The organism is Comamonas guangdongensis (genome assembly GCF_041079535.1).
Taxonomy (GTDB): domain Bacteria; phylum Pseudomonadota; class Gammaproteobacteria; order Burkholderiales; family Burkholderiaceae_C; genus Comamonas; species Comamonas guangdongensis.
In genome coordinates, this window is record NZ_JBFYGN010000018.1 from 56,505 (window position 1) to 98,573 (window position 42,069).

A 42,069-nucleotide genomic window follows, 5' to 3' on the forward strand; every position below is an offset into this window, starting at 1 on the left:
CCGAGCGGCCGAAGCCGTCGGTGCCCAGCACCTTGTAGGTACGGCCCTTGGGCATGTAGGGACGGATCTGCTCGGCGTAAGCCTTCATGTAGTCGGTCGAGGCGATCACAGGGCCTTGGTGGGCAGCCAGTTGCTGAGCCACGAACGGCACCTTGGCGGTTTCCATGGGGTGCAGCATGTTGAAGCGGTCCACTTCCTGACCTTCGCGGGTCAGTTCGTTGAAGGACGGGCAGCTCCAGACGTCGGCGGCCACGCCCCAGTCCTTTTCCAGCAGTTCCTGGGCGAAGAAGGATTCGCGCAGGATGGTGCCGGAGCCCAGCAACTGCACGCGCAGGCCGCTCTCGGGCACCTTCTGGCCAGGCTTGACCATGTACATGCCCTTGAGGATCTGCTCTTCCGTGCCTTCGGTCAGACCGGGCATGGGGTAGTTTTCGTTGAGCAGCGTGATGTAGTAGAAGACGTTTTCCTGGTTCTGTACCATGCGACGCAGACCGTCCTGCATGATCACCGCCACTTCGTGAGCGAAGGTCGGGTCATAGGTGATGCAGTTGGGGATGGTGTTGGCCAGGATGTGGCTGTGACCGTCTTCGTGCTGCAGGCCTTCGCCGTTCAGCGTGGTACGGCCCGAGGTGCCGCCCAGCAGGAAGCCGCGCGCTTGCAGGTCGCCGGCCGCCCAGGCCAGATCGCCGATGCGCTGGAAGCCGAACATCGAGTAGTACACATAGAACGGGATCATGACCCGGTTGCTATGGCTGTAGCTGGTGGCAGCCGCAATCCAGCTGGACATGCCGCCGGCTTCGTTGATGCCTTCCTGCAGGATCTGGCCGGCCTTGTCCTCGCGGTAGTACATCACCTGGTCCTTGTCGACCGGGGTGTACTGCTGACCTGCGGGGTTGTAGATGCCGATCTGGCGGAACAGGCCTTCCATGCCGAAGGTACGGGCCTCGTCCACCAGGATGGGCACGACGCGGGGGCCGATGTTCTTGTCGCGCAGCAGCTGCGTGAGGAAGCGCACATAAGCCTGGGTCGTGGAGATTTCACGGCCTTCGGGTGTGGGCTCGAGGATGGCCTTGAAGGTGTCCAGCGCAGGCGCGGTGAACTGCTCGTCGGCCTGTTGGCGACGGTGCGGCAGGTAACCGCCCAGAGCCTTGCGGCGTTCGTGCAGATACTTCATCTCCGGCGTGTCGTCGGCCGGCTTGTAGAACGGGATGTCCGCGATCTGGCTGTCGGGGATGGGAATGTTGAAGCGGTCGCGGAAGGCCTTGATATCCTCGTCGCTGAGCTTCTTGGTCTGGTGAACGTTGTTCTTGCCTTCACCGACCTTGCCCATGCCGAAGCCCTTGACGGTCTTGACCAGCAAAACGGTGGGCTGGCCCTTGTGACCGTTGGCGGCAGCGAAGGCTGCGTAGACCTTCTGCGAATCGTGGCCGCCGCGGCGCAGATTCCAGATCTCGTCGTCGGACATGTGCTCGACCATCTTCAGAGCGCGCGGATCGCGGCCGAAGAAGTGCTGGCGAACATAAGCACCATCGTTGGCCTTGAAAGCCTGATAGTCGCCGTCGTTGCACTCCATCATGATCTTCTTGAGCACGCCGTCCTTGTCCTTGGCCAGTAGCTCGTCCCAGCCCTTGCCCCACAGCAGTTTGATCACGTTCCAGCCGGCACCGCGGAATTCGCCTTCGAGTTCCTGGATGATCTTGCCGTTGCCGCGCACCGGACCGTCCAGGCGCTGCAGATTGCAGTTGATGACGAAGACCAGGTTGTCCAGGTTCTCGCGGGCTGCCAGACCGATGGCGCCCAGGGATTCCACTTCGTCCATTTCACCGTCGCCGCAGAACACCCAGACCTTGCGGTTTTCGGTGTTGGCAATGCCGCGGGCGTGCAGATACTTCAGGAAGCGCGCCTGGTAGATGGCCATCAGCGGGCCCAGGCCCATGGACACCGTGGGGAACTGCCAGAAGTCGGGCATCAGCTTGGGGTGGGGATAGCTCGACAGACCCTTGCCGTCCACTTCCTGGCGGAAGTTCAGCAGCTGCTCTTCGGAGATACGGCCTTCAAGGTAGGCGCGCGCATAGATGCCGGGCGAGACATGGCCCTGGATGTACAGGCAGTCACCGCCGTGGTTTTCGTTCTCGGCGTGCCAGAAATGGTTGAAGCCGGCCGCAAACATATTGGCCAGCGAAGCGAAGGAGCCGATGTGGCCGCCCAGGTCACCGCCTTCGGGCGGGTGGATGCGGTTGGCCTTGACCACCATGGCCATGGCGTTCCAGCGCATATAGGCGCGCAGGCGGCCTTCGATCTCGAGGTTGCCAGGGCACTTTTCTTCCTGGTCGGCCTCGATCGTGTTCACATAGCCGGTGTTGGCCGAGAAAGGCATGTCCACGCTGTTCTGGCGAGCGTGCTCGAGCAGCTCCTCGATCAGCTTGTGGGCGTAGTCCGCGCCTTCACGGTCGATCACGGCCGAAAGCGCATCCATCCACTCGCGGGATTCTTGTTGGTCCAGGCCGGCAGGCAAGCCAGCGCCTTGGGGGTCAGTCTGAGCTGTCATTTTGAGTGTCTCCTTCGAGAGAGGGGTAGCTGTCGAGCCAGTCCACGATGCGGCATACAAGCGCAGCCGCATAAATCGTATACAGGCTCTCAAAACCGAATCAGTGAGTGCGGCCATCACGCGGTGGTGGCTGATGCCACACCGCGCGGTGCGCGGCACAGCCCCTGTCGGGCGCTCCCCGGATTAAACCGATTCACTGTCTCGATGCGCAGCGAGTTTCGCACATTTTTTTGGAATTTCAAATCGTGCCTTACGATTTCATAATTTGAAAATTTGCTGCAAATGCACATACAGGAAAGAGTCGCCAAACTGTCTCTCCCGCGACAAAAATAGTCGCCAAAAGCACTAGGTCTCTCCCCTACACTGGCGGGATGCAAACAAGCAATCACGAACTAGAAAAACAGGACGCAGACAGCTCGCAATCCGTTGCCTCGCCTGTGCGCTGGTGGCGCAGCTGGTGGCGCAGCCTCTCGCCCACGCGGCAGGACCGCTATGCTGCCCTGGCACCGCTGGCGTCGGTGCTGATGTTCATGGCTGCAATCATTGCCTCGTTCTGGTATTTGCGCACGGAAGAGGTCGACCGCGAGCAGGAGGCGCTGCGCCGCGACGTGGAGTACGCGCAGCAGCGCGTGCGCCTGCGCCTGCTCGAGCGCCAGGAGCAGATCATGCGCATGGCGCGCGACGTGGGCAACCGCGATATGCGCAAGACCGACTTCGACAACCGCGCCGAGACCCTGATCAGCCAGTATCCCGAGCTGCAGTCCATCACCTGGGTGGACGACAAACGCCAGGTCCTGCACAGCCAGGCCGCGCCCACCGTGGGGCCGGAGCAGTTGCGCGTGGTGGGCGAGACCCTGCACCGCAGCGAAACCCTGCATGCCTATCAGCAGGCGCGGGAGATGCTCCAGCCCATCTACGTGCAGGAAAAGGCCTCGCCCGACGACCTGCCGCCGCTGCTGCAGCTGCATGTACCCATCAGCAACAACAGCCGTTATATCGGCGAACTGCTGGCCGAATTCTCCGTCGACAGCCTGCTGCGCTACGGCACGCCTACCGAAGTCATGGCGCGCTACGCGATCACCATGATGGACAGCGAAGGCCAGGTGCTGGCCGGCACGCCGCTAGCGCCGCGCAAGACGCCCAGCGAGCTGCTGCACTGGCGCGCCATTGCCAACGAATATGAGGTGCCGGTATCGCCGGTGGGCATTTCGCTGATGCTGCGCGCCCAGGCCTACCGCACCTCCCTGGGCGTGGTGGGCAGCGGACTCTTCTGGCTGGTGGGCACGCTCTCGGCCATGACGGCCTGGCTGCTGCTGGCCACCTGGCGCCACACACGGCGGCGCCAGCGCGCACAGGAAGCCCTTGTGGCCGAAACCAATTTCCGCCGCGCCATGGAAAACTCCGTGCTGACCGGCATGCGCGCGCTTGACCTGCACGGGCGCATCACCTATGTGAATGCGGCTTTCTGCCAGATGACGGGCTGGAGCGAGCAGGAGCTGGTCGGTCAGGTGCCGCCCTACCCCTACTGGCCCGACAACGACTACGACAATCTGCACTCGCAGCTGCGCGAAGAGCTTTCGGGCAAGACCATCGTCGGCGGCTTCCAGGTGCGCGTGAAGCGCAAGAACGGCACTTTGTTCGACGCGCGCCTCTATGTCTCGCCGCTGATCGATGCCCACGGCCAGCACACGGGCTGGATGTCCTCCATGACCGACATCACCGAGCCCAACCGCATTCGCGAGCAGCTTTCTGCATCGTATGAGCGCTTCACCATCGTGCTGGAAGCACTGGATGCTTCGGTGTCCGTGGCCCCCCTGGGCAGTGCCGAGCTGCTGTTCGCGAACAAGCTCTATCGCCAGTGGTTTGGCTCGCACACCGAAGGCCATCTGCAACTGGTGGCCCAGGCCGGCAAGCTGCCGCTACGTCACCGGCCCGAGAGCGACGCGGACGAGCTCATGGGCCTGCCCGCCGACACCATCACCGAATCGCGCAGCGAGAACGCCGAGATCTTCGTGCCCAGCCTGGGCAAATGGCTGGAAGTGCGCTCACGCTACCTGAGCTGGGTGGACGGCCGCCTGGCTCAGATGGTGATCGCCACCGACATCACCCAGCGCCGCCTGGCCGAGGAGCAGGCGGCGGCCCAGGCCGAGAAAGCCCAGACGGCCAGCCGCCTCATCACCATGGGCGAGATGGCTTCCAGCGTGGCCCACGAGCTCAATCAGCCGCTGACCGCCATCAGCAACTACAGCAGTGGCATGCTGACCCGCCTGGCCAACGGCACGCTGACCGAGGAGCAGATGAAGTTCGCGCTCGAGAAGACTGCACACCAGGCCCAGCGCGCGGGACAGATCATTCAGCGCATCCGCTCCTTCGTCAAAAAGAGCGAACCCAACCGCACGCTGGCCGAGGTCTCCGACATGGTCAACGAAGCCGTGGAGCTGGCCGGCATCGAACTGCGCCGCCGCAGCGTCCAGCTGTCCGCGCATGTGGCCGAGCGCATGCCGCCCGTGATGGCCGACACCATTCTGATCGAGCAGGTGCTGATCAATCTGATGAAGAACAGCGCCGAATCCATCGACATGTCGGACCGCCCGCCGGGCCAGCGCAGCGTGGAGCTGCGCGTGCGCCCGCAGGTGTTCGAAGCCCAGCAAGGCGTCGAGTTCACGGTGGAGGACACGGGCAAGGGACTGCCGCCCGAGGTGCTCGAGCATTTGTTCGAGGCTTTCTTCTCGACCAAGAGCGAAGGCATGGGCATAGGCCTCAATCTCTGCCGCTCCATTGTTGAGTCGCATCACGGCCGCATGCGGGCCGAGAACCTCTACAATGGCTCTGAGGTCACCGGTTGCCGTTTTTCATTCTGGCTACCGTTGGCAACGGGGGTGGAGACGACAACACTCACCACGACAAGCGAACCTACAAAGAGGACGATTGCATGAGTTTGATACCCAAAAAAGGCACGGTTTACGTAGTGGATGACGACGAGGCGGTCCGTGATTCGCTGCAATGGCTGCTCGAAGGCAAGGATTACCGGGTACGCTGCTTCGACTCGGCAGAGACCTTTTTGTCGCGCTACGACCCCCGCGAAGTCGCCTGCCTGATCGTCGACATCCGCATGGGCGGCATGACGGGCCTGGAGCTGCAAGACCGCCTGATGGAACGCAAGTCCCCCCTGCCCATCGTCTTCATCACCGGCCATGGCGACGTGCCCATGGCCGTGAACACCATGAAGAAAGGCGCGCTAGACTTCATCCAGAAGCCTTTCAACGAGGAAGAACTCGTCGGACTGGTCGAGCGCATGCTCGACCATGCACGCGAAGCTTTCACGGGCCACCAGCAGGCCGCCAGCCGCGACGCGCTGCTGGCCAAGCTCACGGGCCGCGAAGCCCAGGTGCTGGAGCGCATCGTCGCCGGCCGCCTGAACAAGCAGATCGCCGACGATCTGGGCATCTCCATCAAGACCGTGGAAGCCCACCGCGCCAACATCATGGAAAAGCTCAACGCCAACACCGTGGCCGATCTGCTCAAGATCGCCCTGGGCCAGGGCCAGACCAGCGCCGCCGCCAAGGCCGCGAGCCTGAACTGAGACCGCAAGGCCGGACCGCGTGATTGGAGAGCTCTGCAATCGCGAGATAATTGAAGGTGCACCGGCCAGGCCCAGGCCTTAGCCGATCCCTGTTCTGATAGCTGCTAGTGCTTGTAAATCAAGGGCTAGCAGCATTTTTATTGGTAAAACAGCAATGACAGCCCAACTCATCGACGGCAAAGCCCTCTCCGAACAACTGCGCAAGGAAGTCGCCACGCGCGCGGCAGCGCTCAAGGCCAAGGGCGTGACGCCCGGCCTGGCCGTGATTCTGGTGGGCGACAACCAGGCCAGCCAGGTCTATGTGCGCAACAAGGTCAAGGCTTGCGAAGACGTGGGCTTTCACTCGGTGCTGGAAAAGTACGACGCCGCCATGACCGAGGCCGAGCTGCTGGCCCGCGTCGAAGCGCTGAACAACGACCCCGCCATCCACGGCATTCTGGTGCAGCTGCCCCTGCCCAAGCACATCGACGACCACAAGGTCATCGAGACCATCTCCCCTGCCAAGGACGTGGACGGCTTCCACGTGGCCAGCGCCGGCGCGTTGATGGTGGGCGAGGTCGGCTTCAAGGCCTGCACTCCCTACGGCTGCATGAAGATGCTGGAATCCATCGGCATGAAGGACCTGCGCGGCAAGCATGCGGTGGTCATCGGTCGCTCCAACATCGTGGGCAAGCCCATGGCCATGATGCTGTTGGCCGCCAATGCCACGGTCACCGTCACCCACAGCGGCACGGCCGATCTGGCAGCGATGACGCGCCAGGCCGACATCGTGGTCGCGGCCGTGGGCAAGGTGAACGTGCTGACCGCCGACATGGTCAAGCCCGGCGCCGTGGTGATCGACGTGGGCATGAACCGCAACGCCGAAGGCAAGCTCTGCGGCGACGTGGACTTCGACGGCGTCAAGGAAGTCGCGGGCTATATCACCCCTGTGCCCGGTGGTGTCGGCCCCATGACGATTACCATGCTGCTGGTCAACACCATGGAGTCGGCCGAGCGCGCAGCGGGCTGACACCCCCTGAGGCGCTTTGCGCCTTCCCCCTCTCTCTTCGGGAGGGGGACGACAACTCGGTGCGGGGCGGCCCTTCCTCGTTGTCTCTGGCTGAAATGCTCTCGGCGGCCGTCTGACCAGTGGCTGACGCTATGAACGCCATAGCAATATATTCCCTGAGAGCGCTTGATTTTCCCGACCTTGCCGGCACTTAATACAGCATGAGCAATCCACTTCTCGAACCCTCCGCCCTGCCCTTGTTCGACCGCATCCAACCTGCGGACGTTGGCCCCGCCATCGACACATTGCTGGCGCGTGCCAGTGAGGCCCTGGAGACCGTCGTCGCACCGGACTTCCCCGCCAAGTGGGAGAGCATTTCCGCCGAGCTCGATGTGGCCACCGAGAAGCTGGGCACGGCCTGGGCAGCCGTCAATCACCTCAACAGCGTGGCCGACACGCCCGAGCTGCGCGCGGCCTACAACGAGGCCCTGCCCAAGGTCACCGAGTTCTGGACCAATCTGGGCGCCGACGAGCGCCTGTACGCCAAGTACAAGGCCATAGACCCCGCCGGCCTGAACCAGGAGCAGCGTGCGGCCTGGGACCACGCCATGCGCGGCTTCGTGCTCTCGGGCGCCGAGCTGCAGGGCGCGGCCAAGGAGCGCTTTGCACAGATTCAGGCCCGCTCTGCCGAGCTGGCACAGAAGTTCAGCGAAAACGCTCTCGACGCCACCGACGCCTTTGCCTATTACGCCACGGCCCAGGAGCTGGACGGCGTGCCCGCCGATGTGGTGGCAGCGGCCAGGAGCGCGGCCGAGGCCGATGGCAAGGAAGGCTACAAGCTCACGCTGAAGATGCCCAGCTATCTGCCCGTGATGCAGTTCGCCAAAAGCAGCGCCCTGCGCGAAAAGATCTATCACGCCTATGTGACCCGGGCCTCCGACCAGGCCGAGGGCGATGGCCTGCGCTTCGACAACACGGCCATCATCAAGGAAATCCTGGCCCTGCGTCTTGAAGAAGCGCAGCTGCTCGGCTACCAGAATTTCGGCGAAGTCTCGCTGGTGCCCAAGATGGCCCATACGCCGCGGCAGGTGGTGGACTTTCTGCGCGACCTGTCCCAGCGTGCGCGTCCCTATGCCGAAAAAGACGTGGCCGATCTGCGCGCCTTTGCCGGCAAGGAGCTGGGCCTGACCGATCCTCAGCCCTGGGACTGGGCCTTCATCGGCGAAAAGCTCAAGGAAGCCCGCTACTCCTTCAGCGAACAGGAGCTCAAGCAGTATTTCCCGGCGCCCAAGGTGCTGGCCGGGCTGTTCAAGATCGTCGAGACCCTGTTCGAGGTCACCATCCGCCGCGATGCAGCGCCGGTCTGGAACTCCTGCGTGGAGTTCTACCGCATTGAGCGCAGCACGGCGCAAGGTCCTCAGCTGGTCGGCCAGTTCTATCTGGACCCCCAGGCCCGCAAGGGCAAGCGCGGCGGCGCCTGGATGGACGATGTGCGCACGCGCTGGCTGCGCCCCGACACGCAGCAGCTGCAGACGCCCGTGGCCCACCTGGTCTGCAATTTCGCGGCCGGTGTGGACGGCAAGCCCGCGCTGCTGACCCACGACGATGTGATCACCCTGTTCCACGAGACCGGCCATGGCCTGCACCATATGCTGACACAGGTGAACGAGCGCGATGTTTCGGGCATCGCGGGCGTGGAATGGGACGCGGTGGAGCTGCCCAGCCAGTTCATGGAAAACTTCTGCTGGGAATGGGATGTGCTCAAGCACATGACGGCCCATGTGGACACGGGCGAGGCCCTGCCGCGCGCGCTCTACGACAAGATGATTGCCGCCAAAAACTTCCAGTCCGGCATGCAGACCCTGCGCCAGATCGAGTTCGCGCTGTTCGACATGCTGCTGCATACCGAGCACGACCCCGCAGCCGACTTCATGGCCCTGCTCAACCAGGTGCGCTCCGAAGTGGCGGTCCTGCCCTCTCCGGCCTACAACCGCATGGCCAATACCTTCAGCCATATCTTTGCGGGCGGCTATGCGGCCGGCTACTACAGCTACAAATGGGCCGAGGTGCTGAGTGCCGACGCCTATGCGGCTTTCGAGGAAACCGTGCTACCCGATGGCTCGCCCAACCCGGAAACCGGCCGCAGGTATCGCCAGTCCATTCTCGAGGCCGGCGGCAGCCGCCCGGCCATGGAGTCCTTCAAGGCCTTCCGCGGCCGCGAGCCGCAGATCGACGCCTTGCTGCGCCATCAGGGCATGACCCAGGCGGCCTGAGCCTCGCGCCAGCCAAGCCAACGCCCCGCCGGTCGGGGCGTTCTTCGTGGCCGGCCGAAAGCGCTGCTGCTTCAGGTCATCAAGACTGCTGGTTCATTGGTCAAAACAATGCCCGCGGCAAGCAAGCCACGTTATGCTCAGCCATCCTCGATGGACTTCCATTCAGCCGCCCCGATGCATCGCGATTTCTCTATCCTGACCTTATCCCTGCCACGCCGTGCCGGCGTGGCGCTTGGCCTTGCGTTCCTGGGCCTGGGCTCCATGCAGGGTGCTGGCGCTCAAGCCCAGACCGTCTATCGCGTCGTGGGCGCCGACGGCAAAGTCACGTTCACCGACCGGCCCGCGAACCAAGGCGCACAGGCCAGCGCCGATACCGCAGGCAGCGCCTCCGCCGCCGGCAGCAGCGCCAATGCCCAGCTGCCCTACGAGCTGCGCCAGATCGCCAACCGCTATCCCGTGCTCCTGTATTCGGCCAAGGACTGCCAGCCCTGCGAGGAGGCCCGCAGCTTTCTGCGCGGGCGCGGCATTCCTTTCGGCGAACGCACCGTGGAAAGCAATGCCGATATTGCCGCGCTCAAAAAACTCAGCGGGCAGGACAGTCTGCCTTTTGCGACCATCGGCAACCAGCACCTTAAGGGCTTTGGCGAAGACAGCTGGAACCAGTACCTGAATGCCGCGGGCTACCCGGCCCGCTCCCAGCTGCCGGCCAGCTATCGTGCCCCGGCACCTCGGCCGCTGACCACCGCGGCGCCGGCCGCTCCCGCGGAGCCAGCCAAGGCCGCGGAGCGCCAGTCCGCCCCGGCCGCAGGCACCTTGCCACCCGGTACCCCGACCCCGAGCAACCCCGCCGGACTGCGCTTTTAGGCGCATGCTGCCCGGCTGATTCAGGGCAGATAGCGCTCAAGCCCTGATGGGTAAAGCGCAAAGCGCTACAGCAAGCATAGAAAAAGCCGTCAGCAGTGTGCATGGCGGCTTTTGCTTTTGAGCGTCAACGCATCAGTATTCCAGCGTCTGCACACCCTGGCTGGTGCCCAGCAGGCAGACCGCAGCCTTCTGGTGCGCGAACACGCCCACGGTGACCACGCCGGGCCATTGGTTGACTTCGGACTCAAACGCCAGCGGCTCGGCAATCTTGAGACCGCGCACATCCAGAATCTGCTGGCCATTGTCGGTCACCAGGGGCGCGCCGTCCTTCATGCGGATCTGGGCCGTGATGCCGGCACCCATGGACTCGAAGCGACGTGCGATCTGCGCAGCTGCCATGGGAATCACTTCCACGGGCAGCGGGAAGTCGCCCAGCACCCCGACGCGCTTGGATTCGTCGGCAATGCAGACAAAGCGGTCGGCCAGGGCCGCCACGATCTTCTCGCGGGTCAGAGCCGCGCCGCCGCCCTTGACCATATAGCCCTTGCCGTCGATCTCGTCGGCACCGTCGATATACACGGCCAGGCGGCTCACCTCGTTGGCATCGAAGACCTTGATGCCCAGGGCCTTGAGGCGCTCGGTGCTGGCCACGGAGCTCGAGACCGCGCCGGGAATCTGGTCCTTGATGGTGGCCAGCGCATCGATGAACTTGTTGACCGTGGAGCCCGTGCCCACACCGACAATCTCGCCGGCTACCACATATTTGAGCGCGGCTTGTCCGACCAAAGTTTTCAGTTCATCTTGAGAGAGAGGTGCAGCAGGTGTCGTCATGAGGGAAAATCCAGGTAATCCTGCGATTATCCCCATGTCTCTTATCCCTTACTCACTGACCCGTCCTATTCTTTTCGGCATGGACCCCGAAGCCGCCCACGACTTCACCATGAATTTCATGGCCAAGGGTCAGAACACCTTGCTGCAAAAAGCCTGGGAACGCCCTCTGGTCAGCGACCCCATCGAGCTCGCGGGGCTCAAGTTCCCCAATCGCGTGGGCATGGCGGCCGGCCTGGACAAGAATGCACGCTGCATCGATGCGCTGGCAGCCATGGGATTCGGCTTTGTGGAGGTGGGCACGGTCACGCCGCGCCCCCAGCCCGGCAATCCCAAGCCGCGCATGTTCCGCATCCCCGAAAAGAACGCACTGATCAACCGTCTGGGCTTCAACAACGAGGGCCTGGATGCCTTCCTGACCAATGTGCGCCGCTCGCAGGTCCGCGCCAAGGGCGCGCCCATGCTGCTGGGCCTGAACATCGGCAAGAACGCCACTACCCCCATCGAGGAAGCCACCAGCGACTATCTGAAGGCGCTGGACGGGGTCTATCCCCATGCCGACTATGTGACGGTGAACATCAGCTCGCCCAACACCAAGAATCTGCGTGCACTGCAAAGCGATGAGGCGCTCGATGCGCTGCTGGGCGCGATCGCCAACCGCCGCGAGCAGCTGGCAAGCCAGCACGGCAAGCGCACGCCCGTGTTCGTGAAGATCGCGCCCGATCTCGATGAGGAACAGGTCGGAGTGATTGCCGCCACGCTGGAGCACCATGGCATGGATGGCGTGATTGCCACCAACACCACCATCAGCCGCGAAGCCGTCAAGGGCCTGCAGCATACCGAGGAAGCCGGTGGCCTGTCCGGCGCTCCGGTGCTGGAAGCCAGCAACCAGATCATCCGCCAGCTGCGCTCCGCACTGGGCAGCCGTTTTCCCATCATCGGCGTGGGCGGCATCCTGAGCGGCGCCGACGCCGTCAGCAAGATCCGCGCCGGTGCCGACGTGGTTCAGATCTACAGCGGCCTCATCTATCGCGGCCCCGATCTGGTCACCGAGGCCGCACAGGCCATTGCCCATATGCATTGAGATGGGTGGCCCATAAAAAACAGCCCGTGCAGGCCCAAGGCCTCACGGGCTGTTTTGATGTGGGGAGCACCCGGCTAGCGGGCCCGTCTTTGCTGCAGTTTCACGATCCAGGGCCAGGCAATGCCGGCCCAGCGAAGCAACTTGCGCGGCCCTAGCGCCATGAGGGCAGCGCCGGCCGCGGCCGTGGCCACGGGATGCAGGCGCACAAACGCTGCGGCTCGCTCCGCCAACGGAGCATCGGCCGACACGCGCTGGGCGCCTGGCGTCTCGCGCAGCGTGCGGGCCTGCGCACGCGCCGCGGCGCGTGCATGAAGGCGCGCGCGCTGCTTGGCAATGCGCTTGAGCACCTGCTGCTGTGCGGGTGTGGCCTGCTCCCACAGGCCCGCGTCAAGGCCTGCAGGCTTCTTGGCAGTTTCTGCAGCCGAAAGCGGAGGAGTCGATACAGCATCGGTCATGCTAGAGCTTCTCCTTCCAGGCTTTCCAGTCGGTCTTGAGTTCGTTGCGCGTCAGCTTGAACGGATGGGACAGCTGCTTGACGGCCACCAGCAGGCGCCACAGGGCCAGAGCCCAGAGCAGCAGCCAGCCGCCGGCCAGAGCCCAGGCCACGGTGTTGCGGTAGGCGCTGTCCCAGAACTGCACGATGAGTGCAATCGACAACACCATCAGCGCCACCGCCGTCAGCCCGCCCAAAGCGATGAACAGCACGGCCAGCGTCTGCAGGCTGCGCTTGTGGTCCTGCCATTCCAGCTGGGCCAGATCGGCGCGGTCTTCCACGGCAATCGCGGCCTCGTTCAAGCCTGCGCGCCAACGCGCCAGCAGAACATCAAGACCCAAAAGGGAAATCCAGTTCACAGGCAGAGGTCCTGAGAAGGTCGACCCGATCAGCGGCGGCCCAGCATGAAGCCCAGCAAAGCGCCCACGGCCAGTGCGGCGCCGGCGACGCGCCAGGGTTCGTCATGCGCATAGCGGTCAGCGACGTCGGCCGCCTCGCGGGCCTGACGGGCCGCATCCTGGGCGGCTCGCACCGCGGATTCGCGCACATTGGCCATGCCATCATCGATGCGCTGGCGCAGGACGCTGATTTCGGGCAGCTTGTCCAGCTCTCGGGAAGACAGCAGGCCACGCAGATCGCTGACCAGCTTTTCCAGATCTTCCTGGGCGTTGGAGACGGTATCGGAAATAGAACGGGACATATCTGACCTTTCTTGATGAGGAATGGAATATCTGACGCGTGTGCGCCATGCGCCGGCGACCACAGCACGGCTGCCCGCCGCATATGACCATCTTACAGAAAAGCGCAGGGCTTTCGGCCTGCCGCGCCCCGCGTCGCTGCAGGATGGCGTCGGCACTGCTTCACATCAAAGTTTGCAGCAGCTGCCTCAGGCTGCGAGCCTTTGCGCCACATATTCGCCTATGGCCAGCGAACTGGTCAAGCCCGGCGACTCGATACCTAACAGCAGCACCACCCCGGGCCTGCCAGGCGCTCCAGTTACGCCTGATTCGTGGCCACGATCGGCTGACCGCAACGGCTGTGGGCCTGCCTATCTCCGGCCCCGGCGCAGCAGGGCCGCAGCGGCACGCAGACGGCGTTTGCGCTCCTTGCCGAACCATCGCAGCGTTCCTTCTGGATCGCGCGTGGTCGCCAGCAATGCGGCGTTTTCGCGCAGCAGCTCTTCGCTCGCCACCACATCGTTCAAGGCGCCGAAGCGCTCCTGGATCTTCCTGAGCCGCTTCAGGGTTGCTTTGTGCTTTCGGGAGAGTAGCGGGCCGAACAGTTCCAGCAGATAGCGGACCTTCTTGGCGGCTTTTCGGAGTTCGTGGAATGCGGCAAGGTCCGGCTTCCCGGCTCTCGCCGCGCGCTTTATCCGCTTGCGCAGCAGTCTTTCGGACTCCGCGACGCGGCCGTCCGCAAAGGTCTGCAGCGCTTGCGGCTCCTGTCTCGCGGCCAGGCCTTCCGAGACCTGCGCAACCGCCTGCAACAGCCGCGTCCTGACTTCGGGATTCGACAGCAGGTCTTTGCCGGCATCGAGCGCCCCTTGCCGCGCATCCGATACTTCAGCCAGAAGCGCGCCTGCGTTTTTGCCCCGCAGCCGAAGCAGCTCGATCAGGATGTCGTAGTCGCGTGCCTGGCCCGCAGTGTCCGAAAGAGATCTGAACAGGGCCCGCTGCCGCGGGCTCTGTGCCGCGTCCAGCAAGGGGCCGTAGGCCCACCACAGGGACTGCAAGCGGCGCATGGTGATGCGCAGCTCATGGAGTCCTTCGGCCGAAGGTTCGCACGCGGCCGTCGATGCCTGCGCTATGGCTCTATCGACAAGCGGCGAGGCCAGTACCGGAAATGCGGTCTCGGCACATAGTTCGCGTCCATCGATAGCGTCCGTTTTTTCCTTGCCCATGCGTCCTCCCGGATCATCTCCGACAAGGCCCGTCGTTTGCCGCGACGCATCCATCAATCGGATCAGCCAAGCGTCGGTTCTCCCAATATAGCGCCAACAAAAGCGCTTGGCAGTCCGTCAGCGGACTCGCGGCGTTGATCCTCGATACGGGCTTTGCTAGCGCTCAAGAGGCGGGAAAAGCGCTCTCGCCCTATCCCATGTCTGCTGGCTGCGGGCGACCAGCAGTCCCGGCTGCTGCTGGCCTGCACGGTACGCCCTGCCGTCGAGGTGTGCCGCAACGCCTCCGGCCTCGCTGACAAACAACGCGCCCGGCGCATGGTCCCAGGGCAGAACGCGCCAATACAACGCGAATTCGTTGTCCGCAAGCAGGCTGGGGTAATCCTCGCCGGCGCAATTGCTGCCAGCGCGAAACTCCAGCGCTGTTTGCGCCAGATGCTTCTTGAATTCTTCGGGCAAAAAACGCGTTCTGACAATGCCCGGCCCGCCAGGCGGGGACGCGCGCCTGGCAACGATACGCTGGCTGCCCCGCCAGGCGCCCCCGCCTTTTTGCGCATGGTGCATCACCCCGGTGAGCGGATTGAGCATCCAGCTCGCGAGCGTTTCACCGTCTTCAAGCAGCGCCAGCATCACCGACACCGGCCCCGATCCCGCGACCAGATTGCCCGTTCCATCCACCGGATCGAGCAACCAGACAAGCCCTGCACCTATGCTGCCCAGCAGCTGCGGCCTCAGCGCACATTGCTCCTCGCCGACCACGGCCGAGCCTGGCAACAGTGCTTTCAAGCCGATGCTGAGCCTCTCTTCGACCTCGCGGTCTACCGCCGTGACCCATTCGCCCGGCGCTTTGAGCTGTATGTCGTCGGCTTCTAAGCGGCGCCACCGCGGGGCAATCAATTCTTCCGCGGCGCTATGCAAAAGCGCGGCGACCTGTACCAGCGGGAATCGTGTCATCTCGATGTCGAATGTGATTTACCAAGGTCGAAACTCTGCTGCCGAACCAAATGCTTGTCGCATCCGGCCTTGAGCCGGAATGCAGCCAGATGCTGGCTTCCGGGCCAAAGCATCCGGCATATGGGCGGCTCCTTTGCTTCCTCGGAGTTCTGATGATGGGTATAGACCAAGCGTAGATACCGCCATCCAAGGCCATGACCCGCGCTTCTCAGGTTCAAATGCTGATTTCTTTCGCGCCGTTTGAGCTTGGCCCATCCCTCGGCACTCATCTTTGCCCAAGGAGAAGATGATTCGGGCCGCTGTGCTCGATGAGTCCAGGCTCGGCCCCGCGCCATCCCGCGGCACAGCGGACGGTGCGTCGCTTCATGCCGCCGCGATGTCCTGGTGTATGCAGAGATAGTTGCCCTCGGTATCTTTGAACCAGGCGGCCTTCTCCGTACCATGCGTGTAGACATGATCGACGGTCTTCAGGTCCGGAAAGTCGTAGTTCTCGAACACCACGCCCCTGCCCTTCAGCTCTTCGATGCTGGCGGCAATGTCCGCCACCTCGAAGCTGATCGCGGTATGTTCGGCCTTGGTACCGCCGGGCTTGGGAAACAGAGCGATGACAGTGCCGCCGACCCGGTACACAAACTTTCCGTCGGCCCGCAAAACCCCGTCCTTCAGGCCCAGGCCCTGTTCATAGAACGCTCGCGCACGCTCCATGTCCATCACCGGCAGCATCGTCATCACGGCAGAGTGGGTCAACATAGAAGCTCCTTTCGCTCGAGGCCGCAGGACCGCAGCGGATGGTTCGAGCAGCTCCAGCTTAGTCCCGCAAGCGCCCTCGCGCCAGTCACGGCGATGCCGGATGAACCAGGCGAAATAGTCTTTACGGCCGGCCACATATCCAGTCATGCCAAGACTCTGCGCATGGCATCGTCAGCCAACCTGGCATAAACCCTGCACAGAAACCGACTGGTCAGTCAGTATATTGAAGACAGATCATCAGCCCAGGATCTGCAATGACCGCTGTCTCCACCGCCCCCCTGCTGCCCATTCCAAGCGCTGTCTCGCTGCACGCCCGCGCGCGGGCCGCGGTGGCGCAGTCACGCGCCGACGCCCAGGGCCGGGGCGGCCAGGTGGCCGTGGATGACTACCGCAGCCCCATGCGGTTTGCGCAGGAGCTGCAGATGTTCCGGCGCCACCCGCAGGCGGTGGCGGCCAGCCAGTCCCTGGCCGATCCCGGCAGCTGGCTGTCGCTCACCCATCTGGGCACGCCGCTGCTGCTGGTGCGCCAGGCCGATGGCGAGCTGCAGGCTTTTCTGAATGTCTGCCGCCACCGTGGCGCGCGCCTGGTGCCGGAAGGCTCGGGCGAAAATGCGCGCGCCTTTGTCTGCCCTTATCACGCCTGGACCTACCGGGCCGACGGCGGCTTGCGCGGCCTGCCCCAGGCCGAAGGCTTTCCCTGCCTGAAGCCCGAGGAATCGGGGCTGCGGCGCCTGGCGGCCGCGGAAAAGGCGGGCCTGGTGTGGGTGATTCTCGACCCCGAGCACAGCGACCGAGAGCCGGCGACCATGCTGGAGCCGCTGATCAGCGATCTGGCCGGCCTGGCCGGCATGCAGACACCTCTGGCTTTTGCGCCACGCTCGCATGAGGTCCAGGCCAACTGGAAGCTGCTGGTGGACGGGATCTTCGAGGCCTATCACTTCAAGGTCGCGCACCGGCAGACGATTGCGGCCATGTTTGCGGGCAATGTGCAACTGGTGGACGAGGCCGGCCTGCACCGCCGCCTGTATCTGATCAAGTCCAATTTTGCGCAGGACCTGCCCGGCGCCGAGGGCTTCGAGCCGCGCCGCTACGGCAATCTGACCTATTTCTTCTTTCCCAACAATCTGGTGCTGGTCCAGCCCGACCATGCTCAGTTCAGCTGCATTGAACCGCTGAGTCCCACGCGCTCGCGCATCCACGAGATCACGCTGATCCCCGAGGCGCCGGCCACCGACAAGGCCGTCAAATACTGGCAGGCCAATGTGGATCTGTACCGCCGCACGCTGGCCGAGGACTATGCGCTGGCCGAGTCCATACAGCAGGGGCTGGCCAGCGGAGCCAACGAGGTTTTCAACTTCGGCAGCTATGAATACAGCATTCCGCGCTTTCATGCCCAGCTCGCGCAGCAGCTGGATCCCAAGCATTGAAGTCTGCTTCGGCGCCTTGGCATCCAGCGTTTTCAGCTATTGATTTGATATCTTCATGAGCACCGAAACCAGTCCCCGCAAGCAGCTGATTCTGGAAGTCGCCGAGCGCCACTTTGCCGAGCACGGCTTTGCCGGAGGCTCGCTCTCGGCCATCGCACGCGAGTGCGAACTGGGCAACCCCGGACTGCTGCACCACTTTCCAAGCAAGGAGAGGCTGTACCGGGCCGTGCTCGAGCTCCAGGCCCGGGAGCTGACGGCGCGCATGCAGGCCCTGCTGTCCGGCACGGACAGTCCGGCCGAGCGCCTGCAGGGCTTTGTGGCGCTGCAGCTGGACTGGATGCGCAGCCGCCCCACGGGCGCCAGGCTCATAGCGCGGGAACTGCTGGACAACGGCGAGCGCATTGCCGCCGCACAGGCGCGGCCGCTGGAGGCCTTCCTGAACGCCGGCCTCGCGCTGATCACCGAGGCCCAGCAAGCCGGCCTGGTGCGCGGCGACGTGAACGTGCTGTCGCTGCTGACCATGGTGCTGGGCAGCCTCAGCTATGCGCAGATGGCGCGCCCCACCTTGCACAAGGCCTTCGGCACCGCAGCCCTGAACCAGGAAGCGCCATGGATGCAGGCCGTGGCGACCGATATGCTGCGCCTGCTGGCCCCCGAACCCGCAAGCTCCGCCTGAGCCGCAACCGACGCTTCAGCCGCCATTGGGCGGCACCCTGAAGTTATCGCCAATCCGCTGCTGCGCGCGCTCCAGCATGCGGCGAGCCTGTTCCAGCCAGAGGCCGAATCGGCCCGCCACAGCGCCCACGGCGGAATTCTCTGCAGGGGTTTCAGTGGCTGGCCGGGCCTCGCCGGCATTGATGGTCGGGGTTTGATCTTGCTCCATGGCCGCCATGCTCGGTTTGCGGCTAACATCTGTAAAGTTGAATTAACTGAACAATCAATTCAGAAAATCTGATGCGAAACCTCAACCTCGACCAGTTGCAGACGCTGATCGCGATTGCCGATCTCGGCACGTTTGCCGCCGCGGCCCAGGCCCTGCATCTGGCGCCGCCCACGGTCAGCCTGCACATCAAGGAGCTGGAGTCGCGCATGGAGGCCGCGCTGCTGCTGCGGGGCCGGCGGCAGGCCGAACTCACTTCGGCCGGCCAACTGCTGGTGGAACAGGGACGCAAGCTGCTGGCCGCCAGCGACGATCTGATCGACCTGGTCCAGCGCCGCGCCAGCGGCCGCGAAGGCTTGGTGCGCGTGGGCGTGTCCGCGGGCGTCAGCACCCGTTTGCTGCCGCTGATGCTGGAAGCCCTGAGCCGGCGCAGCCCCGGCGTGGAGGTCAGGCTGGAGGCCGTGGGCTCGGCCGAATCCATGAAGCGTCTGGACACGGGCACGCTGGACATCGCCGTCGTAGCCAGCCCCCAGCCAGCAATCGCGGGAATCGGCCTCACGCCCTGGCGCATAGACCCCATGGTGGCGCTGCTGCCTGCGGCCTGGGACGCGCCCGATCTGGTGACGCCCGAATGGCTGTCCCAGCGGCGTTGGGCCTCGTTCTCCGCACCCACGCAGATGCACGGGCTCATCGCGTCCTGGTTTGGCCAGGCCGGCTATCACCCGCGGCCGTTTCTGGCGCTCAGCTACCCGGGCGCGCTCAAAAGCCTGGCCGCCGCCAGCCAGAGCGCGGCCATTTTGCCGCTGGAGGAGGTCGAGGACCAGCAGCACCAGCCGGGCGTGCAGATACGCCACCTGTCTCCGCCTCTGCTGCGCCCCATGGCCGTCGCACACCGCCTGTCTCCGACCTTGAACCCGGCGATCGCCAGCGTGCTGGAGGTGCTGGCGGATTTCGGCACCGGCCCGCGCAGCGCCGCGGCGTCCGCGCCACTCAGGGCTTGACCTTGCTGTCCCCGCGCCTACAATCGGCCGCTTTCCCATCCCCGCGAGGACTTCCACCCATGCGCCATTGATGCCGCCGTCTTGCTGACGGCCACCTCCCCGCTCCCTGTTGCACCGGCTTTGCTCCGTTGCTGCTGCCGCACAGGGGATGTATGGCATCCATTGTTTGGGTCTTATGACGGAACCTCGTCTGACGCTGCATAGCGTCTCTTACATGCTGCCCCATGGCCGGCAGCTTTTCTCTCATCTCTCGGCCACGTTTGGCGCACAACGCACCGCGATAGTGGGCCGCAACGGCGTGGGCAAAAGCGTGCTGGCGCGGATTCTTGCGGGCGAGCTGATGCCCAGCAGCGGCAGCGTTGCGCGCGAGGGCCGCGTCCACTATCTGCCGCAGAACCCGCTGGCAGCGCGCCCCCTGCAGAACATTGCCGCGCTGGCCGGAATCGAGCCCGCGCTGCAGGCGCTGGAGCGCATAGAGCAAGGCGGCTGCGACGTCCAGGACTTCGAGCTGCTGGCCGAGCGCTGGGATCTGCGCCAGCAATTTTGTGCGCAGCTGGAGCGGGCCGGCCTGCCGCCTCTGGCGCCGCAGACAGCGGCCGGCCGACTCAGCGGCGGCCAGGCCATGCGCGTGGCGCTGCTGGGCGCAAGACTCGCGCAGGCGGATTTTCTGATTCTGGACGAGCCCAGCAATCATCTGGATGCGGCCGGCCGCAGGGCCCTGACCGAGGAACTGCGGCAGTGGCGCGGCGGACTGCTGCTCATCAGCCACGACCGCGAATTGCTGGAGCATATGGACGGCATTGCCGAACTGAGCAGCGGCGGCCTCAGCTTCTACGGCGGCGGCTATGGCTGCTACCAGCAAGCACAGCGGCAGCAGGCGCAAAACGCGCTCGATGAGCTGGCCCGGCTCAAGCTACAGCGCAGCCGTGCCGAACAGGCGCTGCGCAGCCAGCAGGAGCGCCAGAACCGCAAGCAGGCCCGGGGCGAGCGCCATGGCAAGCAGGCAAATCAGGCCAAGCTGCTGCTGGGCTTCGGCAAGGAGCGCGCCCAGGCTTCGTCCGGCAGGCTGGCGGCCCAGCATGCGGCCAGCCGCGAGGCGCTGGACCAGAGCGTGCGCGAAGCCGCCCAGGCCATAGACTGGCAGGCTGCAGCCATCCACTGGCATCTGCCCGACATGAGCGCTTTGCCCGGCCAGGGTGAACGCATGGTGGCCGAATTCGAGCAGCTTCGCCTACCCTGGCCCGCGGCGGCGGCCCCGGTCAGCCTGCAGCTGCGCGCCGGCCAGCGCCTGGCCATCTGCGGGCCCAACGGCTGCGGCAAGTCCACGCTGCTGCAGATAATCGCGGGCCGCTTGCAGCCGCTGCACGGCCGGCGGCGCGTGCATGTGCCGTTTGCCTTGCTGGACCAGGACCAGAACCTGCTGCAGCCGGAACAATCGCTGCTCGGCCAGTTGCTGGCGGCTGCCCCGCGCACTCCCGAGTCCTTGCAGCGCATGCGCCTGGCGCAGCTGGGCCTGGATGCCCGCCATGTCGAACAGCCCTGCGGCGGTCTCAGCGGCGGCGAACGGCTCAAAGCCGCCATGGCCTGCGCTCTGTATCGCGATGAGCCCGCGCAGTTGCTGCTGCTGGACGAGCCCGACAACCATCTGGACCTGCAGTCGCTGCAGGCGCTGGAGAGCATGTTGCGCCACTATCCTGGCACCCTGGTCATGGTCTCGCACGACGCGGCCCTGCTGCAGGCCGTGGGACTCACGCACCGGCTGGAGGCCGGCGCAGATGGCTGGCGGCTGCAGAGCTGCGAGCCGCCACCCGGCCGGGCATCGCCCGCACGCCCTTGAGATGTGCTGAGCACGCCCACCCGGGATTTGCGAGGCATGTATTCCGACCTCTCAAGCCGCTGCGGCACGCTTGCGGCAAGCGGCAGAGAGGATGTACGCCCTGGATCGAGCCGTTTTGCCAGCGCTCAGGGCGCTGCCCCCGAACGGCCGCGCTCACCCACCCGGGCGCGCAGCGAGGCCAGCAGCTCGGCGGGCAGAAACCTGAACGCCAGCTGCAGCAGCAGATAAGCGATCAGCCCGTCATCCAGCCAGCCCAGCACCGGGATGGCATCGGGAACAAAGTCTATGGGGCTGATGACATACAGCGCCGCAAGCAGCGTCACCAGCTTGGCCGCCCTGGGCGCACGCGGGTCGCGCAGCACGGCCCAGGCCAGCAGCAGCTCCTTGCGAAACCTTGTCAGTAGACGACCCAGCTTCCACATATCGGACTCTCCAATTCCGGCAAGACAGCCTTGCAAGTTGCGGCAGTGCTGCGGGATCACAAGATGCGACGGGAAATTTCCGGCCACAGGATGTATCCGTGTCCGAAGCGGCCGTGCTCTGCAATCAGCCGTCTATGGGCTGCAGCGGCGTCTCCAGCGTGAGCTGGTAGAAGGCCAGGTCCAGCCAGCGACCGAACTTGAAGCCGACCTGGGGCATGTTTCCCACATGCTTGAAACCCAGGCGCTGGTGCAGCGCAATGCTGCCCTTGTTGGCGGCATCGATTGCGCCGACCATCACATGCACATCGCCGCGGCGGCGCGCTTCGGCGATCAGCAGTTCCATGAGCTGGCGGCCCAGCCCGCGGCCGCGCTGCTGGGGGTGGACATAGACCGAATGCTCCACCGTGTACTTATAGGCCGGATAGGCGCGAAAGCTGCCGTAGCTGCAAAAGCCCAGCAACCGGCCCTGCTCGTCCTCGATGCCTATGACCGGCCAGTTACCGGCGCGCTTGGCATCGAACCAGCTCACCATGTTCTGCGCGCTGCGCGGCCGATAGTCGTAGAGCGCCGTGGAATTGACGATGGCGTCGTTGAATATTTCCAGGATTGCGGCTGCATGGCGCTCGTGCGTGCATTGCACAATTTTCAGATCGTTCATCTCTCTCTTCCCGGCGGCCGGCGCCGTACTCACAGCCTGCCATTATCGGCAGCTGCAAAGGCTTGCGCAGCAATTGGCGGCATGAGACCGATTGCTCTCGGGGCACAAGGCAGCGCGGGCCCGCATATCGTTGCGGACGGGCTGACAGGACGGCTAGGCGGGATAATCCCGCCATGAACGAGCCGATTGCAGAAACCTCAGCCATTGCCATGCGCGCCATAGGCCGCGTGCACAGCCCCTTCAAAAACATGGTGGGCATGCCCATACAGACGGTGGCTGCCGCCGAACACCAGGGCCATATCGAGGTGTTTGCCCCGTTCGTGCCGGGGCTGCGCGATGTGCAGGAGTTTCAGTATCTGATCGTGCTCACCCATCTGCACGAGGCCCAGGAAAAGCTCGAGGTCACGCCCTTCATGGACAACCGCAGCCACGGCGTGTTTGCGACCCGCGCGCCGGCGCGGCCCAACCGCATAGGCCTGTCCATCATCGAGTTGCTGAGCGTGGACGGCTGCACGCTGAAGTTTCGCGGCAACGATATGCTGGACGGCACGCCGGTGCTGGACATCAAGCCCTATGTGCCTCGGCTCGACGTGCGCGAGACCCAGCGCATAGGCTGGTTTGCCCAGGGCCTGGCGCAGCTGCCGGGCAAGCTGTCGGACGATCGCATGCTCTGACTCCGGCCAGCCTCACTCCTGGTATCTGCCGGTCACATTACCTAGGTTGTCGGTGATGACGCTGGTCTGCACCTTCCAGACCAGGCCGTCCAGCCCCGGCACCGTGTATTCGCCCTCGCGCCCCTTGACGGAACGCACCCAGGCCTGCACCTGGGAGGCGCTGAGGCCCAGCCTGAGTTCATGGCCGTTTTGCCAGTCCAGCTGCGCGCCCCGGCCCTCGCCCGCGGGCATGAATTCCAGCGTGGCGCCGTCGCCGGCCAGAATCAGCGTGCGCCCATGGGGCAGGCGCGCGGGCAGCATGGCCTTGAGGTCGCGCACGGCCAGACTGCCCAGGCGCACCACGATTTGTGCGCTGCGCAGCAGGCGCTTGCGCTGCCTGAACACCAGCACGTCGTTGTACAGCACCCCGGTCTTGGATCCCTCGTCGGCGGCTCCGGTGTCGATCGCGGCCTGGACGGCGGGCAGATCGTGCAGACTGGGCCGCGCGAGATCGGCAATCCACAGCGGCATATGCGGCTCCATGGCCTGCAGCGCGCCCTGCACATTCCAGCGCCGGATCTCGCGCAGTTCGTCGGCCGTAAGGCCCACAAGCTGCAGAAACATCAGCTCGCCATAGGGCGTATGCACAGGCGGCAGCAGCGGGTCCTGCACAAAGCCCATCTCCGTGAGCAGCGTATCGGCATCGGCACGCAGCGGGCCGTTGGCCGTCATCCAGTGGCCGGGCGCAAACACATTGCCGGTGCGAAACACATATCGCGCGATATTTTGCAAAAAGTTCAACGGCCAGCTCGGCGGCTGCTGCTCGTCTGCGCCGCAGGCCAGCCTGAAGGTCAGCTCGAAGCCATAGCCGCTGGGCTTGCCGGGAGCCGTGTCCTGACTGTCGTCCAGATTGCCATACAGATCGCTGAAACCATAGGTGACATAGTGCCAGTGCGGACGCCCCTGCTCGCTGCGATAGACGCTGATGCCGTCGAGCGGGTCGGTTCCGCCGAGGCGAAACTTGATCAGCGCGCCGTAGTGCGAGGCCTGTTGCTCACCATAAAGCGCAGCCAGCGCACGGTCGATCGCGTCCCAGCCCAGAGCCCCGTCTTCTTCCAGGGCTTGATCCTGCACCGCAGGGCCGTCGCTGTAACTCATGGCTTTTCTCCTTTGGCCCCGAGTATCAAGGCTGCAGAAAGCGGGTTGACGCAGATTACAAAGCGAAACGTCAGCGAGCGTTTCCAGCCCGCCCCTGCGCATCACGGGAATCCAGCTGCCACCACCTGGGCAGCAGATCCCTGACCTCCGCGCGCCGGAAGCGATCGTCCATCAGGACCACCACACCCCGATCGTCCTCGGTGCGGATCACGCGCCCCGCGGCCTGTACCACTTTGCGCAGGCCCGGGTAGAGATAAGTGTAGTCATAACCGCGGCCATGCCCCATATAGGCGTCCATGGCCTGCTGCATGGCCTGGTTCACCGGATTCACCTGGGGCAGGCCCAGCGTGGCCACGAAGGCCCCGATCAGACGCGTGCCGGGCAGATCCACCCCTTCGGCGAAAGCGCCGCCCAGCACGGCCAGGCCTATGCCCCGCCCGCCCTCGACAAAGCGCTGCAGGAATGCGCTGCGGCCCGCCTCATCCATGGCCGGGGTCTGCTGCCACAGCGGCAGCTGCGGGTGCAGGCGCCGCAAGGCCGCGGCCACGCGCTGCAGATAGTCGAAACTGCTCACAAAGCACAGGTAATTGCCGGGCCGATCCGCGTACTGACGCGCGACCAGATCGGCCATCGGAGCCAACGAAGCCTCGCGGTCGCGCCAACGCGTGGAGATATGGCCGGCAATGCGCACCTGCAGCTGGTGCGCGGCAAACGGCGCCTCCACCTCCAGCCAGGCCGTGTCTGCGGGCAGGCCCAGCAGATCGCGATAGAAGCCCGGCGGGCTCAGCGTGCCCGAGAACAGCACCGTGGCCTCGGCCGCCGCATGGCGTGCGGCCAGATGCGGCGCGGGAATCACATTGCGTATGCACAGCGTGGACACGGCATTTCCGGCCGATCTGCGCGCCGCGGCCAGTTGCAGATCGAACAACGCATGCGGCCCGAACCCCTCGGCCAGCGCCTGAAAGTGCAGCAGCTCCCAATAAAAGCCGAGCAAGGGGTCGCCCGGAGGCAGAGGCTGGTCGGCCTGCACCTCGGCAATCGCTCCGACGGCACGCTGCACGGCGGCCAGCAACGCCGGCGGCACGGCGCTCCAGCTCCGGTAGGTGGCGCTACCGCCCTGTGGATCGAGCAGCTCCCGATTGAGCAGGTTCCACTGACGCTGCAAGCCGGCCAGCGCTTTCTTCACGCCGCCGCTCGCGCCCTGGCGGGCGGCGGCCAGATCGAACGGCGACAGCTGCGTGGTATACATGCTCCTGGCGCGCTCCAGCAGATTATGGGCCTCGTCCACCAGCACGCCCACGCGCCAGCCCTGTTGCTGGGCAAGCGCATAAAGCATGGCGGCGCTGTCGTAGTAATAGTTGTAGTCGGCCACCACCACGTCGGCCCAGCGCGCCAGCTCCTGCGCCAGATAGTAGGGGCAGATGCCATGGGCGAGCGCGAGGCGGCGCACGGCGGGCGCATCCCAGGCCGCGCCATGCTCCAGCGCCGCGGCACGTGCGGCGGCCAGCCGGTCAAAGAAGCCGCGCGCCAGCGGGCAGGAGTCGCCGTGGCAGGCCTTGTCTGGATGCTCGCAGCTCCTGTCGCGCGCCTGCATGTCCAGCACGCGCAGCGGCTCGGCGGGCGTTTGCGCGGCGAGCGCAGCCTGGAGCTGGTCCAGCGCGTGCAGGGCCAGTCCGTGGCCCGTGCTCTTGGCGGTCAGGAAGAACAGCTTGTCCAGCTCCCGGCCATCCGTGGGCTCGGCCCGCACCGGCGCGGCCATGGCCTTGAGCATGGGGAAAATGCTGGCCAGCGTCTTGCCGATTCCCGTGGGCGCCTGCGCCATCAGGCAGTTCCGTCCTTCGTGACCCGCGGCCTTCGCTTTTGCCGTGCGGTACACGGCCACGGCCAGCTCACGCTGCCCCGCGCGAAAAGACGGCATGGGAAACTGCAGTGCCGCGAGCGCCGCGCCGCGCCGCCGTCTGTGCTCCGCCTCAAGCCGCGCCCAGGCCAGGTAGCGGCCGCATTGCAGTTCGAAAAACGCCTGCAGATCGGCGGCCGCATATTCCTCGACCAGCACCGTCTCCTCCTGGGTGCCGATATTGAGATAGACCAGGGCCAGCCTCAGGCTCGCCAGCCCGCGCTCGCGGCACAGCAGGTGGCCGTAGACCTTGGCCTGGGCCCAGTGCAGCGCGCGGTGATGGGGACGCACGCCGTCCAGTTGCCCGCGATAGGTCTTGATCTCCTCGAGCTGCTGGCTCTCCGGGTCATAGCCATCAGCGCGGCCGCGCACCAGCAGGCCCTCGAAACAGCCGCTGAGCGCAATCTCGGCCTCATAGCTTTTGCCCCGGCGCTTTTGCACCAGCGCATGGCCCTCCATGCCTTCGAGAGCGCTGGGCGCGGGCGTAAAGCGCAGGTCCAGATCGCCGCTGCGGGCCGTGAATTCGCACAAGGCCCTGACTGCCACCGTCATAGACATGGCAGCCGGCACAGCGGCCGGCGCTTGCGCCTTCATGCGGCCTGGCCCCCCGCAGCCCGCCACTGCACATGGCAGACGCGCACCGGAATGCCCAGCTCGCTGCAATAGGCCAGCCAGCGGATCTGGTTGTCCTGCAGCTTGTCGCCCGGAGCCTTGACTTCGACCAGCTCGTAGCGCCCGGCCGACGCCGGCCTCGCGGGCCAGAAGCGCACCAGATCGGGAAAGCCCGTGCGGTTGGCCTTCACATCGAGCAGCAGGCGCCCGAACAGCAGCTGCAGATGGGCCGCGGGAATGCAGTCCAGCGCCAGCTCCAGCAGCTCCTCGCTCAATGTGCTCCAGAAGACAAAAGGCGACTGGATGCCCTGCTTCTGCTCGAAGTTGCGGCGGATGCTGGCGCAGTAGCTGCCGTCCCCGAGTTCGGCCAGGCAGGCGTCGAACAGTTGCCGGCGACGCGGCACAAAATCGGGGGCCTCCAGATCTGCCGGACCGCTTTGGAACGGGTGGAAGAAGGCCCCCGGCAGCGGCGCGAAGATGGCCGGCCAGCACAGCAGGCCGAACAGCGAATTGACGAGAGCGTTCTCCACATAGAACACGGGCGCGTCGGCGCTATGCCAATGCTCACGCAGCGCGTATTCGACGCCCATGGGCTGGAGTGGCGGGTCCAGCTCCAGATCGCTGCGCAGCGCGGCCACTGCGGGAGCCAGCGCCGGAGTACGCGCGACGCGGCCCAGTCCCAGGCTGCGCTGCAGGCGCGGCAGCATGCGAGCCAGGCGCTGCCGTTCCTCCTCGCTTTCAGGAGCAGCCTGCGCTTGCCGGGCAAGGGCTAGAGCGTGATCGAGCCGCTGCATGCGCTCCAGCACGCGGATATGCCGATGGCGCGCGCCGGGGTAGCGGCTGGCCGCGTAGGCCCGGGCGGCCAGCGGCCAGTCCTGCGCTTTTTCGCAGGCCTGGCCCAGGCGCAGCAAAAGCTTGGCGCGGCGCTGCTCCAGCCAGGGATTGGGGCTGGTGCAGCCGCTAAGTTCCTGCAGCAGCGCCGCCGGATCCGCGCCTTCATCCAGCGCGCGGCGGCTGGCCGCCAGGGCCAGGTAGAAGTCCAGGTCGGTACGGCTCTGGAAGGCCCGCGAATCCGCATCCAGAGCCACGGCCTCGTAGCGGAAGATGCCCAGATCGGCCAGCACAAACTCCGACCAGTCCTGGTGCAGATTGCCAAAGAACATCAGGCGCAGGCGTTCGCAGAGCTCGCCCACCATCACGCGCCAGACGGGCTCGCGCGCCTGCGGGTGCCAGGCCGCATAGGGCTGAAGCAGCTCGGCCCCATCGGCCAGCGCCAGCAGCATATCGGCCTTGCGCATGGAAGCCTGTAGGGACGCGCCATCCAGGATCTGCAGCAGCTCGGGCTTGGTGTGCAGGCCGAACAGCTCGGCAAGCCCCATGGGCGCCTCGTCGCTGAGCCAGCCCAGCGCCAGCAGCGGCAGCGCTGCCTCGCGGATCTGCGGAATCTCCTCATACACCAGCTTGCTGGCGCGAAACCAGGGACCGCGGCGCATCACCATGCGCACCAGCAGCGCCTGCGCGGGCTGGGGCAGGCAGGCAAACTGCGCGAGAAAGCACCCCTCCTCCTCGTCCAGCAGATCGCCATAGCGCCGGCCCAACCAGTCCAGCGCGCGCTGGAAGTTGTGCAGATAGTAAAAGCGGTGCGGCGCTATGCCGGCGCGAGCTGCGGTCAAGATGGTGGCCGGAATCAAAACTGTATTTTTATACAGCCGTCATAGTGCAGAGGCCGCTGGGGACTTGCGGCGCTGCACGGTCTCGAGCAGCGGCCCGGGAGCGCCCATGGTGCGATCGCCAAACTGCGGCCGATCGCCCAGTTGCGTCCCACATCGCCCATGCGAGCGCCTTCTTCGAGTAGCCCCCGCATTGAACAAAGCACCGCGGCGCAACACAATGAAGGCTTCACTCACAAGGAGCAGCATATGCTGGACTGGACCGAATATCGCAAAGAGCTCGCAGGCCGTCTGGGCGAGTTTTCCCAGCTCACCCCCGGCACCATGGAAGGCTACAAGGCCTTGGCCAGCGCGGGCAGCAAGACCGGCCACCTGGACGCCAAGACGCGCGAGCTGATCGCCCTGGCCGTGGCCGTGACCACACGCTGCGACGGCTGCATCGCCGTGCACACCAAGGCGGCCAAGGCGACCGGAGCCAGCCGCGAAGAAGTCGCCGAGGCATTGGGCGTGGCCGTGGCCCTGAATGCCGGTGCGGCCATGGTGTACTCGGCGCGCGCCCTCGATGCACTGGAAACCTAGGCCATAAAAAACGATAGCAGCCTGCACGGCCGCAGCGCTGCTATCGCGGGTATTTTCAAGAGCTCTAGAGCACCACCTGCGTGCCCAGCTCCACCACCTGGTTGGCGGGCAGCTTGTAATAGGTGGAAGCGCTGGCCGCCTGGCGTGTCATCCAGGCATAGATGGCGCAGCGCCATGGGGACAGGCCGCCCGTGCCGTCCACCACCTGCACCCGGGCCACAAAAAAGCTGGTGACCATGGGATCCAGATTGGGCATATCGCCTTCTTCATCGGGCTTGATGAGCTGGAGCGCGGCCGGAATATCGGGCTGCTCGCGAAAGCCGAAATGCATGTCCAGCATCCAGACTCCGTTGCACAGGCGGTGCAGCTGCAGCCGCTGGGCATCGGGCACATAAGGCGTGTTTTCATTGACCACATGCAGAAACACCGTCTGCTCATGCATGACCTTGAAGTGCTTGAGATTGTGGAACAGCGCGCTGGGCACAAGCTTGGGATCGGAGGTCAGGTAGACGGCCGTGCCCGAAACCACGGGCACGCCGCTCATGGGCGAGGTCATGAGCTCGCTCATGGGAATGTCCAGGCGGCTGCGGTGCTCGGCCACCAGCTGCGTACCGTCGCGCCAGGTGGTCAGCGCGATGAAGATCAGCGCGCCCATGGTCAGCGGGAACCAGCCGCCCTGCTCGAGCTTGGTGAGGTTGGAGGCAAAGAAGCCGATCTCCAGCACCGCAAAGCAGACCAGCGCGGCCAGGATCAGCCGGCGGTAGCGACTCCGGCCCAGATAGACCACAAAGCCCACCAGCATGGTGGTGATGAGCATGGTGCCCGAGACCGCAATGCCGTAGGCCGCGGCCAGCGCTCCCGAGGACTTGAAGGCCAGGACCAGCGCGATCACGGCCAGCAGCATCAGCCAGTTCACGCTGGGCACATAGATCTGGCCCTGTTCCTGGTCCGAGGTGTGCAGCACACGCACGCGCGGCAGATAACCGAGGCGGCTGGCCTGCACGGTCATCGAATAGGCACCCGAAATCGTGGCCTGCGAAGCGATCACCGTGGCCGCCGTGGCCAACACCACAAAGGGCAGCAGCAGCGAGGGCGAGGCCAGCAGGAAGAACGGATTTTCGGCGGCCGCCGCATCGCGCAGTATCAGCGCCCCCTGGCCGAAGTAATTGATCATGAGGCTGGGGAACACCAGGCCGAACCAGCCCAGGCGCACGGCGCGGCTGCCGAAATGCCCCATATCGGCATACAGGGCTTCGGCACCGGTCATGGCCAGGAACACGGCCGAGAGCAGAAAAAAGGCCTTGTCCGTGTGCTGCACCGCAAAGCGCAAGGCATGCAAGGGGTTGATGGCCTGCAGCACCATGGGAGTCTGCACAATGCTGAGCACGCCCACCCAGGCCAGGCAGACGAACCAGACTATGGTGATCGGCCCGAACAAGCGCCCCACGCTGCCCGTACCCTTCATCTGTATGGAAAACAGGCCGATCAGAATGCCTATGGTGATGGGCACGATGAAATGCTCGAAGTCGGGTGTCGCAATGCTCAGGCCTTCGACGGCGGAGAGCACGGAGATCGCCGGGGTGATGATGGCGTCGCCATAGAACAGCGCGGCCGCAAACACCCCCGCCCCCACCACAAAGCGCGAGCGGCGCGACTGATCGCCGAGCACGCGGTGGGCCAGGGCCGTCAGAGCCAGCACCCCTCCCTCGCCGTCGTTGTCGTAGCTGAGCACCACCCATACATATTTGATGGCCACGACCACGATCACGGCCCAGAACAGCGCCGAGAGCGCGGCCAGCACGTTCTCCGGCGAGACCGCCAGTCCATGGCCGCCCGCAAAAGCCTCCTTGAAGGCATAGAGCGGACTGGTGCCGATATCGCCAAAAACCACCCCAAGTGCGGCCAGAGTCAGTGCCGACTGGCTGCTGCCATGTGTTTTGCCATCGCTTTCCGAGGCTTGATTGGTCTGCGACATAGTTGTGCTTGTTGTGATGATGAGCCGCGCCTGCGCTGGAGGACGCTGGCGCCAGTATGGCATAGGGCCACCGCGGCCGGCTCTGTTGCGCGCGCCGGCCGCCACCTTCTTGATGCCATCTTGATAGCACACAAGGCGGTCCATACAGGGGCTTGATGGCTGAAGCCCTAAAGTGAAGGCCTCTCAACCACCGGTCCGGACTCCGGGCCCGCTCCCTATGAAACCTGTCGCCATCCTCCAGCATGAGGCAGCGCAAGGCCCCGGCATTCTGCTCGATCACCTGCGCCAGCAAGGCATGGCCCATGTCCTGCTGGACCCCTGCGCCCAAGGCTCGGCCCCGGCCGACGCACGCGACTACCGCGGCATCATCGTGCTGGGCAGCAACCACTGCGCCAACGAGCAGCTGCGCTGGATCGAGGATGAGCGCTGCCTGCTGCAAAGCGCGCTGCTGCACGACGTGCCCGTGCTCGGCCACTGCTTCGGCGCCCAGATGCTGGCCCGGGCCATGGGCGCGCGGGTCTGGCGCAATCCCTGCCCCAATATAGGCTGGAGCACGGTCTGGGTCACGCGCTGCGCCCAGCAGCTGATGGACCTGCCGGCCCAGGCCAGCATCTTCAACTGGCATTACGACACTTTCGAGATCCCGCGCGGCGCCACGCGCACCATGTATGGTCGGCATTGCCTCAACAAAGGCTTTATGCGCGGCCGCCACTGGGCGTTTCAAGGCCATCTCGAGGTGACCGCGGCCAGCGTGCGCCAGTGGTGCCGCGAGGGGCATGAAGAGCTGCTTCAGGCCCAGGGTCCGGGGGTGCAAAGCGAGGCCCAGATCCTGGATGGTCTGGATCAGCATCTTGCCGGCCTGCACGCCATGGCGCTGCGTACCTACCGCGCCTGGACCGATCAGCTGGAGCAGCCAGACGCCATGGTCGACGATGTGCTGGCCAGGTTCCGCCTCAAGTCCAATGACTATCTGCGCCGCAGGCCGTGAGCAAATAGCCCAAGAGCCGCTGGCACTACCTCGCTTTGCGGCTGACGCGAATTGATGCGCGCGTCCTCATGGCAAGACTTGCGTTCAAGGAGCTTTGTCGACGGCCTTTGGCGGGTGGTTGACGCGGATCGCGGGCACGCTTTTGAGATAGACCGCGATGGCGTGCAGATCTTCATCGCTGAGTTTGGAGGTGCCTCGAACTACCGCTTTCATGCCGGAGCCTACGACGTCGGAGTCCGGTGTTATGCCTGTTTTGAGCAGCTTTTGAATATCGGCGAGGGACCAGTCACCGATACCTGTCTTCACGTCAGAGGTGATGTTCGGTGCATTTTGCCCATCGGGGCCACCCACATTGCCCGAGAACGCCAACGACGTTTTAAGACCCCCCAGTAGGTTGCGCGGCGTATGGCATTCCTCGCAATGCGCCACAGCGTGCACCAAGTAGTTGCCACGGCTCCAGGTGGCGTCTTGAACGGGCGGGACTTTTTTCTCCTCGGGTTTGAAAAACAGGGTGCGCCAGAAAAACAGCAAAGGTCGCCAGCTGAAAAGCAGTTTGACCTCGTGCGGCTTGTTGGGTGCTGGCACGGCGGGCAGGGTCATGAGGTAGGCGTAGAGATCGGCGATATCGGCGTCGCTGAGCTTGGAAAAAGAGGTGTAGGGAAACACCGGAAACAGGTATTCGCCTTGCTTGCCAACGCCTTCTCGCAAGGCCCGCTTGAAGTCGGCTTCGCTCCAGTTGCCTATGCCGTTGCGCTTGTCGGGCGTGATGTTGGGCACTCTAAAGGTGCCAAAAGGTGTGTCGAGGCCCAGGCCCCCCGAGGGCAGCGAGGCGTTGCCACCGCCCGCGTGGCAGGCAATGCAATCGGCCGCGTTGTAGATGTATTGGCCATTGGCCAGGTTGGGCGCTGCGTTGGCCGTTTGAGCGCTGCAGATGGCACCGGCCAGAGCGGCCCCGAACAGCCAAGGCCCGGGCCTTGATGTTGCTGCATATGCCATGGCTCAAGCCAGCGGATGCCGCGTGGGTTTTGCTGCGCCCGCATGTTCGGTGATCGTGGTGTAGCTCAGACCCTTGAATGGATGTGCTGCGTCCCAGGCGACGGGGGTACGCTTGGGCTGGCTGCCGGGCGAAGGGAAGGGATAGATGAGGGACTCCGCTGCGTGGTGCGCAATGTGGCCCGTTATCCGGTGGTGTTCCTGGTGGATGTGACCAAAAAACACGGTGGTGTTTTCATAGGGGTTAAGGATGTCAATCGCTTTGGCGCCATCCTTGGTGGCCCAATCCCAGGGAGGGTACAGGTCAAACAGGGGCCGATGGGCAAAGACCACCACGGGAGCGGTTTTGTCGAGTCGTGCCAGGTCGGCATGCAACCATTCCAGTTGCTTTTCGCCAATCAGGCCATTGGGATCCGATACATTGTCGAGCGCCACAAAATGAATGCCTTTGTGGTCGAAGCTGTAATGGCCGTTGCCAAAAACATGCTGGTACATCTCGCCGTTGTCGAGCCCTGTGTCGTTCTCGCCCGGAATGAAGCGTACGTCCTTGACCTTGAGTTCACTGACGATGGCTTTGAATTCGGTCATGCGGCGCAGCCCCTCTTTTTCGTCGGCAGCCGCGTGGGTCAGATCACCGGTAAAGATGATGAAGTCGGGCTGGCGTTCCAGGCTGTTGACGGCTGCGACCGCCTTGCGCAAGGTGTTTTTGGCTTCCGGATTGGGGGGGCCTTCGAAACCCCAGTGGGTGTCGGTCATCTGGACAAAAAGAAAATCTTCTCCAGCGGCTGCCTGGGCACGCCCCCAGGGCCCCAAGCCTGAAGCTAGAACAGCGCCGCCCACGCCAGCAAGTTTGAGAAAATCCCGACGGTCGAAGGGTCGATTCATCATGTGTTGCTCCAGAGTGGGGCATCCAAGTTGACGCCTTGTGGAACAGTACTCCAGTCGCCACTTTTATTCCAGCTAACTGGCTTTGTTACATGCGCCCGCGGCCAGGCGGCCTCCTTTCTTGTGATGTAGCTGCGAGAAGGTGAATCACCAAAAACTGAGGCCGCATACCGGCCGATACGCCTGCTGGCCTCGATGGCATTTGCCGATGAAGCATCCCGGATGCTCTTGGCTCTTGTCGGAGTGTTCTCCTCTCGGTCCGACCGGTCTGGCCCATCGCACTTTGGGATCGCTTGCTCTCCTTCAGAACGCTAGATTTGCCATCAATTCTTCGCGCTCGAAAGCTGCGTGCTCGCTTTGAAGGGCCGTTGGAGATTCACGCCGCGTTGCTGACGCTGGCGGCAGCAACGGAATGGCGGTCGCCGCGCCTTAATCCTTGGCGCTCAGCAGCTGCTTGAGCCGCGTAAAGCTCAGCTCCGCAAGGGCCTGCAGCGACGCCTGCTCGGGCTCGTCGCGCCAGGTATCCACGGCCAGACGGAAGGCACCGACACCGGCCATGGCCGCCAGTCTTATCTGCCACTGCATCTCGGGCTCGGGCCAGACCCGGGACAGGACGGCGGCCACCGCATGCTCGCGCTCGACAAAAAACGCCTGACCTCGGGAGCGCAGGGTGGAGCTGAGCAGCATGAGCTCGCGCAGCGCCAGCAGGTCCTGATTCGAGCGCGTGCTGACGCGCTGCAGCAGGCAGCCGCAGACCACCTGCAGCGGATCCTCCTCGCGCGAGGCCCGGCCGATATCGCCGAGTATGTCGTCCCAGCCCGCGTCCGAGCTTGCCACCAGGATGTCTTCCTTGCTCGCGAAATACGAAAAGATGGTGCGGCGCGAGACGCCGGCCTGCGCGGCGATCTGGTCCAGCGTGGTCTCGTTATAGCCCTGCTCCAGAAACAGGCGCATGCCGGTCTGCGTCAGCAGACGCTGGGTCTCGCGCTTTTTTTGCTCCCTCACGCCGGGCGCGGCCGGGCCCTCATCCTTGGCTACAGACATCCATACCTCTCGTTGACTTTTTTGCACTCAGTGCAATATTATTCGCCACCGCATAGTAAAACCACAACAGAGCTTCCATGTCTTCCAGCCAGCCCGCGGACAGCAGCGCCGCCTCCAGCCCTGCACAGGCCATTCCCAGCAACGCTGCTCCCCCGAACCGACGTCTGCGCACCATGGGCAGCGGCCTGCTGATTGTCTTGCTGATCGGCGGCGGCTGGTGGTTATATCAGTACCGGAGCTCGGGCCGCTATCTGCAATCCACCGACGACGCCTATGTGCAGGCCGATGCCGTGACGATCTCGCCCAAGATCTCGGGCTATGTGGCAGAGGTGCTGATCAAGGACAACCAGGATGTGCAGGCCGGCCAGCCCCTGCTGCGCATAGACGCGCGCGACTACCGCGCCCAGGTGGCTCAGGCCAAGGCCGGCATCGATGTGGCCCAGGCCAATGCCGAAGCGGGCCGAGCCCAGATGCACGAGCAGCAGGCCGCAATTGCCCAGGCCAGGGCTCAGCTGAGTTCGGCCCAGGCCAATGCCGAATTTGCGGCCGCCGAATCGCGGCGCTACGCCGCTCTGGTGCAGACCGGGGCCGAGCCTTCGGAGCAGCTGGCCGCCAAGCGCAATCAGGACCGGCAGGCCGCCGGCCAGCTTCAGGCGCAGCGTGCCGGTCTTTCGGCCGCCGAGCGGCGCGTGGCGGCCATCGCCGCCCAGGTCAAGCAGGCCCAGGCCCAGGCCGAATCGGCCCAGGCCCAGCGCGATGCCGCCCAGGTCAATGCCGATGCCGCCTTGATCACGGCCAGCATCAACGGCCGCGTGGGCGACAAGAGCGTGCGCGTGGGCCAGTTCGTGCAGCAGGGCACGCGGCTCATGAGCCTGGTGCCCATGGACCAGCTCTATATCACGGCCAACTTTAAGGAAACGCAGATCGGCCTGATGCGCGCAGGCCAGCCCGTGGACATACGCATAGACGCCCTGCCCCGGCTCAGGCTCAAGGGCCATGTGGAGAGCATTGCCCCGGGCACGGGCGCGCAGTTCTCGCTGATTCCGCCGCAGAACGCCACGGGCAACTTCACCAAGATCGTCCAGCGCGTGCCCGTGCGCATCGCTCTGGATATCGATGCCGAGGCACGCAAGGTGCTGGTGCCTGGCCTGTCCGTGGTCGCCGAGGTCAATACCATAGGCGCTCTTGACGGCGGCTCCGCAACGCCTCAGCCCAAGGCCGCGCAGTGAGCAGCGCCGCCCTGCCCACGCCGGCCGGCGGGCCAAGCCTCTCGCAGCCAAAGGCCGACGCGGCCGCCTGGCTGGCCGTGGCCGCAGGCACGCTGGGCGCGCTGATGGCCACGCTGGACGTCTCCATCGTCAACTCGGCCCTGCCCCGCATCCAGGGCGAAATCGGCGCCAGCGGCACCGAAGGCACCTGGATCGCAACCGGCTACCTGGTCGCCGAGATCGTGATGATTCCGCTGGCCGGCTGGCTCGAGCGCCTGCTCGGCCTGCGCACGCTGCTGCTGCTCGTGGCCTCGCTGTTCACCCTGTTTTCGGTGGTCTGCGGCATGTCCGCCAGCCTGGGCATGATGATTGCGGGCCGCGTGGGCCAGGGGCTGACGGGCGGCGCCATGATTCCCACGGCGCAGACCATCATCGCCACGCGCCTGCCACGCCACCAGCAGCCCATAGGCACGGCCATGTTCGGCGCGACCGCCATTCTCGGCCCCGTGGTCGGCCCCTATGTGGGCGGCTGGCTCACCGAGAACATGAGCTGGCATTACGCCTTCTTCCTCAACATCCCCATCTGCGCGGCCTTGATGGCCTTGCTGCTCATAGGTCTGCCGCACCAGAAGGCCAGGCTGGACCTGATCGGCGAGGCCGACTGGCTGGGCATCGTGGGGCTGACCGCGTTTCTGGGCGCGCTGACGATTGCGCTCGAGGAAGGACAGCGCGACCAATGGCTGTCCTCGCCCTTCATCGTCTGGATGTTTGCGATCTCGCTGCTGGGCCTGGTGCTGCTGCTGGTCGGCCAGCGCACCAGCGTGCGGCCCGTGATCCGGCTCTCGATCCTGCTCAACCGTCAGTTCGGCAGCGTGGTCGTCATGGGTCTGGTGGTGGGCATGGTGATCTATGGCACCTCCTACATGATCCCGCAGTTCCTGGCCAATATCTCGGACTACAACTCCATGCAGGCCGGCCTGATCGTGGCCTTGTCGGGCATTCCCTCGCTGATGATGATGCCCCTGGTGCCGCTCATGATCCGGCATCTCGACATCCGCCTGGCCGTGGCCCTGGGCCTGTTCATCCTGGCCCTGAGCGCCTGGCTGGAGACCGATCTGTCCGCCCTCTCCGACGGATCGGCTTTTGTGGAATCACAGCTCATGCGCGGCGTGGGCACCATCCTGGCCATGCTGTTTCTCAACCAGGCGGCGATTCAATCGGTGCCCGTCATCCATGCCAGCGACGCCGCAGGCCTGTTCAACGCGGCCCGTAATCTCGGCGGCTCGTTCGCGCTGGCCGGCATCGCCATCCTGCAGGACCAGCGCTCCTGGTTCCACGGCCGCCGCCTCGAGGAAACGCTGCACGCCAACAGCGAACGCGTGCAGGACTATGTGCAGCACAACGGCACGGTCAGCTATATGCAGCTCGAGTCCCTGCTCCAGACCCAGGCGCTGACCATGACCTATATCGATCTGTTCTGGATACTCAGCGTGGGCATAGCCTGCGTGATTCCGCTGGCGCTGTTCCTGCGTCCGCTCAACCGCAATGCGCCGCTCTCGGCCGGCCATTGAGCCGAGCCGCCGTCATTGTCCACCGATCTCTGAAAACCCGTCATGCGCAGCCTCTCCCTCCTCCCTGTCCCCCTGCTCGGCGCCCTGGCGCTCTCGGGCTGTTCGGCGCTGGGCCCCGACTATGCAGGCCCTCCAGACAGTGCGCCGACTCCCACGGGCTTCGCGCGCGCGGGCGACGATGCGGCCATCAGCAGCGCAGTGCCTCTGGCACGCTGGTGGCTAAGCCTGGGCGACGCCAAGCTCAACGACCTGATCGAACGCGCGCTGGCAGCCAACCCCGGTCTGGATGCGGCGCGCGCGCGCCTGCGCAACGCACGGCTGGCCATGGATCTGGAGCTGGCCGCGCGCCTGCCCACGGCCGGCCTCAGTACCATGGCCGCCAAGGTGCGCGTGCCCGATGTCAAGTTCGGCGAGCAAAACATAGCCTCGCAGTGGCTGAGCCTCTACACCCTGGGCGCCAATGCCTCCTGGGAGGCCGATCTGTTCGGCTCCCATGCGCGCAGCGTGCAGGTCGCCGGCGCCAGCGCCCAGGCCACAGCAGCCAATCTCGCCGATGTACAGCTAAGCCTGACAGCCGAGGTCGCACAGAACTATGTGGCGCTGCGCGCCGCGCAGAAACGCCTGGCGTTGAGCCGGGAAGCCGTCGCGCGCCAGGAAAGAATGCTGGCCCTGATGCAGCAGCGCTACCGCGGTGGCACGGCGTCCCGGCTAGACCTGAGCAAGCTCGCCAACCAGCTCGATTCCACGCGCACCGAGCTGCCCGCACAGCAGGCCGATATCGAAACCCATGGCAACGCGCTGGCCGTGCTGCTGGGCCAGGCGCCTGGCAGCCTGGATGCAGAACTGGCGCCGGCCGCGGAGCTGCCGCTGCCGCCCGCCGCCGTGGCCATAGGCGATCCGGCTGGCCTGCTCAGGCGCCGGCCCGATGTGCGCGCCGCCGAGCGGACACTGGCCGCGCGCACGGCCCAGATCGGCGTGGCCGAAGCCGCGAAATTTCCGCAGCTCAAGTTCAGCGGCATGCTGGGCCTGGGCGGCAGCAGCATTTCCGATCTCGCCCACCTCGGCGACTTCACGCTGGCCCTGCTGCCGCAGCTGAGCTGGAGCTTTCTGGACTTTGGCCGCACTGCGGCGCGCGTTTCCCAGGCAGAGGCCAACCGCGACGAAGCCCTGGCGCAGTACCGCAGCCAACTGCTGGCGGCGCTCAAGGATGCGGAGAACGCGCTTTCGCGCTTCGGCCATCGCCGCATGGCCGTGGCCGGCTATGCGCGCGCCAAGGCCTCTGCGGACGAGGTCGCCGCCCTCACCGGTCAACGCCAGCGCGGCGGCACGGCCAGCACCCTGGAGCTGCTGGACGCCGAACGCCAGCAAATCCTGGCCGAGCAAAACCTGCTGGGCGCACTCGCGGGCCTGAACAGCGATTACATAGGCCTGCAAAAAGCGCTGGGCCTGGGCTGGGAAGCCAGCCCGGGCTGAGCCTCAGGCTCGCGCTGGGCGCTGGGCGCTGGGCGCTGGGCGCTGCCATCATGCCCCCATGGCTGCGACCTTTCCCAGCAGATTATCCGCACCTTCCGTTGCAAGGTGGGTTGAGTTCTGCACGGCCATGTCACCCCCCCCCCTTGAGGTGGGTTTTCTATCTCCGGGGGCCATACAGGAGATAGAAATGGAGAGGCGCGTTGTACTGGATCGTCAGCAAGCGCAGAGCAGTTCAAATAGCACGGCTTGCCGCCTGTTCAAGACTAGCCCGCGCGATTACACGGTGGAACGGTGTGATTGCCGCGAGGTACGTCCGTCCCAGCAAGTTATGGCAATGCACCACGGTCACCAGGACGAGCTCCCTGCCGCCTGCCGCCCCCGCGCGCAGCTGGATCGAGAGCCGGAAGTCGAGATGCCGATCGTCCTCGCCCAACACCAGTTCCCCTGCACTCTTCGATCGCAGTGGAAAGAAGCCGATCACCGGCCCTCGCGCCGCCGCAGCAATACCGACCGCACGAGACGATTTGACGCCGACGGTCGCCATAACCGTGTCCCGTACCCGCGTCAGCGCACGAATCCACCACGCCTGCCGTTCGAATCCGGCGCGTGCCAGCACTTCGAGATCATCGCTGGCCCCTGCCGGCAACTGAACCGCATACGCATCCAGCAAGTCCGCGCTGCTATAAAGCGGCGCCAGGATGCTGTCGGATGGCATGGGTATCGCATGAGCTTTATGGGCATTGATCATCAACCAATCTCTCCATGGTTTGGGTTGAGTGCGAGCCTGCGCTAGACATTGTTTCGCCGTGCCATCAGCACACCGCGAGCCATTCGCCCCGGGAACGATGGATGGATCTGCCACGCAGTGGTTATCGCCAGGACGCCGCGATCTACTTTGAAGAACCGAACCTGCTCGGTGCCAATCCAGGCTGGATGCCAAGCCGTGTCGACCTTGATGATGAGCTTGTCCTCATCCTCGACACGACACAAACCAGAATAGGCAATCATTGTCTCGAAAAGGGCCGACGGATCGCTATTCGGGCGCTCTCTGGATGTGAGTATCGACATCATCCTGCCGCGTTCGATGACTATATGGCCGAGTGGTTCGACACCGTATGTGTCCGCGCGCTCGCCTGTATCCTCGAACTCGACCTGAAAAGATAAAATCGTCCACCATCCGGACAATGGGTGGGCTTCGATGTCGGACATAGCCATCTCATTTCTATCTGGTTTCGCCAACCTACTGCTCAGATACGGGCGATTGGCTTCACGCCATCAGGCGCAATTCACCTGCGGGGGCCATGCGCCGATACAAGGGCTGCCGTGGGCCATCTGGCCAAAGCCTTGCCGGATACTGAACTCGATCAGGGCGCCATAAAGCTCCTGCTGTCCAGCCGGCAGGACCGGCAGCAGGGTGGCGCGTCGTTTCTCGATATCGAACAGGGATTCCACCAGCCACCCCACCAGATAGAGCGCAGCAAGGCAGCCTCCAGCCGTGGCGACGCTTCCTTGGCATACCAGGGGCTGGTCCACCAATTCCAGACCAAGAGTTTGAAAGTCTCCGCGTGCATCCGGATGAGTTGTCGCACGACCACCGGGAAGCAGTCCAAGTCGTTCAAGGATGAAGGCACCTGCACGGATGGAGCCAATGAACTGTCGTGTGGGATCGAGTTGGAAGGATGACAGGAAATCCGGATGAGCCAGCGCGGCAGGTATGCCCTGCTTGCCGCTGGCAAACAACACGGCATCGGCGTGATTCGCCTCAGAGAGAGAGCCATGTGCCGAAACCGAGAGTCCGTTCGCTGATTGCACGATGGAACTAGACGCCAGGATGCGCACGTTCCAGTCCTTGGTGCTGCGGCCCAAGATGTCCCACATTAGGAAGAGGTCGATATCGGTGAATTGGTCGAACGTGACCAGTGCGATTTCTTTCAAGGTGAACTCCCGGTGAAGCGCTGCTGTGCAAAATGCAGCGGCGGTCTGTGCTAGTGTTCACTAGCGTATCAATCCAGATCGCACCATACACAGCCTGTATGGCGCAGACATATGAGCAAACTGACTCGCAACCACTGGGTCTCGGCTGGCCTTGAGTCCCTAGACCAAGAAGGACACGCCGGCGTCTCGGCCGAAATCCTGGCTCGTCGGTTGAACGTAACCCGTGGTTCGTTCTATCACCACTTTCGCAATCGCGAAGACTTCGTGCGTACGTTGCTGGCAAAGTGGGAAGAGGACTACACGGAGCGGATGCTTGCCTATGCAGCGCAGGGACGCACCGCCAGCGAAACCTTGATCCGCTATTTGAGCATTGCCGCCGAAAAACAGCCGGGCCGGGAAGTTGCCATCCGAGCGTGGGCGCTGCACGATCCGTTGGTGGCCGAATTTCAGCAACGAGTCGACGCAACTCGACTGGCTTTCGCGGTCAGAACGTGCCGTCAATGGGTTCGCTCGCCTAGCCATGCAGAAATCATCGGACAGGCGGCTCACTTGTGCTTAATCGGTGGTCAGCAGGCAGGACTGCGACGTGATGCCAGTCGCTTCAATAGGCTCTTGCAGGATACGTTTACCCTCTTCAAAGACATGCTTCCACCGCGCGCCTGAAGCCACGTTGCCGGCTTAACGGTAAGTCCACGCGGGCAAGCGACCGACACGGCTTGTGACTGGTCAGCGATGGTGAGTGGACAGGACCTGCCATGCTTGTTGGCGTCATGTGTACCGCTCGCGACACCGCAAGTGAAATCGCTCGGCATCTATCACGGAGCGAATGGCTTCTGCGCCCTATTTCGGAAGACCGCAATGGGTCAATTCTGTTGAAAAACTCTCCTCGAACTTCTTTGTGATGGTGGTGGCGTAGGATTCGCGATCGAGTTCGCAAGCGC

General features: G+C 64.6%; 38 protein-coding genes (1 of these 38 cut by a window edge). 17 read left to right on the forward strand and 21 right to left on the reverse strand.

Annotated features, from left to right (window positions below; translation table 11 throughout):
* On the reverse strand, window positions 1–2,548 hold the 5' portion of the coding sequence (aceE, locus tag AB6724_RS15280) for a pyruvate dehydrogenase (acetyl-transferring), homodimeric type (RefSeq protein WP_369339384.1). 167 nt of this gene lie to the left of the window's left edge; the window shows 2,548 of its 2,715 coding nt (coding positions 1–2,548); the start codon lies at window positions 2,546–2,548; its stop codon lies off the left edge, out of view.
* Window positions 2,549–2,919: 371 nt separating this feature from the next.
* Between aceE and AB6724_RS15285 the strand changes: the two genes are divergently transcribed.
* The 5 genes from AB6724_RS15285 (at window position 2,920) to AB6724_RS15305 (ending at window position 10,256) form a co-directional block, all read left to right on the forward strand.
* On the forward strand, window positions 2,920–5,484 hold the full coding sequence (locus AB6724_RS15285) for a PAS domain-containing sensor histidine kinase (RefSeq protein WP_369339385.1): 2,565 nt from the start codon (window positions 2,920–2,922) through the stop codon (window positions 5,482–5,484).
* A complete protein-coding gene (locus AB6724_RS15290; protein WP_369339386.1) occupies window positions 5,481–6,131 on the forward strand; it encodes a response regulator transcription factor in 651 nt (216 codons plus the stop codon). Before AB6724_RS15285 ends, AB6724_RS15290 begins: the two co-directional genes overlap by 4 nt.
* 154 nt (window positions 6,132–6,285) lie before the next feature.
* Window positions 6,286–7,140 carry a bifunctional methylenetetrahydrofolate dehydrogenase/methenyltetrahydrofolate cyclohydrolase FolD gene (folD, locus tag AB6724_RS15295; RefSeq protein ID WP_369339387.1) on the forward strand — a complete coding sequence of 285 codons (855 nt, stop codon included), beginning with the start codon at window positions 6,286–6,288 and terminating at the stop codon, window positions 7,138–7,140.
* Between the two features lie 200 nt (window positions 7,141–7,340).
* A complete protein-coding gene (locus AB6724_RS15300) occupies window positions 7,341–9,392 on the forward strand; it encodes a M3 family metallopeptidase (RefSeq protein WP_369339388.1) in 2,052 nt (683 codons plus the stop codon).
* A gap of 174 nt (window positions 9,393–9,566) precedes the next feature.
* Window positions 9,567–10,256 (forward strand): glutaredoxin domain-containing protein, encoded by a 690-nt coding sequence (locus AB6724_RS15305; RefSeq protein WP_439329876.1) that lies wholly within the window; start codon window positions 9,567–9,569, stop codon window positions 10,254–10,256.
* Between the two features lie 132 nt (window positions 10,257–10,388).
* Here AB6724_RS15305 and rpiA read toward each other — a convergent pair whose 3' ends face one another.
* On the reverse strand, window positions 10,389–11,087 hold the full coding sequence (rpiA, locus tag AB6724_RS15310; protein ID WP_369339389.1) for a ribose-5-phosphate isomerase RpiA: 699 nt from the start codon (window positions 11,085–11,087) through the stop codon (window positions 10,389–10,391).
* A gap of 34 nt (window positions 11,088–11,121) precedes the next feature.
* Between rpiA and AB6724_RS15315 the strand changes: the two genes are divergently transcribed.
* Window positions 11,122–12,168 (forward strand): quinone-dependent dihydroorotate dehydrogenase, encoded by a 1,047-nt coding sequence (locus tag AB6724_RS15315; RefSeq protein ID WP_369339390.1) that lies wholly within the window; start codon window positions 11,122–11,124, stop codon window positions 12,166–12,168.
* 74 nt (window positions 12,169–12,242) lie between these two features.
* Here AB6724_RS15315 and AB6724_RS15320 read toward each other — a convergent pair whose 3' ends face one another.
* The 6 genes from AB6724_RS15320 to AB6724_RS15345 all read right to left on the reverse strand — a co-directional run bounded on the left by AB6724_RS15320 (window position 12,243) and on the right by AB6724_RS15345 (window position 16,262).
* Window positions 12,243–12,623 (reverse strand): hypothetical protein, encoded by a 381-nt coding sequence (locus AB6724_RS15320; RefSeq protein WP_369339391.1) that lies wholly within the window; start codon window positions 12,621–12,623, stop codon window positions 12,243–12,245.
* A 1-nt stretch (window position 12,624) separates the two neighbouring features.
* Window positions 12,625–13,002 (reverse strand): phage holin family protein, encoded by a 378-nt coding sequence (locus tag AB6724_RS15325; protein ID WP_439329877.1) that lies wholly within the window; start codon window positions 13,000–13,002, stop codon window positions 12,625–12,627.
* Between the two features lie 47 nt (window positions 13,003–13,049).
* A complete protein-coding gene (locus tag AB6724_RS15330) occupies window positions 13,050–13,361 on the reverse strand; it encodes a glycine zipper domain-containing protein (RefSeq protein WP_369339393.1) in 312 nt (103 codons plus the stop codon).
* 348 nt (window positions 13,362–13,709) lie between these two features.
* Window positions 13,710–14,561: a CHAD domain-containing protein gene (locus AB6724_RS15335; RefSeq protein ID WP_369339394.1), complete on the reverse strand. Its 852-nt coding sequence runs from the start codon at window positions 14,559–14,561 to the stop codon at window positions 13,710–13,712.
* 156 nt (window positions 14,562–14,717) lie between these two features.
* Window positions 14,718–15,512 (reverse strand): inositol monophosphatase family protein, encoded by a 795-nt coding sequence (locus tag AB6724_RS15340; RefSeq protein ID WP_369339395.1) that lies wholly within the window; start codon window positions 15,510–15,512, stop codon window positions 14,718–14,720.
* Between the two features lie 363 nt (window positions 15,513–15,875).
* The gene (locus AB6724_RS15345) at window positions 15,876–16,262 is read right to left on the reverse strand and encodes a VOC family protein (protein WP_369339396.1); all 387 of its coding nucleotides are present in this window, start codon (window positions 16,260–16,262) and stop codon (window positions 15,876–15,878) included.
* Between the two features lie 254 nt (window positions 16,263–16,516).
* On the opposite strand from AB6724_RS15345, the gene AB6724_RS15350 reads away from it, so the two are divergent.
* Together AB6724_RS15350 and AB6724_RS15355 are read left to right on the forward strand one after the other, a co-directional pair.
* Window positions 16,517–17,689, forward strand: a complete 1,173-nt coding sequence (locus tag AB6724_RS15350; protein ID WP_369339397.1) for an aromatic ring-hydroxylating oxygenase subunit alpha — start codon at window positions 16,517–16,519, stop codon at window positions 17,687–17,689.
* 55 nt (window positions 17,690–17,744) lie between these two features.
* Entirely contained in the window at window positions 17,745–18,365 is a 621-nt protein-coding gene (locus tag AB6724_RS15355) for a TetR/AcrR family transcriptional regulator (protein ID WP_369339398.1), read from the forward strand.
* Between the two features lie 15 nt (window positions 18,366–18,380).
* Here AB6724_RS15355 and AB6724_RS15360 read toward each other — a convergent pair whose 3' ends face one another.
* Window positions 18,381–18,572, reverse strand: a complete 192-nt coding sequence (locus tag AB6724_RS15360) for a hypothetical protein (protein ID WP_369339399.1) — start codon at window positions 18,570–18,572, stop codon at window positions 18,381–18,383.
* Between the two features lie 71 nt (window positions 18,573–18,643).
* Here AB6724_RS15360 and AB6724_RS15365 point away from each other — a divergent pair, with 71 nt between their 5' ends.
* Window positions 18,644–19,570, forward strand: coding sequence for a LysR family transcriptional regulator (locus AB6724_RS15365; protein ID WP_369339400.1), 927 nt, complete (start codon window positions 18,644–18,646; stop codon window positions 19,568–19,570).
* Window positions 19,571–19,745: 175 nt separating this feature from the next.
* Window positions 19,746–21,407, forward strand: a complete 1,662-nt coding sequence (locus AB6724_RS15370; RefSeq protein WP_369339401.1) for an ABC-F family ATP-binding cassette domain-containing protein — start codon at window positions 19,746–19,748, stop codon at window positions 21,405–21,407.
* Between the two features lie 125 nt (window positions 21,408–21,532).
* Here the strand turns inward: AB6724_RS15370 and AB6724_RS15375 are convergent, their stop codons facing one another.
* Together AB6724_RS15375 and AB6724_RS15380 are read right to left on the reverse strand one after the other, a co-directional pair.
* The gene (locus AB6724_RS15375; protein WP_369339402.1) at window positions 21,533–21,829 is read right to left on the reverse strand and encodes a YkvA family protein; all 297 of its coding nucleotides are present in this window, start codon (window positions 21,827–21,829) and stop codon (window positions 21,533–21,535) included.
* Between the two features lie 124 nt (window positions 21,830–21,953).
* Window positions 21,954–22,487: a GNAT family N-acetyltransferase gene (locus tag AB6724_RS15380; RefSeq protein WP_369339403.1), complete on the reverse strand. Its 534-nt coding sequence runs from the start codon at window positions 22,485–22,487 to the stop codon at window positions 21,954–21,956.
* Between the two features lie 173 nt (window positions 22,488–22,660).
* Here AB6724_RS15380 and tsaA point away from each other — a divergent pair, with 173 nt between their 5' ends.
* A complete protein-coding gene (tsaA, locus tag AB6724_RS15385) occupies window positions 22,661–23,161 on the forward strand; it encodes a tRNA (N6-threonylcarbamoyladenosine(37)-N6)-methyltransferase TrmO (protein ID WP_369339404.1) in 501 nt (166 codons plus the stop codon).
* A 12-nt stretch (window positions 23,162–23,173) separates the two neighbouring features.
* On the opposite strand, the gene AB6724_RS15390 is transcribed toward tsaA, so the two are convergent.
* From AB6724_RS15390 to AB6724_RS15410, 3 genes are all read right to left on the reverse strand, one after another.
* A complete protein-coding gene (locus tag AB6724_RS15390) occupies window positions 23,174–24,298 on the reverse strand; it encodes a suppressor of fused domain protein (protein ID WP_369339405.1) in 1,125 nt (374 codons plus the stop codon).
* A gap of 70 nt (window positions 24,299–24,368) precedes the next feature.
* Entirely contained in the window at window positions 24,369–26,753 is a 2,385-nt protein-coding gene (locus AB6724_RS21845; RefSeq protein WP_439329878.1) for an ATP-dependent DNA helicase, read from the reverse strand.
* A 32-nt stretch (window positions 26,754–26,785) separates the two neighbouring features.
* The gene (locus AB6724_RS15410) at window positions 26,786–28,480 is read right to left on the reverse strand and encodes a VRR-NUC domain-containing protein (RefSeq protein ID WP_369339406.1); all 1,695 of its coding nucleotides are present in this window, start codon (window positions 28,478–28,480) and stop codon (window positions 26,786–26,788) included.
* 246 nt (window positions 28,481–28,726) lie between these two features.
* Here AB6724_RS15410 and AB6724_RS15415 point away from each other — a divergent pair, with 246 nt between their 5' ends.
* A complete protein-coding gene (locus tag AB6724_RS15415; protein ID WP_369339407.1) occupies window positions 28,727–29,056 on the forward strand; it encodes a carboxymuconolactone decarboxylase family protein in 330 nt (109 codons plus the stop codon).
* 64 nt (window positions 29,057–29,120) lie between these two features.
* On the opposite strand, the gene AB6724_RS15420 is transcribed toward AB6724_RS15415, so the two are convergent.
* Window positions 29,121–31,031, reverse strand: a complete 1,911-nt coding sequence (locus tag AB6724_RS15420; protein ID WP_369339408.1) for a potassium transporter Kup — start codon at window positions 31,029–31,031, stop codon at window positions 29,121–29,123.
* A gap of 217 nt (window positions 31,032–31,248) precedes the next feature.
* Between AB6724_RS15420 and AB6724_RS15425 the strand changes: the two genes are divergently transcribed.
* Entirely contained in the window at window positions 31,249–32,019 is a 771-nt protein-coding gene (locus AB6724_RS15425; protein WP_369339409.1) for a type 1 glutamine amidotransferase, read from the forward strand.
* Window positions 32,020–32,103: 84 nt separating this feature from the next.
* On the opposite strand, the gene AB6724_RS15430 is transcribed toward AB6724_RS15425, so the two are convergent.
* The 3 genes from AB6724_RS15430 to AB6724_RS15440 form a co-directional block, all read right to left on the reverse strand.
* Window positions 32,104–33,015 carry a c-type cytochrome gene (locus AB6724_RS15430; protein WP_369339410.1) on the reverse strand — a complete coding sequence of 304 codons (912 nt, stop codon included), beginning with the start codon at window positions 33,013–33,015 and terminating at the stop codon, window positions 32,104–32,106.
* A 3-nt stretch (window positions 33,016–33,018) separates the two neighbouring features.
* A complete protein-coding gene (locus AB6724_RS15435) occupies window positions 33,019–33,900 on the reverse strand; it encodes a metallophosphoesterase (protein WP_369339411.1) in 882 nt (293 codons plus the stop codon).
* A 426-nt stretch (window positions 33,901–34,326) separates the two neighbouring features.
* Window positions 34,327–34,941, reverse strand: a complete 615-nt coding sequence (locus AB6724_RS15440) for a TetR/AcrR family transcriptional regulator (protein ID WP_369339412.1) — start codon at window positions 34,939–34,941, stop codon at window positions 34,327–34,329.
* Window positions 34,942–35,018: 77 nt separating this feature from the next.
* On the opposite strand from AB6724_RS15440, the gene AB6724_RS15445 reads away from it, so the two are divergent.
* The 3 genes from AB6724_RS15445 to AB6724_RS15455 are packed head-to-tail and all read left to right on the forward strand — an operon-like array spanning window position 35,019 to window position 39,193.
* Complete coding sequence (locus tag AB6724_RS15445) at window positions 35,019–36,170, forward strand: HlyD family secretion protein (protein WP_369339413.1); 1,152 nt, start codon at window positions 35,019–35,021, stop codon at window positions 36,168–36,170.
* Window positions 36,167–37,720 (forward strand): MDR family MFS transporter, encoded by a 1,554-nt coding sequence (locus AB6724_RS15450; protein WP_369339414.1) that lies wholly within the window; start codon window positions 36,167–36,169, stop codon window positions 37,718–37,720. The genes AB6724_RS15445 and AB6724_RS15450 overlap by 4 nt, the downstream gene beginning before the upstream one ends.
* A 42-nt stretch (window positions 37,721–37,762) precedes the next feature.
* On the forward strand, window positions 37,763–39,193 hold the full coding sequence (locus AB6724_RS15455; RefSeq protein ID WP_369339415.1) for an efflux transporter outer membrane subunit: 1,431 nt from the start codon (window positions 37,763–37,765) through the stop codon (window positions 39,191–39,193).
* A 232-nt stretch (window positions 39,194–39,425) separates the two neighbouring features.
* Here the strand turns inward: AB6724_RS15455 and AB6724_RS15460 are convergent, their stop codons facing one another.
* The 3 genes from AB6724_RS15460 to AB6724_RS15470 all read right to left on the reverse strand — a co-directional run bounded on the left by AB6724_RS15460 (window position 39,426) and on the right by AB6724_RS15470 (window position 41,128).
* Window positions 39,426–39,941 carry a DUF2867 domain-containing protein gene (locus AB6724_RS15460; RefSeq protein WP_369339416.1) on the reverse strand — a complete coding sequence of 172 codons (516 nt, stop codon included), beginning with the start codon at window positions 39,939–39,941 and terminating at the stop codon, window positions 39,426–39,428.
* 41 nt (window positions 39,942–39,982) lie between these two features.
* Window positions 39,983–40,402, reverse strand: coding sequence for a lipocalin-like domain-containing protein (locus AB6724_RS15465; RefSeq protein WP_369339417.1), 420 nt, complete (start codon window positions 40,400–40,402; stop codon window positions 39,983–39,985).
* A 66-nt stretch (window positions 40,403–40,468) separates the two neighbouring features.
* Window positions 40,469–41,128 (reverse strand): DJ-1/PfpI family protein, encoded by a 660-nt coding sequence (locus tag AB6724_RS15470; RefSeq protein WP_369339418.1) that lies wholly within the window; start codon window positions 41,126–41,128, stop codon window positions 40,469–40,471.
* Between the two features lie 111 nt (window positions 41,129–41,239).
* Here AB6724_RS15470 and AB6724_RS15475 point away from each other — a divergent pair, with 111 nt between their 5' ends.
* Window positions 41,240–41,791: a TetR/AcrR family transcriptional regulator gene (locus tag AB6724_RS15475; protein WP_369339419.1), complete on the forward strand. Its 552-nt coding sequence runs from the start codon at window positions 41,240–41,242 to the stop codon at window positions 41,789–41,791.
* Window positions 41,792–42,069 lie beyond the last annotated feature (278 nt).

Excerpts from the sequence above, each read along its gene's own strand:
- AB6724_RS15285 (WP_369339385.1), top strand. The coding sequence starts at position 2,920 with ATGCAAACAAGCAATCACGAACTAGAAAAACAGGACGCAGACAGCTCG.
- AB6724_RS15290 (WP_369339386.1), top strand. The coding sequence starts at position 5,481 with ATGAGTTTGATACCCAAAAAAGGCACGGTTTACGTAGTGGATGACGAC.
- folD (WP_369339387.1), top strand. The coding sequence starts at position 6,286 with ATGACAGCCCAACTCATCGACGGCAAAGCCCTCTCCGAACAACTGCGC.
- AB6724_RS15300 (WP_369339388.1), top strand. The coding sequence starts at position 7,341 with ATGAGCAATCCACTTCTCGAACCCTCCGCCCTGCCCTTGTTCGACCGC.
- AB6724_RS15305 (WP_439329876.1), top strand. The coding sequence starts at position 9,567 with ATGCATCGCGATTTCTCTATCCTGACCTTATCCCTGCCACGCCGTGCC.
- rpiA (WP_369339389.1), bottom strand. The coding sequence starts at position 11,087 with ATGACGACACCTGCTGCACCTCTCTCTCAAGATGAACTGAAAACTTTG.
- AB6724_RS15315 (WP_369339390.1), top strand. The coding sequence starts at position 11,122 with ATGTCTCTTATCCCTTACTCACTGACCCGTCCTATTCTTTTCGGCATG.
- AB6724_RS15320 (WP_369339391.1), bottom strand. The coding sequence starts at position 12,623 with ATGACCGATGCTGTATCGACTCCTCCGCTTTCGGCTGCAGAAACTGCC.
- AB6724_RS15330 (WP_369339393.1), bottom strand. The coding sequence starts at position 13,361 with ATGTCCCGTTCTATTTCCGATACCGTCTCCAACGCCCAGGAAGATCTG.
- AB6724_RS15335 (WP_369339394.1), bottom strand. The coding sequence starts at position 14,561 with ATGGGCAAGGAAAAAACGGACGCTATCGATGGACGCGAACTATGTGCC.
- AB6724_RS15340 (WP_369339395.1), bottom strand. The coding sequence starts at position 15,512 with ATGACACGATTCCCGCTGGTACAGGTCGCCGCGCTTTTGCATAGCGCC.
- AB6724_RS15345 (WP_369339396.1), bottom strand. The coding sequence starts at position 16,262 with ATGTTGACCCACTCTGCCGTGATGACGATGCTGCCGGTGATGGACATG.
- AB6724_RS15350 (WP_369339397.1), top strand. The coding sequence starts at position 16,517 with ATGACCGCTGTCTCCACCGCCCCCCTGCTGCCCATTCCAAGCGCTGTC.
- AB6724_RS15355 (WP_369339398.1), top strand. The coding sequence starts at position 17,745 with ATGAGCACCGAAACCAGTCCCCGCAAGCAGCTGATTCTGGAAGTCGCC.
- AB6724_RS15360 (WP_369339399.1), bottom strand. The coding sequence starts at position 18,572 with ATGGAGCAAGATCAAACCCCGACCATCAATGCCGGCGAGGCCCGGCCA.
- AB6724_RS15365 (WP_369339400.1), top strand. The coding sequence starts at position 18,644 with ATGCGAAACCTCAACCTCGACCAGTTGCAGACGCTGATCGCGATTGCC.
- AB6724_RS15370 (WP_369339401.1), top strand. The coding sequence starts at position 19,746 with ATGACGGAACCTCGTCTGACGCTGCATAGCGTCTCTTACATGCTGCCC.
- AB6724_RS15375 (WP_369339402.1), bottom strand. The coding sequence starts at position 21,829 with ATGTGGAAGCTGGGTCGTCTACTGACAAGGTTTCGCAAGGAGCTGCTG.
- AB6724_RS15380 (WP_369339403.1), bottom strand. The coding sequence starts at position 22,487 with ATGAACGATCTGAAAATTGTGCAATGCACGCACGAGCGCCATGCAGCC.
- tsaA (WP_369339404.1), top strand. The coding sequence starts at position 22,661 with ATGAACGAGCCGATTGCAGAAACCTCAGCCATTGCCATGCGCGCCATA.
- AB6724_RS15390 (WP_369339405.1), bottom strand. The coding sequence starts at position 24,298 with ATGAGTTACAGCGACGGCCCTGCGGTGCAGGATCAAGCCCTGGAAGAA.
- AB6724_RS21845 (WP_439329878.1), bottom strand. The coding sequence starts at position 26,753 with ATGTCTATGACGGTGGCAGTCAGGGCCTTGTGCGAATTCACGGCCCGC.
- AB6724_RS15415 (WP_369339407.1), top strand. The coding sequence starts at position 28,727 with ATGCTGGACTGGACCGAATATCGCAAAGAGCTCGCAGGCCGTCTGGGC.
- AB6724_RS15420 (WP_369339408.1), bottom strand. The coding sequence starts at position 31,031 with ATGTCGCAGACCAATCAAGCCTCGGAAAGCGATGGCAAAACACATGGC.
- AB6724_RS15425 (WP_369339409.1), top strand. The coding sequence starts at position 31,249 with ATGAAACCTGTCGCCATCCTCCAGCATGAGGCAGCGCAAGGCCCCGGC.
- AB6724_RS15430 (WP_369339410.1), bottom strand. The coding sequence starts at position 33,015 with ATGGCATATGCAGCAACATCAAGGCCCGGGCCTTGGCTGTTCGGGGCC.
- AB6724_RS15435 (WP_369339411.1), bottom strand. The coding sequence starts at position 33,900 with ATGATGAATCGACCCTTCGACCGTCGGGATTTTCTCAAACTTGCTGGC.
- AB6724_RS15440 (WP_369339412.1), bottom strand. The coding sequence starts at position 34,941 with ATGTCTGTAGCCAAGGATGAGGGCCCGGCCGCGCCCGGCGTGAGGGAG.
- AB6724_RS15445 (WP_369339413.1), top strand. The coding sequence starts at position 35,019 with ATGTCTTCCAGCCAGCCCGCGGACAGCAGCGCCGCCTCCAGCCCTGCA.
- AB6724_RS15455 (WP_369339415.1), top strand. The coding sequence starts at position 37,763 with ATGCGCAGCCTCTCCCTCCTCCCTGTCCCCCTGCTCGGCGCCCTGGCG.
- AB6724_RS15460 (WP_369339416.1), bottom strand. The coding sequence starts at position 39,941 with ATGATCAATGCCCATAAAGCTCATGCGATACCCATGCCATCCGACAGC.
- AB6724_RS15465 (WP_369339417.1), bottom strand. The coding sequence starts at position 40,402 with ATGTCCGACATCGAAGCCCACCCATTGTCCGGATGGTGGACGATTTTA.
- AB6724_RS15475 (WP_369339419.1), top strand. The coding sequence starts at position 41,240 with ATGAGCAAACTGACTCGCAACCACTGGGTCTCGGCTGGCCTTGAGTCC.